This is a genomic window from Lacimicrobium sp. SS2-24 (assembly GCF_002201535.1).
In the GTDB taxonomy this organism is placed as follows: Bacteria; Pseudomonadota; Gammaproteobacteria; order Enterobacterales; family Alteromonadaceae; genus Lacimicrobium.
On record NZ_NIWW01000001.1, the window covers coordinates 748959 to 806629 of the forward strand.

Consider the following 57671-nt stretch of genomic DNA (forward strand, 5'->3'; position numbering starts at 1 on the left):
GTTTATCAGGCCAGAGACGCGCAGACACTGCCTTTAGCTGAAGACGTTAAAACGTACGTCGACACCCTTCAATCGTCCCTACCTGACTCTATCAAAGTGTCACTGCCCTACAAGCGAACCGAGCGTTTTAGTCAGCGCCTATCATCATTATTAAGTAATGGCCTGACTGGATTAATGCTTGTTGCAATGCTGTTGGGTGCATTTTTAACTCCCAGACTTGCTATGTGGGTGGGGCTCTCAATCCCTGTTGTATTAATTGGTACGTTCAGTTTTCTGTTATATCTGGATGTATCCATTAATATGATTTCAATGTTTGCTTTTATCATGACAATAGGGCTTGTGGTGGATGACGCCATTATTGTCGGCGAAAATATTTACGCCAAGTATCAAAGTGGTATGAACATAAGTCAGGCAGCATCTGAAGGTGCAAGAGAAATGATGTTGCCCGTCTCAATTGCGATCATCACTAATATTATGGCATTTATGCCGATTCTGATGATGGAAGGTAACATGGGACAATATATGCGTTCACTGCCAATTGTTGCCATTGTAGTGTTTGCGGTGTCTTTTTTTGACGCGCTTTTCCTACTGCCCGCTCACCTTAACTCCTCTCATAAGCGTTCAAAACAAACCAGACCATCTGAGAGCCTATTTGCCGGGGGACTTATTAGATTCAGAGATCGCTTCTATATTCCTCTATTAAGTCGTTCATTGCAGCACAAATACAGCATACTAATCGTCTTTTTTGGCTTACTCTGGCTGGCATTTAGCTGGTTTGAGTCAGGTCGTACCGACTTTCGATGGTTCCCACTTGTTCCATCAGACAATGTCAGTGCGTACTTAACGATGCCTGTAGATAGCTCCTTTGCCAGTACAGTGAAAACCAGTCAGTTCATTGAAGAAGCGGGCCTTGCGGCAGTTGCCGAGATCGGCTCAACTGAGGATGTGATAAGTCACGCAGTAACTGCTGGAATGGGATCTGCGAATAAAGTAAAAGTGACCATCACGTTAAATGATGAATCAAAGCGTACCTTCAGCCAGCAAGAATTTGCGAATTTATGGAGGGAAAAAGTGGGAGACTTGCCTCAGGCAAGAGCATTGCAGTTCGATTATCTAGTCGGGTTCGGTCGCTCCGGTGGTGTGTATCTTGAGGTCAGTCACTATAACGACGAAATACTCGCGCAAGCCGCTCAGCAATTGGCTGACAGCCTTGCGACCTTTGACGGGTTATTTGACGTATCCAATGGCTTGGATGAAGGCAAACAGTCGCTGATATTTACTCTGACCAATGAAGCCCGAACTCTAGGTTTCACTGAAACTGACTTAGGCTTGCAATTAAAGGATGCTTTTTTCGGAAAAGAAGCCTTTCGTTTTATGCGTAATGGGCAGTTAGTAAAGGTATGGGTAAGGTTAAACGAAGAAGAAAAGGGCTCGCTGGAGTTCTTAGGCCGATTTATTGTAACGGCACCAGATGGCACCCGAATTCCTTTATCACAGGCTGCAAACTTCCATTACTCTCACATTCCCCCACAGATCACGCGAGAGAATGGCAAAAAGACCCTCAAGGTAGGAGGTTTGCTTAACCCATCAACAGGCAATTTGACTCTGATTAAAAAAGTACTCGACGAAACAATCATCCCAGATTTGAGGGCACAATACCCTGGCTTGAAACTCGGCTATCCAGGTACCCTTTCGAAGAGTCAAAGCGTGTCACCACTGCAAACCTTAATAAATGGTTTTATCATTGCCAGCGTCAGCATGTTTATTTTGGTGTCATCACTTTTCAGAAGTACGATTCAGGGAGCGATCATATTGCTTACCATCCCGTTTAGTCTCGCTGCGGCTCTCTTTGGTCATATTGTGATGGGATTTGCGATCACTTCAAACAGCCTATTTGGAATGGTTGCGCTTTCAGGACTGGTGATTAACAGTGCGCTGGTGTTAACCAGTAAAGTAAATTATTCACTCGCGCAGGGACAACATTTTTCTCAGGCTATTATTGAGGCATCATCCAGCCGGTTCAGAGCCATCATTCTAACATCGGCAACCACAACTATTGGGCTATTACCGATGCTAATGGAAACCACAGAGCAGGCATTATTTCTGGTACCTTTTGCAATTGCTCTGACCTTTGGTACTGCAATGTCGACCGTCGTCGTTTTGTTTTTGGTCCCCTGTTTCCATGCGATACATCATGAACTTAGCCTGATGTTCAGATCTCAAAATACCATTACCGAAAGTTAATGTTGACGCCAGCTGTGGTTTTACTTGAAGCGGATTGTCAGCCGCCACTAGACAGGAATGCTTAGCGCTCATCAGCCTGAGACAGTAGATCATTTTGTAAATGAGTTCACAAAGAAACGTTTGGATAATTCTGGGGAGAAGAGAAATTGGTCGGCGTGAGAGGATTTGAACCTCCGACCCCTGACACCCCATGACAGTGCGCTACCAAGCTGCGCTACACGCCGACCGAAGAGGTTGCATAGTGTACTTATTTTGCCGGGCTTTGCAATGCCGGGATGACATTTAGCAAATCGTTTGCCCATTCCTTAATCAACTGTGTGATTTTAGTACCGCAATACCGCCTCTTATTTCTTTTATCAGACTGCCAAATTAGCTGGCTTGATGATAAACCGCCGGTGTAAGGGGTATACCACGTCGTTCGATAACAACGGCTTTACTTTTCTGCCCTAACGGCCGTTGCACCTGAGCAATGGGCCAGTGCGGGCAAACATCCCCGCTGCGCCGGTTATGAACCGGGGCGGTGACGGGGGATTGAGCTGAATTATTAATGTTGATTGGATTCATCGGGTTCTCCTTTTAGTATTCGCTTGTGAGACTAGCAGAGCCATGAGCGGGAATATGTACGATAGCGAACAGATTAACGAATAAAGCTCGGTGGCGGGTCGGCATGCCTGTATCTGCTGATGCCGAATGTCGCGATAAACGCGGTGGTGTGGCCCGCAATACGCATTGCAGGCCTTAGATTTTAATCAGTTACGCCGGTCATCGGCACTGATTCGGCTGGCAATGGCGCCATCCTGCCCTTTGTATTTGGCATCCAAACGGGCGTTGTAAGGTTTTTCGGCAAAATCAGAGAGCACTTCAAAGCTCAGCGCACCGATTTTCATCTTCGGGCGCAGGGCTAGGGGGAGCTTACCGCTGTTGAAAAACTCCAGCACAATATTGCCTGACCAGCCCGGGTCGATGCGATGGGCGGTCACATGCACCATTAAACCGAGTCGGGCCAGTGAGCTGCGCCCATCCAGCCAGCCGACCACGTTGCCGGGCAAGGTGACGGATTCAAGGGTCACGGCCAGCGCCAGTTCACCGGGATGCAGGAAAAAGGCTTTACCGTCGGGCAATTCAATTTCGTCACTCATCACCGAATTCATGGCCGCTTCCATCTCTTCCTTGGGACCAGAGAGATCGATATAGGGGGCGGCATGGTCTTCAAATACGCGGAATTTGTTACCCAGGCGAATATCAACGGTCACGCCGCTGATCATATTTTCTTCTGGTGAGGGGCTAATCTGAATTTTGCCATCCTCCAGCCAGGTCTTGATGTCTTTGTCACATAAGCGCATGGATTGGTCCGGTTGCATCTACTCTAAGGGGAAATCCGTAAAGGTGGCTCATTATTCACGCTCACGGTCAGGTATTCAATCTTTACCGAAGGAAAGTTATTCAGCATCGGGTTTCAGGTGTCATTTCAATGCAGCGTTAGTGCCCGTAAAGACCACCTGATGCAGGCATCACTGCTTTGTGGGAATGGCCGTAGTGCACTGTCATGCCCGAATGTTGTTATCGGGCATCCAGTGCCCTTGGCCACAAAACCTTGTGTTAAAGTCACTGGATTCCCGCCTGCGCGGGAATGACCATAGTGCTGTATCATGCCCGAATATTGTTATCGGGAATGACGTGTATGCAAACGGGACTGGGACGACTTAAATGCTGACTAACGTTGTACAGACACATCGATAGCCTGGGGTTGTTTCAGGGTTGAAAGGTACAGCTGTTTTGCCAGTACCCGCGCCGTATGCCCATAGGCATCCGCAATCGGGCTGTCAGGTTGTTCACTAATTAGTGACTGGCCTAAATCCGTGTATTCGCGAATATGAATGTCCAGTGGGATCTGCCCCAGTAAGGGCACCTGATGTTGCTTACTGATGCATTCACCGCCACCCTGTGCAAACAAATGTTCCTGATAGCCACAGTTTACGCACTGGTGATAACTCATGTTTTCAACCACACCGAGTACCGGCACCTGAACCTTGTTAAACATGGCGATGGCTTTCGTGGCATCGGCAAGGGCAACATTTTGTGGAGTAGTCACCACCACCGCACCGGAAACCGGCACTTTTTGCGCCAGCGTCAGCTGAATATCGCCGGTGCCCGGTGGCATATCAATCAGCAAATAGTCCAGCTCGGGCCACAGGGTTTCATTGAGTAATTGCTCCAAGGCCCTGCTGGCCATGGGGCCACGCCACACCGCCGCATCGTCTTCAGGTACCAGATAACCAATAGAGTTAGCCACCAGGCCCAGTGCCTCTAGTGGCTGCATATGCTTGTTATCTTCCGTCTTTGGTTGCTGATGCGGATTGCCCAGCATAATGGGAATGGAAGGCCCGTAAATATCGGCGTCCAGAATCCCTACCCTGGCCCCCTCTTTGGCCAGTGCGAGGGCCAGATTCACCGTGGTGGTGGATTTACCCACCCCACCTTTACCCGAGGCAACAGCAATCAGATTACGGATTTGTCGCTGAGGGCGGCGCGCATCGCCACTAAAGGCGATTTTCTGGGTTATCTTCAGTTGCTGACCGGGAGCGGCCTCTTCAAGGGCTGATTGCAGCGCCGAGCGTTGCGAATGACACGCAAACGGCAGGTTAATCTCATAGCTTTTACCGTTTCTGGCAATCCAGCGCCGGGTTTGTTCTGGATTAAGGTCAAAGAAGCGGGCCAGTAACTGATCGAGTCCGGCCATGTCCTGTTCAGATTTTCGGGAACTAAAAAACACGTCTGTATCCTATAAGATGGTGCATTCAGGGCCAGATTTGGGTACCATCTGCGCCTCTTAAATGATGATAACACTTAAGGCGGCTATGGCAGACTCGCAACGCAAAATTCTGGTGACCAGTGCACTTCCCTACGCAAATGGCTCGATTCATCTCGGCCACCTATTGGAACATATTCAGACCGACATCTGGACCCGGTTTCAGCGCCTGCGTGGTCATCAATGTTACAGCGTGTGCGCCGATGATGCCCACGGCACGCCAGTCATGCTCAAAGCCCAGGAGCTGGGTATCAGCCCCGAAGACATGGTGGAGCAAACCCGCCAGGAGCATCATCAGGATCTGTGTGACTTTCATGTCAATTACGACAACTATTACATCACCCACTCTCCGGAGAACCGTGAGCTTTCGGAGCTGATCTATCAGCGTCTGGATGATGCCGGTTACATCAGCAAACGGGTGATCAGCCAGCTTTATGATCCACAAAAAGAAATGTTCCTGCCGGATCGCTTTGTCAAAGGCACCTGCCCCAGCTGCGGCGCGGAAGACCAGAACGGGGATAGCTGTGATGTGTGCAGTGCCACCTACAGCCCAACAGAGGTGATTAACCCCCGTTCGGTGGTCTCCGGCGCCACTCCGGTACTGAAAGATTCTGAACACTATTTCTTCGACCTGCCGCAGTTTGAAGATATGCTCAAAGGCTGGCTGAGAAGCGGAGCCATTCAGGAAGAGATGGCCAACAAGCTGCAGGAATGGTTTGCCGAGGGGCTGCAACAATGGGATATCAGCCGTGATGCGCCCTACTTTGGCTTTGAAATTCCCGGTGCACCGGGCAAGTTTTTCTATGTCTGGGTCGATGCGCCAGTAGGCTATATGGCCAGCTTTAAACACTATTGTGACCAGCACAATATTGATTTTAATGAGTACTGGAATGCTGATTCCGACGCCGAGCTGTATCACTTTATCGGCAAAGACATTACCTATTTCCACTGCCTGTTCTGGCCTGCCATGCTCGAAGGCGCAGGTTTCAGAAAGCCTACTGGCGTGAATGTGCATGGTTTTGTCACCGTAAACGGCGCCAAAATGTCCAAATCCAAGGGCACCTTTATCAAGGGGCGTACCTATCTGGACCATCTGAACCCAGAGTATCTTCGCTATTACTTTGCCAGCAAGCTCTCCGATGGCGTCATGGACATCGATCTGAATTTTGATGACTTTATCTCCAAGGTAAACTCGGATCTGGTGGGTAAAGTGGTCAATATCGCCAGCCGCTGCGCCGGTTTTATCAACAAGAAGTTTGATGCCACCTTGTCAGAGAATGTCGCTGAGCCTCAACTGGTCGCCGAGTTCCAGCAGGCCTCCACCGGAATCGCGGAGGCCTTCGAGAAGCGCCAGTATAACCGCGCAATTCGCGAGATCATGCGTCTGGCCGACAAAGCCAACCAGTATATTGATGCACAGGCCCCCTGGGTCACCATCAAAGACGAATCCAAGCAGCAGTTTACCCATGAGGTGTGTTCACTGGGCATCAACCTGTTCCGCATTCTGATGGTGTATCTCAAACCTGTGCTGCCTGAGTTGGCGGAAAAATCCGAAGCCTTCTTAAATGACACCCTCAACTGGGACAGCAGTCAGCATCTGCTCACTAATCATAAAATCAGTAAATTCAAAGCCCTGCTACAGCGGGTCGACAGCGATAAGGTCAATGCCATGATTGAAGCATCAAAAGAAAACCTGCAGGCCACCAACAACGATGCGCCGCCGGTCGATAGCGAACTGAGTAAGGATCCTATCAGTGAGACCATCAGCTTCGATGACTTTGCCAAAATAGACCTGCGTATCGCCAAAATTGCCAAAGCCGAACACGTGGAAGGCGCCGACAAGCTGCTCAAATTACAGCTCGATCTCGGTGGTGAAACCAAACAGGTCTTCGCGGGAATTAAATCCGCCTATGATCCGGCCAGTCTGGAAGGGAAACTCACGGTAATGGTCGCTAACCTGGCCCCGCGTAAAATGCGCTTTGGGTTATCCGAAGGCATGGTATTGGCTGCCGGCCCCGGTGGTAAAGACCTGTGGATCATGGAGCCACACGAAGGCGCTCAGCCTGGCATGCGGGTAAAATAATAAAGCTATCAGCTGTCAGTTGTTGTAGCCAGTAAGTAGCGAAGCTCATTGCAGGCGCCCCGGATGATGCTTCGCTTTATCCGGGCTGCGTGGCTGACGTATGATCACTGCTCCCTGATAGCTGTTATCCGCTGCTATTCGCCAATCGGTCAATCAGCATCATCACTTCTTCACTGGCTTCTTCCATTTGCCGCAATTTGGCTAAGGTGGCCTCACTGACACCACCAGCGCCATCCTGAAGGGCGGATTTGCCCGCTTCATGAACTTTGCGGTGTACCGAGTCCAGGGCTTTAAAGTCACTGCTGCTACCGTATTTCTTCGCTCCTTCCCCCTGATACCACCGTCCCAGATTACACTGATGATGATCGGCCAGCTCACTGCTTTTAACGTGACCACTGCCCAGCAGCCCGTCATAAACCTGGGTTTTAAACACCAGGTGATCAAGCTGAGTGGTGGATAAGAAGGCGCGCTCAGCGGTCAGGTTAATCACTTCACGCATGGAATGTGACATCTCCAGCACATTGCTGACTTTTTCTCTCACCTGGCCGGTATTTTCCACCAGGTTTCTGGATTGCTGCGATACGTCATTGATGTTGGCTTCAATGCTGCGCGTACCGGCCTCAATTTTTTCCACCAGGTTATTGATTTCTTTGGTGGACTCAGAGGCCCGCATCGCCAGGTTGCGCACCTCTTCCGCGACCACGGCGAAACCGCGACCGCTTTCACCGGCCCGGGCAGCTTCAATGGCGGCATTCAATGCCAGCAGGTTGGTTTGCTCTGCAATGGAGTTGATCACGACCACAAAGTTACTGATATTCCCGGCCAACGTAGAGAGCTCCGTGGCATGGCTCACCCCTTTCTCGGCGATTTCGTCAATCTGGTTCAATCCAGATACGGTATCATCCAGAATCTCAGCAGAATCAGCAAAAATCTGCTCATTGCCAGTAAGACGCTCTTTTTCGTGGGCCAGCGTATCAGCAGTGGTATACAGCGCATCGCGAACGCCTTTTACGTGGCTCTGCCCGGCCAGCCAGATATCACTAATCTGGCGGCTGCCATCCATACCCTTTTGCTGTTCAGCAGCGTGGCTTTTCGCATCGGCCAGTTGTTGTTCCAGTTCAGCAATACGCTGTTGCAGGTGCTGGTTTTCCTGCCCCAGCGATTTGAGTTTGTGTAGATCCTGTTCACTTGTTTTATTGCTAAAGAGTCCAAACATCTTCAGGTACCGGCATTAAACTATTGATCACGATTGTTATTTATCGGCGATTTTTCTTATTTCGGCAATAATTTTATGCCTTAAATCAGCATTATCGGGATGACACTCTGCTGGTGGGTAAGCCTGCCCCGGCGGGATTAAATGCCGCTTTAGGCTTCCACTTCATCTTCAGCGGTGAGAGCGGGATTTCTCGCTTCTTCGCCACCACAATATACACCGAGCCCATCCACTGGCAGTAACGTGATGCCCAGCGTTGCCACTTACTCTGTGGGTGCAGGCTGCGTTCAAACAACAGTTCACTGTGTACCAGTCCATGTTCCTCAATGATCTCGAACCCCAACAGGTGCAGCCAGTCTTTAATACGCACCGTGGAAAAACAGCGCGCATCGTGCAATAAGCTATCCCGGCGCCAGGGCAAATATTTAGCCAGTCCGGCCAGGCTAAATGGATTGTATCCAATGATAACCAGGTGTCCGTCGGGCATCATCACCCGATTGGCTTCGCGCAGAATCTGATGAGGATCCTGGGCAAAATCGAGTTCAAAACTCAGAATCAGAGCATCAATACTGCGCTTTAATAAGGGTAAGGAGCGGGAATTGGCCATCACCAGACTATCTTGTGCCTGTTTCAGGGTAATACCGACCTGGTGCTGAATGGGACAGTCGGGCAACTGCAGCGCGGCGCTCAGCGCCCCTAACTTCACCAGATGATAGCCAAACCAGTGCCGACTGCCTGGTGCCAATGTCTGTTCAATCAACTGCCGCGTTGCCTGTCCGCAGGGAATGGCCTCCCAGTTAGCAGGATAGCGGGGCTGTCGGGAAAGTAATGCCGGTTTCATGGTTACGCCGACACTCTCCGCATGTAAGAGGTTTTAAGGGATGCTATTGTCATCATGGCTACTTTGTATAGTATCAGAGGCCTTAGCTTGCCGGTAATTGGTGAAAAGTACCAGTCACAGAACAAACCTATCATCCTTTGTCAGGAGGAATGCCAATGGAAGTATTGCCTGTTTCAGCCTTTAAAGATAACTATATCTGGTGTCTGATTGAAGAAAACCGCTGCACTGTGGTCGACCCCGGAGACGCCGAGCCGGTATTGCAGCTGCTGGATGAGCGAGGCCTGACGCTGACCGATATTCTGATAACCCATCATCACTGGGACCATACCAATGGGTTAGATGCCTTAGTGGCCCGCTACCCTGACATCAACGTATTTGGCCCCATGTCCAGAACCATTACACAGATCACCCATTCGCTCAAAGAGGGCGACACCTGCAAGCCCGATGGCCTGAGTGAATCGTTCCGCGTGCTGGAAGTGCCCGGCCATACGCTTGATCATATCGCTTTTTTTAACGCCAAGGTGGGCCTCTTTTGTGGTGACACCCTGTTCAGCGGCGGATGCGGCAGGCTGTTTGAGGGTACCGCCGGACAAATGTTCAGGTCATTAAATAAGCTCACCGCATTACCTGAGAACACGGCCGTGTATTGTGCCCATGAATACACGCTGGCCAATCTGGATTTTGCCCTGCAGGTAGAGCCCGACAATGACGACCTTAAACGCTATCAGCACTGGGCACAGCAACAACGTGCGAAGCGGCGCCCGACACTGCCATCACAAATGGAAAAAGAAAAACGCATCAATCCGTTTTTGCGTGCTCATGTGCAAAGGGTGGCGCAACGGGTAAGCGAGCGCACAGGCTGTGCCCCTGATGATGCGGAAAAGATTTTTGCTGAAATTCGCCACTGGAAAGACAATTTTTAGCCGATACAATAGGGATTATCGGTAAACGTGATACACTGCGACACAGGCACGCCAGTGACTTGAAACGCGCGTTAAGTGCACAGCACCGCCTGTATCCAATTCGCGGAAAAACAGATAACAAAAACAGAGAAGCCGTGTGCATATGAAGAAACTGTTCCTTTTATTCCCCGTTATCGGGCTCAGCGCCTGTATGTCCACCCAGGATATCAGCCATTCAGAAAAGCAGGTCGAGAATGAGCTGGAAGTCGCCGCCAGTGTCATTAAAGGCTGCGATGCCCAGGAGCACGACGCCGATACCTGTGCCAATGCCCAGGAAGGTACTATTCCCATTACCCACCCGGTGGAAGACATTGCCACTCCTATTGAGCCTAAGCCAGAAATCAGTGACCAACCGGAAGAGGTGCAGGAAATCACCAACCTGTGGATGCGCATTCGTCAGCAATTGCACTTCCATGTTCCTGATGACCGACGAGTCAACGTGCAGCAAAACTGGTACCTCAAACATCCTGAGTATATGGACAGAGTCAGCAAGCGGGCTGCCCCCTTTTTGTATCTGATTGTTGAGGAAATTGAAAAACAACAGATGCCCATGGAGCTGGCCTTATTACCGATTGTCGAGAGTGCCTTTGATCCGTTCGCCTATTCTCATGGTCGAGCGGCGGGAATGTGGCAGTTTATTCCGGAAACCGGCAAACGCTTTGGCTTGCGCCAGAACTGGTGGTACGACGGACGCCGCGATGTGATGGCCTCTACCCGCGCCGCCATGGCATACCTGCAATATCTGCATCGCTTCTTCGATGGCGACTGGCTGCATGCACTGGCCGCCTACAACAGTGGCGAAGGCCGCGTACAGCGTGCCATCCGTAAGAACAAACGGCAAAACAAACCCACCGATTTTTGGTCGCTGGAGTTGCCTCGTGAAACCCGTGCCTATGTGCCCAAACTGCTGGCACTGGCGAATATTCTGAAAAATGCCGATCAGTTCAATGCACAGTGGCTGCCTATCGAGAATAAACCGGTCACGACCCTGGTACATGTAGGCTCGCAGATTGATTTGGCATTGGCCGCGGATCTCGCTGGCCTGAGCCTTAAAGAGCTGCACGCACTCAATCCGGGTTATAACCGCTGGGCGACCGACCCCAAAGGCGAACACACCTTATTGCTTCCAAGTGAAAAGGCCGATGACTTTGTGCTGGCGCTCAACGAAATCGATGACTCCAAGCGCCTTAATTGGGTCAGACACAAAGTAAAAAGCGGCGACAGCCTGCTGAAACTGGCAAAGCAGTACCATACCGAAGTGGATGTCATCCGTCAGGTCAATGAAATCCGCGGCAATATGATCCGTGCCGGTGACCATCTGTTAGTGCCCGTGGCGCTGAAATCCCTTGAGAGCTACAGCCTTTCTGAGGGACAGCGTCTGGCCCAGACGCAATCGCAACCCAGAGCTTCGCATAAGCTGAGTCATACGGTCATTCGGGGTGACAGCTTGTGGGAAATCAGTCGCAAATATAAGGTCAATCTACGCAGTCTGGCCAAGTGGAATGGTATGGCGCCTACCGATCCGCTGATGCCCGGACAAGAGCTGGTTATTTGGGTCAATAAAGTGTCTCCGGCCCAGTCCGACTCGGCGGTCATGCGCTCGCTGACCTACACGGTCCGTAACGGCGACTCCCTTGCCCGCATTGCCGGTAAATTCAATGTTCGTATTAACGACATTGAGCGCTGGAACCAGCTTAATCGCAGCAAATACCTGCAACCTGGCCAGAAATTGAAGATCTATGTGGATGTGACAAGAATCTAGGTCGTTGTCAGTATTCCGTTATCAGTTGAAAGCCTGATCGCGCGCCAGGACATAACGTTGCAGAGCCGGTTCAGATTGGCCTGTCAGATTCTCTGCAGCGCTGCGTTTAAAGGCCGTTCGCTTTTTGCGGTGGCAGGTGAATACAGGAGATGAGTGTGTTCTTGGAAGATAGCGTTATTCCTCAGCAAGCCGACAAAGGTACCGGGACAAGCCCGGCACCACGGTTAACACTATCTATCTCCTCCCCCCTGGCGCCTCTCACCTCACACAATGATGTTTAACTTCAGCCTTAAACGGTTACGGGAAAGTCATCAGGGCGCCTGGATTGCCCTGGACTTTTTTATGCTGGGGCTGCTGGTGCTGAATCTCGGGCTCATTCTCTTTGACTCGCTCTACGCCACCGATCTGATTCGCCAGAATCTCAATCAACTCTCACCGGCACTACTGGAGTGGTACAAGCCCATTCATGCCAACTTCATTCTGATTGACCTGGTGTTTGTGGCCATATTTTTAACCGAGTTTGTTGTGCGCTGGTTTGTGGCGGTGCGCAACAAAGACTACCTGCGCTGGTATTTCTACCCGTTTATCCATTGGTACGATCTGGTGGGCTGTATTCCTGTGGGGGGCGCACGATTTTTACGCTTCCTGCGTGTGTTTTCCATTATCTACAGGCTGCAGAAATACCAGATTATTGATATTCGACAGAGCGCCCCATACCGCTTTATCGCCTTTTACTACGATGTATTTGTGGAAGAACTCAGCGATCGCATCGTCGCTAAAGTGCTGACTGACGCCCAGGAAGATCTTCGCCGTGGCTCACCTTTGCTGGATGAAATCAGTACTCAGGTGCTGGCCACCCGCAAACCCATTGTCTGCAACTGGATTGCCTCGCTGGCCGTGCACTCAGGCCATACCATCGAAGATATGCAGGTGGGCACGACCTTACGTGAACACGTCAGAGACAGCGTTGGTCGGGCAGTGCGCAATAACAAACAGGTCTCCACCCTGAAGATGGTGCCGGTTGTAGGCAGCGGCATTGAAAAGCTGCTTGAAAACGCCGTTACCGATATTGTCATTCAGTCAGTGATCAACCTGCTATTAGACGTGACACCGGAAAAAATAGACAGTTTAATCAGCCATGGCCTGCCCGATAACAGTGAAGAAGAACGGCTGGATCAGGAAATGATCAACGTGGTGGATGAATGCCTTGAACTGCTCAAAAGCCATGTTTCCCACCAGAACTGGAAAACACGGCTTTAATGAGTGAGGGGTAAAAAGACAGGTGTGAGGAAAAGCACCTGAGCTCTCCTGCTCCTCGCATCTTTTGCACTGTATCCGCTGTGTCTTTTCGGCAATAAACTGTTGCGAAAAAAAGAATTAATGGCACTGGATATCCGCCTTCGCGGATATGACTCAAGGTAAAAATGGCGACAACGCAGATAAGCTAAGACGCTGTCATTACCGCATGTGGTTGGCGGCAATCCGGTGACCTTTGTATAATGAGGAGTCAGGAGCATTCACTCTTTGCCCCTTTCTCCTCACTCTATTACCGGAATAGCACTTTCTCGCGGTTAAACCAGAAAATGCTGAAGGCGATAAACGCGCCGGCGATAGCCACCGTGGAGGCAAAAATGGCAATCAGGGCGTAGTAATCCATCGTCCCTTTAATCAGCTCTTTGATCGCCAGTGCCACATTAGTGATGGGCACCCAGGCCCAGCCGCCATCCAGGTCTACACCCGGTAAGGTGGCCAGAATGATGGGCATAATCACCACAAACACCACCGCCCCCATGTAACTTTGTGCTTCTTTAAAGCTGCGCGCATACACCGAGAGGCTCAGCAGCAAGGATGCAAATATCGCCGCGATGGGGATCAGCATCAGAAACATCAATACAAAGTCGATGGCACCGATTGAGGCCATAAACTCGCTCACAAAGGTGATGGCCATCCCCTGCCCTAACACCAGCCCCCAGATCGCCATACTGGCAACGGTAATCAGCGCCGAAGTGACGCCGGCCAGGGCAATGGTGAAAAATTTTCCCAACACCAGATGATGACGCTCGATGGGCGATATCAGCAGAGTTTCCAGGGTGCCGCGCTCTTTTTCCCCAGCGCCCATATCAGTAGCGGGGTACATGGCGCCCTGAAGACACAATATAAACAGGATATAGGGCACCAGACCGCCCACTTTCTCACCCCAGTTTTCTCGTTTATCGGCCACATCCTGTTTGTCGATCACCACCGGCTCCAATAGCGCATCCTGCTGCAAATCAGCAAGCCCCAGCTCAGAGAAAGCCTGCTTGCGCTTGCGGGCAATTTCTTCATCGATGATTTTATTAAGGCGCTGCTGAATCATATTCAGCCCGGCGTCATTCAACACCAGCTCCACTTTCGCCTGACCGCCCTCTAACAAGGGTTTGGCGTAGTTATCCGGAATGCGCAGGGCAAAATCCAGAGTCTCAGCACGAATGGCTGCAACCAGCTCTTCATCTGCAGTAGTCTCAATGAGCTTAAAGTCATCGCTTTCACGCAGCGCATCGGCAATCTGCGGGGCATATTGCGCGCCCACGATGCTGTACTTGAGCACTTTACTCTGGGCTTCATCCATGGCTTTGCTGGTAAAAAATCCCACGACACCAATGATCAGTGGAAACAGCAAAATAGGCATGGCAATCATAAAAAACAGGGTCTTGCGATCCCGCAATAGTTCCATCAGCTCTTTACGAAACACTAACCACATATCAGTGCGCTCCTTGTTCTGTGAGGGTAGCCATAAAGGATTCGTGCATGGAGCCGGTAGACAGGCCTTTAAAATCAGCGAGACTGCCATTGAACCGGGTACGCCCCTTATCAATTACCGTTACGCTGTCACACAACTCATCCACCTCGTCCAGGTGATGGGTGGAAAAAATCACCGGAATTCCCTGTTTTTTCAGGCTGCGGATAAAATTCAGTACCGTCTGGGTGGCCATAATATCGAGGCCCGTGGTGGGCTCATCAAGAATAACGGCTTCGGGCTGGTGGATGACCGCCCGGGCTATGGACACTTTCTGCTTCATGCCCGTGGAATAGCCTTCACACCTGCGGTCAAGAAAGCTGTGCATGTCGAGTAAATCAGCCAGCTCGTCAATACGCTTACCGATGTCGTCCTCACTGACTCCGTGAAGACGACCAAAGTAGCTGATATTTTCGCGCCCGCTTAATCGGCCGTACAGTCCGGTCGAGCCTGACAAAAAACCGAGTTTACGGCGTGCCTGAATCGGATTGGCCAGCACGTCTACCCCTTTCACCATCAGACTGCCCGCACTTGGCTTAATGGCAGTAGAGAGCATGCGCAATGTTGTGGTTTTACCGGCGCCATTGGGGCCCAGCAAGCCCAGCACCTGCCCGGCTTCACAACTAAAACTCACATCTTCCACAGAATGAAAAAAGCGCCCTTTCAGACGAGGATCTTTTTTCTCCTGCTCACTGAGTTTTTTCGGGTTGGCTACCGCAAACTTTTTCGCTAGTCCGTTTATCTCTATCATTATTATGTATTCCATTGATTTATCGCATAAACCGCCAGGTACAAATTACCTTTATAGTGCGGGTTTTTTCAAACAAAATTTGTAACAATGTCCCTCCAAGCGTCAGCATATTGATAAACAAGGAGTTTGAATGCGCGATATTACCAATCCATTACAGGCCTGTCGTGACGTACTATTTCGTCCCAATCCGGTATTTGCCCGCCTGGCGAGTGCCAATAACTGGTCCTGGGTGCCTTTCTTTTTACTGGTAATCATCAGCACACTGCCGGCCTATGCATACTTTTCCAGTGTCGATATCAACTGGTATCAGGACATGATCATCAATCAGACCATGGCAGATGTCAGCCCAGCTGAGAAAGATGTCGCTCGCAGCGGAATGACCCGGTCCAATATGATAACCCTGACATTGCTGTTTGCAGCTATTGGCATGATTCTCGTCAATGCAGTGCTGGCGCTGTACCTGAACCTGATGACCAGAATGGATTCTGAAAACGTGCACAGTTACGGTGACTGGTATGGCATGACCTGGTGGGTAGCCCTGCCTGGCGTCATTGGCGCGGTGCTCAGTCTGCTGGTGATCTCTTTCAGTTCCACCGATCAGCTTCCGCCGGAGGCGCTCAATGTCACCTCACTGGCCTATTGGCTGAATCTGCCGATGAGTTCTGACTGGTACAGTCTTTTGCAGAGTGTTCGACTGGAAAGCTTCTGGACGATTTACTTACTGGCAGCGGGGATCAGTCAGTGGACGCGAATCAAATCTAACAATAGCTGGCTGATTGCCGCCTTCCCCTATTTGCTGGTATGGAGCATTTGGGCGATCTCGGCGGCCATCTGATTCGCCTCAGCGGGCACGGCGTTTGGGCATAAAATAGGCGCGATTCTGATAGAAATCCGGCTGCTGATTGGCCTGCCACCAGCCGGGCACCCCCAATAGTGGCAAGGGATGAAGATGGCCTTTCTGGGCCAGACAGTTTTCTTCTGTTAAACGTTCTTGCAATGCACTATCCAGCATGGTCAGCTGTTCCGACAAGCTACAGGAAGCCTCAAAAAAGTGCGCCGCCACCTGTACCCCCAGCCACTTGCCTGTCAGGCCGATATAGGGGTTGAGCAGCATCTCATCATTGGCATGACCAAAATTAAATGCCTGCACCGTTTTCCCCCATTGCTGGCGATGAGTAACAAATCCCTGATGCCACTGGTGATCCGCCAATAACGCCGGGACCAGGGCGTCACTGTATGCCAGGACCACGCCGCATTCATCAAAATGAGTGATTCTGTCACGCCTGGGTGTACGCCGATTGGCACCGTGGGTATCTATGTCTTGCATATGCAGCCCATTCAAAGCCGCTTTTGCTTTTGGAAACTGACGCCAGATCAGGGCGTTAAATAAGTCATGCCAGTTGCGGGTACGGGTCGGAACCTGCCGGTACTGAGCAATAAAGGCTTCATAGCTCAGTCCGCCCATATCCAGACTATCCTGTGCCACAAACCGATGTGGCACGGCGCTGTCCTGATTAAGCCACTCACAATCCGGCCATGTGTCCAGCGCCTGGATGTTAAATAACCTCTGTAGTCGCGCCAGCGGCTCTCGGTTGAATACCTCTGTTTGCCATCGCGTTGGCAGCGTGTTGCTGAAACGACGGGAGCCATCACGGTGACTGGTCTTGTTCTGTGGTTTGTCTGACGGTTGTATCACAGCTGGTGTCTGGTCTTCATGGTGTTATTTTCCTATACTGGCGCGGAGTTTATAACAATAAAAGCGCTGTAACCAAACCGCCATTGTTTGGCAGGTACAGCAACAGGCACCGAGGACGACGGCGGTATGCATATGCAACGGCCAATGTCCGGACAACGAGAGAATGCTATGAAAATTAAATTGCTAGGTGCAGCGATCGTTCCGCTGTTATACACCCTGGGGTGCACCAGTACAGACGCGCCCAGAAACAACTTTCAACAGGTCTATGACCAGATTAAAGCCAAAGATCTGGCTCAGCACACCAAAGTATTGTCTTCCGATGAGTTTGAAGGACGTCTTCCGACAACCGTGGGCGAGGAAAAAACCCTGGATTACCTGGTGAGTGAATTTAAACGCCTGGGCCTGCAACCCGGCAATGGCGACAGCTTTTTCCAGCCCGTTAAATTACTGGAAATCACCGCCGATCCTGACATGACCATGCAATTGGGCAGCCAGACTCTGAACTACAAAACCGATATGGTTGCCGGTACCCGCCAGGAACAGGAAAAGGTCAGCCTGAATGACTCCGAACTGGTGTTTGTAGGCTATGGTGTGAACGCCCCTGAGTATGGCTGGAACGATTACGCCGGCCTGGATGTAAAAGGCAAAACCGTGGTCATTCTGGTCAATGATCCGGGCTTTGAAAACCCTGACAGCGGCAAGTTCCAGGGAACCACCATGACTTACTACGGACGCTGGACCTACAAGTATGAAGAGGCGAGCCGTCAGGGTGCTGAAGGAGCCATTATCGTCCATGAGACGGCCCCGGCTTCCTATGGCTGGTCTGTGGTTGCCAACAGCTGGAGTGGTCCGCAATATGGACTGGTCACCGATAACGGCAATGCCGATCGGGTAGCAGTAGAAGGCTGGATCACCTTAGATGCCGCACAAAAACTGTTCGCCGAGGCGGGCAAAGACTTTGCCCAAATGAAAGCGAAAGCCCTGCAAGGCCCTACTGCCGAAGCACTGGGCTTAAACGTATCGGTCGAGGTTAACAGCACGCTGAAGCGTTCAGAGAGTCAGAATGTGATTGCCACCCTGCCGGGTCGTGAGCATGCTGACGAGCACATTATCTATACGGCGCACTGGGATCATTTAGGCAAAGATGAAAGCCTCGAAGGCGATCAGATATACAACGGTGCCCATGACAATGCGACCGGCACCGCAGCGCTGCTGACTATGGCCAAAGCCTTCTCCAATCTGAATCAACGGCCCAAGCGCTCGGTCACTTTCCTGGCCGTAACGGCTGAGGAACAAGGCTTGCTGGGTTCAGCCTATTATGCCGAACATCCGGTGATTGCTTTAGACAAAACCGTTGCCAACCTGAACATGGATGCCATGAATATTCTTGGGCGGACCAAAGATGTGGCGGTCGTTGGACAGGGCAAATCCGAACTTGAGGATTACCTGCAAAAAGCAGTAAAACGCCAGGGCCGTTATCTGACGGGTGAAGACAGACCGGAAGCGGGTTATTACTATCGCTCTGATCACTTCAGCCTGGCTAAAAAAGGCGTTCCGGCGTTGTATGCCAAAGGCGGCACCGAAGCCTGGGATGAAGATACTGCGCGCTACCGTAAGCGTACTCAGGTGATCACCCGTGGATGCTACCATCAGGTCTGCGACCAGTTCCGCGAAAACTGGGATTTCCGCGGCGTACAGCAGGATACCCGCATGTTCTTTGAAGTGGGTTTTGACATTGCCAACAGCGATGACTGGCCTGCCTGGAATCCAACCAGCGAATTCCAGCGCTGATCTATCAGTGAGGAGTAAGGGGAGAGGTGCAAGGAGCCTCACCACCTTTCTCCTCACCTTCCCTGCTCTCTCCTATCCCTTCACTTCTTACTATCTTATTCCTTAATCGGTAACTTTATTACACAATCATCTTGCATTTTTTGACAGGGCTGGCATTGTCTGGATTGAAAGGAATGTTTCGTAAAACCCCCTTTCACGGAATTTTTTTGCTAAAGAGCTGTTTTTTCACAATTTAGTAACTCATTCCAGACCATTTTCAATGAAAATGCAAAACAGATATCCTCCGATATCAGGCTGCACAGCAACGTCTGTGCGAGCCAGACACTTTATTAATCAGCCAGGAGAGACCCTTATTTATGTGCGGTATATTCGGTATTCTTGACATCAAAACGGATGTCACCGAGCTACGCTCCAAAGCCTTGGAGCTGTCCAAGTTATTACGCCATCGTGGCCCCGACTGGTCAGGGATCTGGAATAATAATAATACGATCCTTTGCCATGAACGTCTGGCTATTGTCGATTTGGATAATGGCGCACAACCGCTGATAAGTACCGATAATAATCAAATCCTGGCCGTAAATGGCGAAATCTACAATCATAAGCAACTTGAACAGGCCCTGGATACGCCTTACGAGTTTAAGACCCACTCTGATTGCGAAGTGATTCTGCCTTTATATCAGCAAAAAGGTGTTAACTTTATTGACGACCTCAAAGGGATGTTTGCCTTTGTGCTCTATGACCAGGCCGAAGATGCCTACCTGATTGCCCGCGATCATATCGGTATTATTCCCCTTTACACCGGTTACGATGAACACGGCAATTTCTATGTGTCATCTGAGCTGAAAGCCCTGTCGCCGGTGTGCAAAACCATCAAGGAGTTTCCTCCGGGTCATTATCTGTGGAGTAAAACCGGGGAACTGAAAAAATACTACCAGCGCGACTGGATGCAGTACGATGCGGTCAAAGACAACACCACGAATCTTGAAGATCTGAAAGTTGCCTTTGAAAAAGCCGTAAAGTCACATCTGATGTCTGATGTGCCCTACGCGGTTTTGCTTTCAGGCGGCCTCGACTCCTCTCTGGTTTCTGCCATTGCCGCTAAATATGCCGCAAAACGGGTAGAAGATGAGGATCAATCAGAGGCCTGGTGGCCACGCTTACACTCCTTTGCTGTTGGTCTGGAAGGCGCACCGGATTTACTCGCGGCGCGTAAAGTCGCCGACATGATTGGCACCGTACATCATGAAATTCACTTCACCATTCAGGAAGGTCTGGATGCGATCAAGGATGTGATTTACAACCTTGAAACCTACGATGTCACCACCATTCGGGCGGCCACGCCCATGTACCTGATGTCGCGTAAAATCAAAGCCATGGGCATCAAGATGGTGCTTTCCGGCGAAGGTTCAGATGAAATTTTTGGTGGCTACCTGTATTTCCACAAGGCCCCCAACGCCAAAGAGCTGCACGAAGAAACCGTGCGCAAACTGGATCGCCTGCACATGTTTGACTGCCTGCGCGCAAACAAGTCCACGTCGGCATGGGGCGTCGAGGCGCGGGTTCCGTTTTTGGACAAAGACTTTATGGATGTGGCCATGCGCCTTAATCCCAAAGATAAGATGTGTATAGACGGTCGCATGGAAAAGTGGGTACTGCGTAAAGCCTTCGATAATGGCGAATACCTGCCCGCTGAGGTGCTGTGGCGTCAGAAAGAGCAGTTTGGTGACGGTGTGGGTTATTCCTGGATTGACTCTATTAAAGATTACGCCCAGACCCAGGTGACCGACCAACAACTGCAAACCGCTGGGTTCCGCTTCCCGGTCAATACTCCGGATACAAAGGAAGGGTATTTGTTCCGCACCCTGTTTGAACAGCATTTCCCTCAGGAAAGTGCCATCAACTGTGTGCCCGGCGGCAAATCCATCGCCTGTAGCACAGTGGAAGCTCTGGCCTGGGATGAAAGTTTTGCCAGTATGGCCGACCCTTCCGGGCGCTCCATGAAAGGTGTGCATTCAAGCAGCGCCGAGTAAACAATCTGCAGCGACGGCCGTAATACTGTTATGGCCGCCGCTGTTTTACCTTTTTGCTGATTCTACCCCTCCCCTGGCTAACCCTCCGTAAGACAACGCACCCAACGCTCTACAAAAACTCAACAGAGCACTCAAGATCGTACTGACAGAGTCACACGGGTCACAGAGCGGATAACCCGGGCTGACACCACCGATAGCCGTACTCTGTGAAAAAAACGATTGTTCCCCTTCGTGTTCAAAGGCAGAGCACTTGGCTTAATAAGCAATCCCGATTACTCTGTAACACTGCACAGGAGGGTCAGATAATGCACTGGATGTTTTTTATTGTTCACTTGGTCCTTTTTGGTCTGATCGCTCTACTCTGGCTGAAATGGCCCTGGTGCGGATGGTTAGGGTTATTGCCAGCGCTGACTCTGTTGGTGGGTCTTCATGATATGTTTCAGACCCGCCATACCATTTTGCGCAACTTCCCGTTAATTGGACGGGCTCGCTGGATTATGGAATCCCTGCGTCCCTTTGTGCGCCAATATCTGGTCGAATCTGATCTGGATGGCACCCCTATCAGCAGAATGTTTCGCTCCATCGTTTACCAGCGCGCAAAAGGTGTGCTTGACTCTCTGCCCTATGGTACCCGGCTGGATACCTACACTGAGGGCTACGAATGGATAGGTCATTCCATTGCGGCGCTGAACATCAAGCATCTTGATCCACATCCCCGCGTTCTTATCGGCTCAGCCCAATGCACCTTGCCCTACCAGGCAAGCCTGCTAAATATTTCTGCCATGAGTTTCGGTGCCCTGAGCAATCATGCCATTCTGGCACTGAATAAAGGAGCGAAGCTCGGAGGCTTCAGCCATAACACCGGAGAAGGCGCGATTTCTGATTATCACTTGCGTCATGGCGGTGATCTGGTCTGGCAAATCGGTACAGGTTATTTTGGTTGTCGTAACGCCGATGGCAGTTTCAATGCCGAGCATTTCCAGGAAAAAGCCCGCCTCGAACAGGTTAAAATGATCGAAGTGAAATTGTCTCAGGGCGCAAAACCGGGTCATGGTGGCATATTGCCAGCAGGTAAAAACTCAGAAGAAATTGCCCGTATTCGCCTGGTTGAGCCGCATCAGGATGTGATCTCTCCGTCGGCCCACCATGCCTTTTCAACGCCCATTGAGATGCTGGAATTTATTCAGCAGCTCAGGCAACTCAGTGGCGGTAAACCGGTCGGCATAAAACTTTGTGTGGGCCGCCAGAGTGAATTCATGGCCATTTGCAAAGCCATTATCAGAACCGGCATCACCCCGGATTTTATCACTGTAGATGGCGGTGAAGGTGGCACAGGCGCAGCGCCGCTGGAATACAGCAACTCCCTGGGTATGCCCCTGCGTGATGGCATCGCATTTGTGGCGGATTGTTTAACCGGTTTTGGACTGCGCGATGAGATCAAGATTATTGCTTCAGGCAAAATTTTTTCCGCTTTCCATATGATGCGCGCGCTGGCACTGGGTGCGGATCTCTGTAACAGTGCCCGGGGCATGATGCTGGCACTGGGCTGTGTGCAGTCACTGGTGTGCAACACCAATCGCTGCCCCACCGGGATCGCCACTCAGGATAAGCGGTTAATCCGCGGCCTGGATGTTACCGACAAGGGGCAGCGGGTGGCCCGCTACCATAAAGAAACCCTGCATGCTGCCGTTGACATGGCCTCCTCATGTGGTCTTAAAAGCCCTGGACTCATCACCCGCAGTCACGTCTTTCGCCGGGTTGATCATCAGCATGCACTGCGCTTCGATCAGTTATACCCCTCACCAAAATCAGGCAGCTTTCTCAGCAAGCCCTACCCGGAAGCCTTTTCTACTTATTTGCAGGAAGCCTGTGCAGAACAATTTATGCCAGAGGCATATCTAAGCCACTAAAACTGTACAGTCGATGTGCCTTCGTCTGTGCGTGAAGGCTGGGCGCCAGGTATGCCTTAAGGTATAATCAGCGCCATGAAATGGCATGGCACTGCATTGCTTGAAATCAGGCGTGGCCATCCCCAATAAGCGTTTGTTATTGACTGTGTTGGAGTTGTTAATGGATACCCGTTTTGATGAGCTGCTGGACTTTCCCTGTTACCAGACCTTTAAGGTGCTGGGCATTGCCCATGAGCAGTTGCCCGAACAAGTGGTATCCTGTCTTCAGGAGCACGCCCCTGACGATTACAACCCCAATATTCGTCCCAGCAGTAAGGGCAACTATCACTCCGTTTCCATAGATGTGAAAGTGACCAGCAAAGAGCACATGGAAACCATCTACATCGAACTGGGCAAACTGGAATTGGTGCGGGTGGTACTCTAAGCCGTGTCACCACCGCTGATTGTTCGCCAACTGGGCCGCCAGGACTATCAACCCATATGGCAGGCCATGCAGAATTTTACCGATAACCGTACCCTGGATACGGCCGATGAATTGTGGCTGGTAGAACATAACCCGGTGTTTACCCAGGGACAGGCCGGAAAAGAAGAGCATCTGCTGGCGCCCGGAGATATACCGGTGGTCAAGGTCGATCGGGGTGGGCAGGTTACCTATCATGGTCCCGGTCAACAAATGCTCTATGTACTGCTGAACCTCAAGCGGCGCAAGATTGGCGTGCGAGATCTGGTAACGGCACTGGAGCAGGCGGTAGTGGAGGCTTTGCAGCCATTCGCCATTGATGCCTACCCCAAAGCCGATGCCCCCGGAGTCTATGTGGACGGTAAAAAAATCTGTTCAGTGGGACTGCGTATCCGCAAAGGCTGCTCTTTTCATGGCCTTGCGCTGAACGTCAATATGGATTTATCCCCCTTTGCCCGGATCAATCCGTGCGGCTATGCCGGACTTGAAATGGTACACTCTGCCGCGCTAGGCGGTCCGGAAAATCTGGCCGAGGCAGGTCAGCAGTTGATTGCAGCGTTCTGCCGTCAGTTAGAAATTGAACACACAGAGTATCGAGAAGGTTTTGATGACTAAAGCACGCGTTCAGGCGGGGGTAAAACTTCGCGACGAAGACAAGGTAAAACACATTCCCGTAACCATCGTTCCAACCGAGCGGGAAGAAATGCTGCGCAAACCTGAGTGGATCAAGATCAAACTACCCCGCTCTACGGAACGGGTGGATCAGATCAAACAAACCCTGCGCAAAAACGGTCTTTATTCAGTGTGTGAGGAAGCCAGTTGTCCGAACCTCTCCGAGTGCTTTAATCACGGCACCGCCACCTTTATGATTCTGGGTGACATCTGTACACGTCGCTGCCCGTTCTGTGACGTGGCTCATGGTAAGCCGTTGCCTCCCAGTGCTGAAGAACCTGAAAAGCTGGCAAAAACCATCGCCGAGATGCAATTAAAATATGTGGTGATCACATCGGTGGATCGCGATGACTTGCGTGATGGCGGTGCACAGCATTTCGTTGACTGTATCAATGCCATTCGCCAGCACAGTCCGGCCACCAAAATTGAAGTGCTGGTACCGGATTTTCGCGGCCGCATGGACCGGGCCCTGGAGATCTTCAAAAACGGCGTTCCTGATGTGTTTAATCACAATCTGGAAACCATTCCCCGGCTTTATCGTGAGTGTCGTCCCGGTGCCAACTATAAATGGTCACTGGAACTGCTTAAGAAATTCAAACAACAGCATCCGGATATCCTGACCAAGTCTGGCCTGATGATGGGCATGGGCGAAGATCAGCAGGAAATGGAAGTGGTGCTCAAAGATTTGCGCGATCATGATGTCGATATGCTGACCCTGGGACAATACCTGCAGCCCAGCCGCCATCACTTCCCGGTGAAGCGCTATGTCCATCCGAGTGAGTTTGATGCACTGCGTGAACGCGCTTATGAATTAGGCTTTACTCATGCTGCCTGTGGTCCACTGGTGCGCTCCAGCTATCACGCCGACCGCCAGGCCGCCGGCGACGAAGTCAAGTAGGCCTTGCATCTTTAATACGAAAAAGCCCGGCATCTGCCGGGCTTTTTATTGCTTTAGCGTTTCTGATAAGTGATTAGTTATTGGGCCACTGCGCCCAATTTGCACAATGACTGCCCTTATCTCTTCCGGTCGGCTCACGCAGTTGTCCTCCGTAGATGGCATTCATAATCGCCCGTGGATGCGCCACCAATTCGCCTTTCTTGCGTGCGATCATGCCAAAGTGGGCCATAGAGAAACCGTGCCCCATTTCGTGAATAGCGACAGTCGGAAAATCAATGGTGCCATCGGGCGCGATTTCAGCATCTGACCATTCAAAATCATCGTTGTAGTAGATTTCACGAACCGCCACATCCGCTTTACCATTAGTATCAATGTCGGTGAGATTGCCACTACCATCTACCCAACTGAGTGTAAATGCAACGCCAAGTACATTAGTGTTTGCCGCAAAATAGGGAAAATCTGCGCCTCCCAGAAAACCCACCTGGGTAACGTCCGCCTCGGTGAGGCTGAGATCAATGATCCCCGTATTAAAAAACTTCTGAACAAGTCCTTGTGATACCGGATCCACGGCATTTTCCACCAACATCATATTAGAGCAACCCTGAGCATCCCAGGTATCTACAGCAAGCCGCATACTGCCAACTTCGTCCGATACATTTACATCATCAGTCAGGTTTCCTGTTTTAATCCCGTAATGAACCCCAGGACCGGTTCTCCAGCTTGAACGAGGATCATCGTAAACGAAATCCTGGGTCAACTGTCCGTTACCCAAATCTTTACGCAGAATTTCGATACCGCCTGCCATTCCATTTTCACCGGTTGTTAAAAACTCAATCGTGGTCATCACAACACGATGGTCAGAGAAGTCATTTGCCATCAGAGGCGCAGCGGTCAGTGCACAGGTTGTCAGCAGGCCGGGTAAGACTAATTTTTTCATTTGTGGTTCCTCTTTAATTATCTAAATGCCTGTCCGGAACTACTGTTATGATAGGTTAATCATCTCATCAGGACTTAAAGAGCATAGTTAGCTTTAGGAAAGGTGCAATCCTTTCCCGGAAAGTGCCTTTTTGTAGTCTTTTCTGCTGAACACTACTGACGTTTCACAATACCCCTGGTTTGAACAGGAGTCTTTTCCTATGTGATTGAAAACACAATAATACTTATAGATAAGTTCGAGCCAGGTACAGTAGTTTGTCGGCAAGTTCACTTGACAGGCACCGGTACGCTGAACCTTGCCTCTTTGCATGTTCGTCATAAAAGCATCACCGTATCGTCATCTGTCAGTCATCGGTCTGCAATCTATCCCGACGTATCCTTGTGGGATCACATAACACAAGGAAAACACTATGAAATTCAAACACTCACTGCTCGCCCTGTCATTAATGACCGTACTGGGCGGTTGTGCCCTTGAGGGCGATGATGGAGAACAGGGTGCACAGGGCCCAAGCGGACAACAGGGTCCCACTGGCGAGCAAGGGCCTGCGGGTGAAACGGGTAAGGGACTGCCCCGTGACCTGCGTATCGACGTGGTGGGACGTTTTGCCACCGGCGTTTACGGTAAATCTGCAGCAGAAATTGTTCAGTTTCATCGTACCTCATCTTCTGCCTTTGCCATTAATGCCGACGCCAATCAGATTGAGGTGATTTCACTGGCTGCGATTCCTACTTCCGCCGTGGGTAATCCGTTAAATGATGAGAGCCTCTCTTCTGTGGCCTTTACCTTTCCTGCCAGTGTCAGTGTGGCCAACAGTGAGGGGACCACCTCGGAACTGGCCCTGGGTGAGGCTAACTCTCTTGCCATTAGTGGCGATATGTTGGCCATCGCCGTTGCCGGTGCTGAGAAAACTGCCACTGGTGCCGTCTTGTTTTATCAGTTGGATGCCTTAGGTGAAGGCACCTTTATCAAGGCTGTCGCCGCCGGTGCCCTGCCCGACATGATCACATTTACCCACGATGGCACTACCGTGCTGGTAGCCAATGAGGGAGAGCCCGACACCGATTACGCAGTCGATCCTGAAGGCTCTGTTTCTGTGATCGCGGTCAATGACGGTGTGCCTGCTGACCTGGCACAGACCATTAATCTGACAACGGATATGATCTTCAGTAGCGATCTGCTGGACAGTGAAGACTACGACACCGAGGCCGAAAGACGGGCCTTACTGAATCAGGCGGGCGTTAAATTTGCCGGCCCGGATGGTACCACCGTCGCTCAGGATCTGGAGCCAGAGTACATCACGGTAGATGCTGACAATCACAGAGCCTTTGTCTCTTTGCAGGACAATAATGCCATTGGCATTCTCGATCTTGAAAACATGACCATCGAAGTCAAAGCGCTGGGTTTCAAAGACTGGGCGGACTATGACATTGACTTTACCAACAAGGATGAAGTTCCCGCATTTCGCCGCTTGCCCGGGGTATACGGCATGTATCAGCCCGACTCCATCGCCGCGTATCAGTGGAATGGTGCCACATTTATTGTGTCTGCCAACGAAGGGGACTCGCGGGACTGGGATGCCTATTCCGAAGAAGTTCGGGTCAAAGACATCATCGATCCGGATGAACTGAATATGCAACTCTCCACATCCTTGCAGGCCCTTTATGATGAAACCGGCGGTGATGATGGCCTGGGTCGACTGAAAGTTACCACGGTGCTGGGTGATGCTGACCAGGACGGTGTGTATGAAGCACTGTATGCCTATGGCGCCCGCTCTTTCTCTATCTGGGATCAGAATATCAATCTGGTCTATGACTCCGGGGATGAATTTGAAAAAATCACCGCAGCAGTGCTGGGCAATGATTTCAATAGCGCCCATACCGAGAACAAAGGGGATAACCGCTCAGATGACAAAGGCGGTGAACCCGAAGCCATTGATGTGGGCGAGATTGAAGGCCGCACTTATGCGTTTATCGGCCAGGAACGCTCCGGTGATCTGTTTGTGTATGACGTCACCAACCCATTCCAGGCCACCTTTGTCAGCCACTACAACAACCGGGACTTCAATCTTTCCTTTGAGCTGGATGATGACCTGGCTGACCCCTGCGACGAAGCAGAAGGCATGGATTGCGAGCAGGTTGCCAATGCCGGCGACCTGGGTCCGGAAAGCATAAAGTTTGTGTCTGCCGACAACAGTCCCAATGGTAATGCCTTGTTGTTGATTGGCAACGAAGTCAGCGGCACCGTCACTGTCTATCAGGTGACTGAAGTCGAGTAAGCCCCCCTGACAGAGGCTGCATAAGCGGCCTCTGTCTCCTCAGCACGAAAAATATATGCTACTCTCATGGCTTCGTCGCCACTTCACTTTGTTTCCCGATTTTGACAGCACAACCTCCTTATAAAAACACTCCAAAGGGTTTTACCCAACGCACCGCTCAGGGCATATTAAACCTGACTGGCTGGCAGCTTTCCCCGTTTCCCGAGCTTAATCAGGCTGTGGTGGTGGGCGGTCCGCACACATCCAACTGGGATGGCATACTCGGTATTCTCTCTGCTGCGGCGTTAGGCGTGCACAGTAAAGTCATGATCAAAAGCAATTTGTTTAAGTGGCCCTTAGGCCCTGTACTGAAAAAGCTGGGTGGCATTCCCATCGATCGCAGCAAGAATACCGGCGTGGTAGAACAGGCGGCGAATCTTTTCAGCGAATATCAGAAGCTGGTGTTAATCGTCACCCCTGAAGGTACCCGAACCCGCGCTGCTCGCTGGAAGACCGGCTTTTATCATATTGCCAATACCGCGTGTGTTCCCATTGTGTTAGCCACAGCCGATTATGTGAAAAAACAGGTTTCTTTTCCTCTGGTTCTGCAACCGAGCGGAAACCTGCAAAGCGATCTTGAGACGATGTATGAATGCTTCGCCAGCGTCATCCCCCGCCACCCGCACAAGCTCTCAGCTCCGGTCAGAAGGCTCTGGGACGCAAGACACCACGAAGGGTCATGACTAAACTCAGCAGTGCCATACAGCAGCAGGCCGCTGCGCGCTTACATCAGGCTATTTCCCAGGCAGAGCAATGCTTAGGGATATCTCTGCCAATACCTCTTTTACGCTTTAATCAGCGAGGTCGTATCGCTGGCAGTGCAAGATTGAAAGACTACGAGATTCGTCTGAACCCGGTGCTGTTGGCTGAGAATACCGAGGAGTTCATGCGTGAAGTGATCCCCCATGAACTCTGCCACTTGTTGGTGTGGCGTCTGTATTGTCGGGGCATGCGCACTCGCAGTGTGAAACCCCATGGAAAGGAATGGAAAACATTGATGCGGGATATTTTTGGCCTGCAGGGGAAAGCCTGCCACCAGATGGACATTGACAGTGTACAGGGTCGACAATTCGATTATCGATGCGAGTGCGGGCCGTTAAAGTTAACGATCAGACGCCATAACAACGTACTCAAAGGCGTTCGCTACATTTGCCGGGCCTGCAAGCATCCTCTGCAGGCCCTTTAAATTTATTCCCAGATCTTAACTGAGTCTGAAGTGACCCACCTGTTTATGCAGGCTCAGGGCTAATTTATCTAGCGCCTCCACAGACTGATTGTTTTGTGTCAGCGCCTGTTGTGACTGTTCAATCATATCGCTCAACCCCTGCATTTTCTCCAACAGACTTTTGACCTCTTCAACTTGTTCATTGGAGACCGACACCACATCAGCCACGCGCGTCTGAGAATCTCTCGCCTGTTGCTCAATGGTAGACAATAGCTCTCTGGATTTGTCGCCAAGCGTCTTACTGTGTTCAATTTGTGGCAAGGTCTTTTCCATCGCCGACACAGAGCTGCTAGTTTGAGCAAGAACATCAGACAACACCGTCTCAATTTCTCCAGTTGCTTCACCGGTGCGCTTAGCCAGGGTACGTACTTCATCTGCGACAACCGCAAAACCGCGACCTGACTCTCCCGCTCTCGCCGCTTCGATGGCCGCATTTAATGCCAGCAGGTTGGTTTGTTCTGATATACCGCTGATCACATTGGTGATGTTGGAAATGGACTCCGTTCGCTGATGTAATTTGCGAATTTGTTCCACTGCATCACTGACGGCCACTAAGATCTTTTCAATTTCTGCAGCGGTTTCGTTTATGGTTTCACGACCACTCTCTGCAGAGCTGAGCGTAGAAGCGGAGTTAGCGGCAGTTTGTTCGAGTAAATCAGAGACGCTATATATTTGTTCTCTGACCCGCTCGAGACTATCGGCTACCTGCTGACTCCCCTGCCCCTGTTCTCCTGACAAGCTAAGCAACTGTCTGGAATTGTCGGCTACCTGACGGGTTTGCTGGTGGACATCTGATGCCGATGAGGTAATTCCTGAGACCGTTTCGCGCAGTATGCTCTGCATGTGTGCCAGATACCCCAGCACACTCTTGCTGTAGCTCGTGTCGATATTTCGACTCAAATCACCTTCAGCAACAGCCGAAAGACTGTGGTTGACTGTCTCTGGCTCACCGCCCAATGAGCGATACAGGCCACTGCTCAATATAATCGCCACAATAAGCCCCACGACAACCGCCATCGCCAACAGCCCAAGCATCAGTAAAGAGAAACCACTGGCCTCTGTGCGGACTTCTTGCGTCATGCGCTGATTTTGCTGTTCCTGGTAATCTATAAACTCATTAATCACCGCCAGCCACTCAATAAATAGCTCTTTACCGGTATCCAGCAGAAGATTCCTGGCCTGCTCTGTCTGCTCTGCTTTGCGCAGGCTGATGAGTTCTTCAATCACTGGCAGCGTGCGTTTTTCAATGGATTTGATGGATTCAAGGATATCTTTCTCTGTACGGGTACTTCCCTCACGCATCAACCCGTCGAGGGGGCCGGCAGAGTCTGTGTAAAACTTCTCTAACCGCCGAATCTCCGATTCTGACTCACTTATCTCACCATTATTGCGCGCCATGACAATGTCTCGCACCGCAATGGCCCGGTCATGCACACTGCCTCTGAAGTTGATCGCGTGACGCTGTTTCACTGCGTTAACCTCGGTCATTTCAGTCAATGTGGTATCAATGTAATCAACATTGTTGATACCCACAGCGGTCACGATAACCATTATCGTCAATACCAGACCAAACCCCATGAAGAGTCGGGTACGTACCGTGAGCGAAGAAAACCAGTCAGTCATAATCTCTACTTATCACACAATCAAATAAGATTGATATAGTAGAGCAATAAATATACTTACACCTAATCGATAAAATAGATTTTTAGTATCTGATAATCCGCACCCCGTAGCTGAGACGAAATGCGCCTGATCACCATCTTGTCTCTTGGGTTATGATTTACGGTTTTTCGCCTCTATCCACTGCGCCATATACTGCGTGCTCTTCATACTATGATGACGCAACATGGCACCATAGAAGTTATCCAGACGATGCTGCTCCAGGTTAGCTGACAGCTGCTCTATTCGTTGGGTCAAATGCGCACTGTGCTCTTTTTCACTGAATCGTTTGGCGACCATTTCACTGGCATTATGGCTCAGTGGTTGCCATATCTGTGGCTGCTGATACAGCTCCACCGCCTTACGCACAAACTCATCGGCGCTATCAGCTACCAGCAAACCAGAACGGCAATCGCCATAAAGTCCCTCCGCACCGATGCTGGTGGTCACCGACGGTGTCCCCGTCTGCGCCGCATCGATCAGCTTTCCCTTCAGGCCTGCCCCGAATCGAAGTGGCGCCAGCATCACGCGACTCTTCGCCACCACGCTAAGCGCATCTTCGGCCCAGCCTTTTACCACAAAACCCTTCGCGGGATGATGTAACTGCGTGGCCTTAGGCGGCGGATACGCTCCATAAACATGCAGTTCGGCCTCTGGCAATTGCCGGCGAATCTCAGGCCACAAAATGGATCGTAAATACTGAACCGCGTCCCAGTTAGGGCCATGACGAAAGTTGCCGATGCTAACAAAGTGCTGACGCTTCTCAAAAGAAAGCGTCTGAGACTGTGCCGCCCCATCGAGCATAAAAGGGCAATAATGAAGCTGGCTTTGCGGCACCCTGAACCATTGCTGCAACCAGGCCATCTCATACTCAGAGATAATCAGACTGAGATCGCAACGCAGAATGGCGGCAATCTCCCGAATGGCCACGTCAGAGTAGATATGGCGCTGATCGATGTCACATTGTTGCTTAAGCGCCTGATGACGGGCGTGACGCAAACAATGAAGATCCTCCGTATCCAGAATCCTCAGTGTCTCGGGACAGAATTTCTCCACCCGCCAGCCAAATTGCTCTTCCATCATAAAGCGATCAAACATCACGATATCTGGTTGCATCTGTGCGATCAGTTGATCAAAAGAACTACAGTTAAGCGCCAGAGACAATGCCTCTACACCCATGTCAGCCAAATCTATGGCATGGGGGCTGGTCTGTGCCGGTGAACCATATTTGACCCGAAAGCCCTGATGCTGAAAATGCCGGATGAGCTGTAACATACGGCTGCCTGCCGCCGAAGACGACGGTTCAGGCCAGACGTAACCAATAATCAATAGTGTTTTCATGGGCAGGATTATACTCATACCGGCGCATAAGTAACCCGATTACGGGCCTTTATAGGAGAATTTGTAATGGTACCGGGCAAGACTGCTAAAAGCAGAACATCAGGGTAAAACCACCTTATGGCGGCTGTTTGAGCAACTGCGGGATTATATTACCGGCCTTGTAGGGGACGTTGAAATGGTCCCCAAAAAAGCGGCGGTGTGCTTCAGACGAAAACGACAGGTTGCGTTGATACAACCGTCCACCAAAACGCGCCCGGATCTGGGCCTCAAACTGGACAATACGCCGGTGCATGAGCGCCTGGAGGGATCCGGCCCCTTTGCCAGCATGTGTACGCTCCGCATTCAAATCAGTGAATCGTCGCCCCCTGACCAAAGTGTGCTGGACTGGATCAAAAAGGCTTGTGAACAGGCTGGCTAGTCAGGGGCAATGGCTGTTGATTGAATATGAATAGGGTCTGACGTTGCCGCCGTCTGGTAAAGGGCATCTCGTTTTTGCCACCAGTGCTCGGCCAGATCTGCCCTGCCCTGATGCTCGAGAGCCTGTGCAATATTGATATACGCCGGTAACCATTGACGTTTATCTGCCAGTTGCTGCTGCCAAAGCTTCAGATACAACGGCGGGATATAGGCCTGATCGTGGTATTCCATAAAGGTCAGCCGGTCACTGGCCTTATACGCCTGCAGAGGGTGATTATTACAGGTACGGGATTTTGCCAGCCGCCAGTCCATTGCGGTCTCACGCCATTTATCCAGATGATCCGATAAGGCCTCTTCTGAATGCGTAAAAATCAGGTTAGGTGGCTGACGATGAGGATGACAAATCTGTTCTGCCAGTTCAGAGGACAAGGGGTATTCATCCACGAAGCCGGCAAAGTGGGCCAGTTCATGCACAAAAACTGAATAGCCGTCGGTCAAATCCAGATACATGATGCCATTATGAACATTTGCCTTGCCCAGTGGTGCCAGCACAAGAAGATGCGTAAGCCGGTCATCTAATGGTAATTCCGCCAGCCTGGCTTCATCACAGCCCAGTCGATGACGTCCCTGCCAATTGGCATCACAGTTGAGTCGATCATCCCCCAACCAGATGGGTTTAAGTAAACAAATGGGCAATTCACTTAAGCGGGGATCATCGTGATAGGTCTGCGCCAGAGACTGTAACTGACGCATATTTTCAAGTGACGTCACCACAGGCTGAATCTGCATTTCACATTGGCGTCCATTAGTCATCACGGATGCTGGCCCTGGGCCTACCGCCTGGGGCCCTGGCCAGTATTTTTTAATCAGCTCTACATAGTCTTGTGCTTCGCCTACCCCAAACTCACTGGCCCTGACAAAGGCCTCTCGGGCCAGTTGATAATCACCCTGTCGCCATAGCTGTCTGGCGTGTATCAGTGCGCTGGGGCCATGGCGCAGAGCGGCCTGTTCAAGCCAGGGCCTGGCCTGCTCTGGTTCGTCCTGATGCAGGTACCATTGATACAAGGCTACCATGGCGGGAAGATATTGCTGATAGGCGGCACGTTGTAAAAGCTCTACCCGCTTGAGAGTTGAGTCGCTCAGCAGCGCCAGTTCATATTGTGCTTTTGCATGTCCGCCCGCAGCGGCTTGATGTAACAATTCCGTATGACGCTCCTCATCCTCTTCATTGAGCGCCAGAAGATAATATGCCCGGGCATCACCGGCCTCAGCCACCAGCTCCAGCCAGTACTCATCCTGGTTTTCACGGGCATAACGGGATAAGGCGGAAAGGGCTTCATCGGAGCCTAACATCACCCCTAGGTACAAGGTATGAGGCGAAGAGGTATGTTGCAGCAGTATAGGTAAATAGCGCTGACCACTGGATACCAGCAGTATCACAGCCAGTGCGGTTAATAGGGGCAGTCGCAGGGTGTTAAACATCTTCTTGCCCATTTAACGACGGGGTCCGGCTAGCACATCCTCGCGGATCAGCTCCAATTCAAGCCGGGCGTAGCGATGCTCAACAAACTCAAAGACATTGGTGCTTAATGACAACTTAAAGTAGTTTGAGGCCACGGCCGTTTCACCCCGTGCAACATGGTATTTTCCGAGGTAAAAATAGGCCTCACACAAGCGGTTGGCCAGCTCTCGCTGATTTTCAACGCCCACCAGTAAACCAGACAGCAGTTTTCGCTCAGAGATATTGCCCAGATACAAATCCACCAGTTGCGTTGCCCAGTTTTCTTGCGGTAACTGCGCCCGACTGTCAGCCAGGTTTCTGCGGGCCTGTTCATAGTCCACTTCTGATTCGGCAATAAAAGTCCAAAGCACACGGTAAGGATCCTGCTCGTCTTTTTTATGGTACTGATGCAGATCGTCAATCGCCAGTTCCGGGCGGCCACCATAGTACAGCGCGATACCGCGGTTCAAGTAGGCATAATCATGGTCAGGATCGATTTCCAGGGTGGCATCAAACGACTCATACGCGCGGATAAATTCGCGGTTCTGTGTGTGTTGAATACCCAGATAGTTATAGGCTTCTGCCATATCTGGCTTAAGTTTAAGTGCCATGGAAAAATCGAACTGGGCAAGCCCTGATAAACCAACACTGTCGTACAGCGTGCCACGCTGATAAAGCAAATCGGCGCGCTGACTGTCATTCAGCTCCACCTGTCCCAGAATCTGATTGTAACGGGCCAGCGCCATCTGACTGCGCATATTGGCAGGCAGTGGCTCCACCAGAACCAGGTTGCCCATCTGCCCATTGCCATACTGATGTGAGTTTATCGACGTGCAGGCTGCTGTTAACAGCAACAAAGTCAGCATGAGAAGCGTTCTGTAACATTGCATCATCAATCGGTGCGCCTGTTCTTGTATGAAAAAAAGTCTGCGTTAATCATGCCGTCCATATCGTGGCAACGTTCTGTTACCTCATCCCGGGGTGTCAGACTCGGTCATAGTGCCCCGCCCTGCGTACAGCTGCGCGGTGCCCGATATCTGTCAACGGCGTGACTGGCGCGAAAACCTATAGGTCAACACAGTGAATAGTGTCACTATATCGGCTGCAAAGGTAAAGAAAATTAGTGTATCAAAGTTTAGGGCATAGGCGCACCGTCGGATAAACAAAGGTGCGCTGGTTTGACTAAAAAACGATAGGGTTGCCTGGCAAACAGGCCCACAGGTAACAATCTAAGGCCGCTTTGAACGTCTGGTTAGTGCAAAAAAAAATGGCACCCGGTTGGGTGCCATTCTCTTAATCAGGGTTTAGCGGCTTTAACCGCGTTGACCTTATTCGTCCGTTGAGGCTTCCTGCTGCGCAGGCTTTTCAATCAACTCTTTCATGCTCAGGCGAATACGGTTCTGACGATCAATTTCCATGACCTTCACGTCAACCATCTGACCTTCACTCAGATAATCAGACACCTTAGCGACACGCTCATGGGCGATCTGAGAGATATGTACCAGACCTTCTTTACCCGGTAACACCTCAACAAAGGCACCAAAATCCACCACACGCACGACTTTACCGTGGTAAGTCTTACCGACTTCAACATCGGCCGTAATGGCTTCGATAAGCTCAATGGCTTTCATGGCCTTGGCACGCTCTGCAGCAAAGATCTTGATCGTACCGTCATCTTCAATTTCGATGTTGGTCTCTGATTTCTCAGTAATTGAGCGGATATTGGCGCCGCCCTTACCGATAACATCACGGATCTTGTCTTGCTCAACCTTGATGGTGTAGATACGAGGTGCAAACTCTGACATCTCTTCACGGGGTTTGTTGATGGCCTGATCCATCACACCCAGAATATGCAGACGGGCTTCTTTCGCCTGTTTCAGGGCTACCTGCATGATTTCCTGCGTGATCCCTTCGATCTTAATGTCCATCTGCAGCGCAGTGATACCTTCCTCAGTACCCGCCACTTTAAAGTCCATGTCACCCAGGTGATCTTCATCACCCAGAATGTCAGACAAGACAACGAACTTGTCATCGGCTTTAACCAGTCCCATGGCGATACCCGCTACCGACGCTTTAATCGGTACACCGGCATCCATCAGGGCCAGTGAGGTACCACAGACTGACGCCATGGAGGATGAACCATTGGATTCGGTAATTTCAGAGACCACACGGATAACGTAAGGGAATTCTTCAGCGTTTGGCATCACCGCCTGAATACCGCGCTTGGCCAGACGGCCATGACCAATCTCACGACGCTTTGGCGAACCAATCATGCCGGTTTCGCCAACACAGTATGGAGGGAAGTTATAATGCAGCATGAAACGGCTGTTGGTCATGCCGCCCAGCTCATCAATCATCTGCGCATCACGCTCTGTACCCAGGGTTGCCGCTACCAGCGCCTGCGTTTCACCACGTGTGAACAATGCAGAACCGTGAGTCCGTGGCAGAATACCTGTACCCACGTTCAGTGCACGGATCATCTGCGGATCGCGACCGTCTATGCGCGGCTCACCGGCGAGAATGCGTGAACGTACTACGTCACTTTCCAGCTCATGCAGCAGTTCTTTGACTTCACTGCTGTCCTGCTCCGCATCCTGCTCTTCAATCTGAGCAACCACATTCTCGGTCAGCGCAGTGATAGCGTCCTTACGGGCCATTTTGTCAGAGATCTGATACGCCTCTGTCATCTGTTCTTCGGCCAGCTCTTTGATTTTCGCCTTCAACGCCGTATTTTCAGCAGGAGGCTGCCAATCCCACTTAGGTGTATTCACTTCGGCAGCAAACTCATTCACCGCTTTGATCACTGTCTGTGATTGTTCATGGCCATACATTACAGCGCCCAACATGGTCTCTTCAGACAACACATTGGCTTCAGATTCTACCATCAGTACCGCACTCTCGGTGCCAGCAACAACCAAGTCAAGCTTGCTTTCCGGCTGCTCAGAGACCAGCGTATTCAGCATATACTGGCCTTCTTTGTAGCCTACACGCGCAGCGCCAATAGGACCGCTGAACGGAATACCAGAAATGGCCAGTGCCGCAGAAGTACCGATCATAGAGATAATGTCAGTGGGGATATCAGGGTTTGCAGAAACCACGGTGATAACCACCTGAACTTCATTCATAAAGCCATCTGGGAACAGAGGACGAATAGGACGGTCGATCAGGCGAGCAGTGAGTGTTTCATACTCAGAGGGGCGACCTTCACGCTTGAAAAAACCACCAGGGATTTTACCCGCTGCATAGGTTTTTTCCTGATAATTAACAGTCAGTGGGAAAAAGTTCTGATCAGGCTTGGCTTCTTTTTTACCAACCACAGTAACCAGTACAGAGGTATCATCCATACTCGCCATCACAGCGGCAGTGGCCTGACGGGCAATAACGCCGGTTTCGAGTGTTACAGTATGCTGACCATATTGAAAAGTCTTAGTAATAGGTGTCACTTTTTATATCCTTTCCGGGAGTCTTCTGTTCAACAGCAGGACCGCATGGCGACAAGCCCAAAGGTTATGACTTGTTGTCGTACCGCCTCATGTCTTTTGCAGAGACTCTTACATTAATAGTTTCTTTCGCTTTTTAATTGCGGCGCATAGTATAGCGGCTAGAGCGGGCTAAAAACAGAGAAAATTCTGTGACATAGGGCTGGCCGGATTCAGTTGGCAGAGGTCAGTATGCAGAAAGCTGCCGTAGGCCCAAGAGCAGGTACCACACAACCCCTTGCCAGTAGATTTTCGAATTCATTACTGAGGCACAGCGAGCACGCAGCAGTAAAGGGGGTTACTGCTGACATCTTTGTGAACAATTAAGCCTTTCCCCGGGGGCCCTGGATGCCCGACAACCACATTCGGGCATGACCTGTTTCATAAACCGGCTACCATGTGGTGAAAAGCGTTTTGTTCTGAAAACTGAACGCGGCAAACTATTCTACTTGTTCACCATATTTGGCAATCAGTCCCTGGCGCCGGGCTTTGGGTAAGCCTTTTACCACCAGGGTGTAGGAATGATCGATCATCCTTTGCAGTTCACCGGGCGGAATCGAGCCATCCAGCAAGATTGTGTTCCAGTGCTTCTTATTCATGTGGTAACCGGGGATCACGGCACTGAAAATTTCTCTGAGCATCAGCGCCTCGGTGGGATCACACTTCAGGTTCATGCGTCCCTCTTCCTTCCCCTGGGCGTTTAGCTCCGTTGCCAGGGTGGCGAACATTTTTGTGGCCACCTTAAACACCGCCACGTCGAGGCCAAATGGAAAGTCTTCTGTGGCTTCTGGTTTTTGCAACAGATAGTCCCTTGCCTGCTGATAATCCATTTGTTACTCCGTCTTGATATCAAAGCCCAGATGCAGAAATGCCCGCTGCGTAGCAATACGACCACGGGGTGTACGCTGCAAAAAACCCTGTTGAATCAAATAGGGCTCAATCACATCCTCAATGGTTTCTTTTTCTTCACCGATGGCGGCCGCCAGATTATCCAGCCCCACAGGCCCCCCACTGAACTTATCGATAATGGCATTGAGCAGCTTGCGATCCATATAGTCAAAGCCCTGCGTGTCCACATCCAGCATATCCAGAGCCTTTGCCGCCACCTCTGCGCTGATATGCCCCTGCGCTTTTATCTCGGCATAGTCCCGCACCCGGCGCAATAAACGGTTCGCAATACGCGGCGTTCCCCGTGAACGGCGCGCCACTTCCAGTGCGCCATCGGCCTCAAGACTGAGGTTCAGATAATCAGCCGAGCGGGTCACAATTTGGGTCAGATCGGCAATATTGTAAAACTCCAGCCGCTGCACAATGCCAAACCGGTCGCGCAGCGGGGAGGTTAATGAGCCGGCCCGGGTCGTCGCCCCAACCAGAGTGAAGGGGGGTAATTCGAGTTTAATGGAGCGCGCGGCAGGCCCTTCGCCAATCATAATATCCAATTGGTAGTCTTCCATGGCGGGATAGAGTATTTCTTCGACCACCGGACTCAAACGGTGGATCTCGTCAATAAACAGCACATCATGGGCTTCGAGATTAGTCAGCAGAGCGGCCAGATCTCCCGCCTTTTCCAGCACCGGACCGGAGGTAGTTTTAATACTCACCCCCATCTCATTGGCGACAATATTAGCCAGTGTGGTTTTGCCCAATCCCGGGGGCCCGAAAATCAGTAAATGATCCAGCGCATCCTTACGGTTGCGGGCCGCCTGAATAAAGATCTCCATCTGCTCACAAACATGATCCTGACCGGTATAATCGGCCAGCATCCGCGGCCTGATGGCGCGATCGATAACCTCATCTTCATTGCTGGCTGCAGGCTCTACCAGGCGATCGGCTTCTATCATTTTATGACGTTCCTATTTAATGCTTATCCAGGATACCGGAGGCTGTACACATGCCGCCCCGGAATCGGTCTGATTCGCGACACAAGTGCGCCACCTGACCACCCCACCCATTTGCAGCTCAATTTACAACATGGAGCGCAGTACATCACGAATCACATCTTCACTGCTCATTCCCTGACGATACAGGTTATGCACGGTCTTACTGATCTGTGCCGGTTTATATCCCAGCGCTACCAGAGCACTGATGGCTTCGTCCTTCGGATCATCCGCCACCACAAAGGTATTTTCAATGGGGTGGGACTGCGCTGCAAGGGGATTCTCGCTGGTATCACACAACAGATGGCTGAGCCGGTCTTTTAATTCCACTAACAGGCGCTCAGCCGTTTTTTTGCCCACACCCGGCAGTTTCACCAACGCGTTCACATCCTGATGCTGCACGCAGTGCACAAACTGCGTAGCCGACATCCCGGACAAAATGGTCAGAGCCAACTTCGGCCCCACCCCATTGGCTTTGATCAACTCACGAAACAGGGCCCGTTCCGACTGGTTGGCAAAGCCAAATAACAACTGCGCATCTTCACGGACCACAAAGTGGGTATACACAATCACCTCTTCGCCAACGTCCGCCAGCTGATAAAAACTGGTCATGGGCAACTGAATCTCATATCCCACACCCGCCGCCTCAATCAGCACCTGGGGAGGATGTTTCTCAACCAGTATCCCACGAATTCTGCCTATCATAGTGTTTCCTTTGCGTTATTATTCTGAAGACTGCTGCGGTACAGCCATGATGTCATCGCCACATTTGACAGCCTGTCCTGACTCTGTGGCCGATTACTCAACGGCATCATACACACAAAGCATCTTAAACCCGCTCAGCGTTGCACAGGTACAGGGCCTGTGACCCAATCACTATTCTCTTAAACGTCCACGCACGGTTTTGCTGGCCTGACCGGAGAGCTTGATAAGACTCTGTCGGGTATGACCATGACACAATGCCACGGCCAGCGCATCGGCAGCGTCGGCCTGGGGTTTTGCGGGCAGTTTAAGAAGGTATTTAACCATGTGCTGCACCTGTTCCTTGGCAGCGCCACCTTTACCCACAACGGCTTGCTTGATTTGCCGGGCGGAATACTCCGCCAGTACCAGACCGTTATTGGTGCCCGCCACAATCGCCGCTCCCCGGGCCTGACCGAGTTTGAGCGCCGAATCCGGGTTGCGCGCCATAAAGACCTGCTCAACCGCCATTTCCTGTGGCTGAAACTGGGCAATGATCTCACTGACACCATTATAAATTTGCTGCAGCCGCTCGGGCAGCGGCCCATCGCTGAGACGAATACAACCACTGCCCAGGTACTCGAATTTCTGCCCTTGTTGGCGAATCAGGCCATAACCGGTAATTCGTGAGCCCGGGTCGATACCAAGAATAACGCTCAAGAATGTGACCTATTCATCGATGTTTTCCAATATGGCGTCACTGATCTGTGCATTGGTATACACCTCCTGAACATCATCCAGATCTTCCAGTACATCCACCAGTTTGATTAACGCCGGGGCGGTTTCTTCATCCAGTTCAGCGCGGGTAGACGGTACCAGCGTCACCTGAGCATGAGCGGCCTGCAAACCCGCCTCATCCAGGGCGTCTTTAACGCGGCCGAAAAGCTCAGGGCTGGTGTACACATCAAACGTATTGTCATCATTGCTCTGAATATCCTGAGCACCTGCTTCCAGGGCCACCAGCATCAGCTCTTCTTCGTCTGTCTCTTGTGGGTAGCTGATAACACCCAGTTTAGTAAACAGGTATGCCACAGAACCATTGGTCCCCAGATTACCACCATGTCGGGAAAACGCATGGCGAATCTCACTGACGGTGCGATTAATGTTATCCGTCATCGCCTCAACCATCACCGCCGTGCCCCCTGCCCCGTAACCTTCATAGACCACGGTCTCCATATTATCGCCTTCGGCATTGCCAGCGCCCCTGGCCACGGCATTATCTACCGTGTCTTTTTTCATGTTATTGGATAAGGCCTTGTCGATGGCTGCCCGTAGCCTGGGGTTGGCATCGGGATCGTCTCCCCCTTCCCGGGCGGCTGTCACCAGCTCACGAATCAGTTTGGTAAAAATCTTACCGCGTTTGGCATCCTGGGCCGCCTTGCGATGTTTGATATTGGCCCATTTACTGTGTCCTGCCATCCGTCTCCTCCTCTGGCACCTTGAGATTGACGAAAATTGATACCACCGGGTGAGCTTACCAGTTTCTGCTAAGCTGCAAAATGGCCTCGCGATTGCTCTGAGACCAGACTTTCTGCGCCGCTTCTTCTGCATCCAGCCATAGCAGGTTACTGTGCTCAGTCAGCGTCAGGGGCTGACCACTGTTAACCTGAAGGCTGAACACGTGCTCTTTGTTATGTGTCACACCGGGAGCATAGCGATACCGCCACTGAGGGCGAATAGGATAGTGATTAATCTGTTGTTGATCGTTAAGGCTGTAGCCCTGGGCCAGAATATCAATACCGGTTTCTTCCCTGACTTCTCTTAGCGCAGTCTGACTGGGGCTTTCGTTTTCTTCCATGGTACCGGTTACTGACTGCCAGAAACTGGCATCATCAAGGCGCTGCAACACCAGAACGCGCTGGTGATCATCATAAATCACCACCAGCACAGATTCCGGTCTTTTGATGCTCAAGCTCAGTCCTGTGCCTTTTCCACTTTTTTCACTTCAATGGCCAATTCCTGTAACGCCTGCGGATTCGCCGGGGATGGCGCATCGGTCAGTGGGCAGGCAGCCGTTGTGGTCTTGGGGAAAGCCATCACATCACGGATGGAGGTCGCGCCAGTCATCAGCATGACCAGACGGTCCAGCCCAAACGCCAGCCCTGCGTGAGGAGGGGCCCCGAATTTCAGTGCTTCGAGCAGGAAGCCAAATTTTAATTCGGCTTCTTCATCGGTGATCCCGAGGATACGGAACACCTCTGCCTGCATGGCCTGATCATGAATACGTACCGAGCCACCGCCCAGTTCCACCCCGTTTAACACCATGTCATAAGCATTAGACAAGGCATTGACCGGATCCGCGGCCAGCTGCTCTGGCGTCATATCCCGTGGTGCGGTGAAGGGATGGTGCAGCGCATAAAGCGCACCATCCACCTCTTCAAACATGGGAAAGTCCACTACCCACAAGGGCTTCCAGTCACCTTCGAGCAAATTGAGATCTTCACCGAGTTTAAGACGCAGCGCGCCGAGTGCTTCGGTCACCACCGTGGCACTGTCGGCGCCGAACAATAAAAGATCACCGGTTTGGGCACCCGTGCGCTCGAGCAGACCTTGTGCCACCTCTTCTCCCAGGAATTTGAGAATGGGTGATTGCAGTCCTTCCATATTGGCACTGAGATCATTCACTTTTAACCAGGCCAGGCCTTTTGCGCCATAGATGCCGACAAACTTGGCATAATCGTCCAGTTGTTTACGTGACAAGCTGGCCCCACCCGGGACACGAATCACCGCTACACGGCCCTTCGCGTCATTCGCCGGGCCTGAAAAGACTTTGAACTCCACGTCTTTGAGCAGATCGGCCACATCGGTCAGTTCCAGTGGGTTTCGCAAATCGGGCTTGTCAGAGCCATAACGACGCATGGCTTCGGCATAGGTCATACGGGGAAAATCGCCCAACTCGACATCCAGCATCTGCTTGAAAAGACTGCGAATCATGCCCTCGGTAATGGCCATGACACCGTCGGCATCGAGAAATGAGGTTTCCAGATCAATCTGGGTGAATTCAGGCTGACGATCGGCGCGTAAGTCTTCATCGCGGAAACACTTCACAATCTGGTAGTACTTGTCCATGCCAGACATCATCAGCAGTTGCTTAAAGAGCTGTGGCGATTGCGGCAGGGCAAAAAACTCGCCTTTGTGAGTGCGGCTGGGAACCAGATAGTCACGCGCCCCTTCCGGAGTTGCTTTGGTCAGAATCGGTGTTTCAATATCTAAGAATCCCTCATCCTCAAGATAGCGGCGCACGGCACCGGTAACCTTGGCACGGAACATCAGTCGCTGCGTCATCAACGGCCGGCGCAAATCCAGGTAGCGATATTTAAGCCGCTGCTCTTCAGAGTTCTCCTGATTGGAGTCCAGTGGCAGCGGCGCCGCTTTGCTGAGGATGGTCAGTTCCTTGCCCAGGATCTCAATTTCCCCCGTGGACATGTCTTTGTTTACCTGACCTTCAGGGCGCGCCCGAACCAGCCCTTTAATTTGCACACAAAACTCATTACGAACTTTATTGGCCTGCTCGAAAACTTCGGCCAGATCAGGGTCATAGACAACCTGAACAATCCCCTGGCGATCCCGCATATCCAGAAAAATTACGCCACCGAGATCCCGACGTCGGTTTACCCAGCCACTCAGGGTGACCTCCTGGCCAATATAAGACGCATTAATGTTGCCGCAATAATCTGTGCGCATGAAACTACCTATTTGTTGTTCGAGATGGCGGCCCCAGAGCTGGCCGCAAATATGCTGAAATTTGAAGGCGCATAGTATACCCAAACTGACCGATTATGCGAGTTCCAACTCCGGGCTAATTTACCCTATTCACAGGGTCGGGTATGCCTTTGGAAACAAAGGCCATCACCTCTGCCCACCAATCGGCTTCGGGCTGATACGGCCAGTGATTGTGACTGGCGTCACTGAACTGCCACAGGGCCTTAGGTTCTGTTAATGACTCAAACAAATTCAGGCTGTGCTCATTCGGAATGATGCGGTCCTGTCCTGCCACCAGCACTGCCACAGGGTGATGAAAATCTTTCAGGTTAGCCATGCTGTCGTAGGCATCGTTTAGCAACAAGGACACCGGCAGATACCAATAATGATGCTTTGCCAGTGCCGTTAACGAGTCCCAGGGCGCCATTAACACCACACCACGGACGCGATTATCCGCTGGCAGTTGTGCAACAATTGACGCCACCACGGCCGCCCCCAGTGACTCGCCCCACAAAAACACCGGACCACTGAATTGTGCCTCCACTTGTTTGATCACAACCAATCCATCTTGCGTGAACGCTGATTGTCCGACGCGCCCCTGACGGCCTCCATAGCCCGGATACTCCACCAGCAATACGCGGTAACCCAAGCGATAAAGCGCATCACTGTAGTGACTGCGATGCCAGGCCGCACCGGCATTGCCATGAAAGACCAGGACGGTGCCTTTCACATCATCAGGTGTCGGACTGAGATACCCCACAAAGGCCGATGCTGGCCAGGGCGTAAGCGCTGTGCGCTCAAGTACAACATCCGGTGCCTCAGACGGTTCTGGCAGATAAAGCAGGCGATGCTGTCCCAAATACACGGCCAGCACTATCACTGCATAAGCACCAAAGAGCATCATCAACCCGTATTTCATTATTTAACGTTCCCCTTTGCCAAGACACACATGCAACGGCAAGGAGGCAACTATTTTGCCACATTGCCTCATCATCACAGCATAGCGGACTGCACAGCCGTGAACACCACATCGAGGGATGAATCTTATTCACTTTGCGCACCATCAATGTCACTATACGAGTCTGGATTTCACCCACCTGGCCACAACAGGGAACCCATGGCACAGACACCAAAATGGATGCTGCTGGCACTACTTTTCCTGACGACTAGTGGGCTCGCTCAGAAACAGATTCAGATCCCCGGCCCCCGTTCAGCCTACGACATTTCCCACGATTATCATGTTTCGCTGCTAAAGCTGGCGTTAGAGGCTGGGGCAAAGGGACGCCCTGTTCCACCTATTCGGGCCAGTCTGGATATGGTAGAAGGGCGCGCTCTGCGGGAGCTGGCTAAAGGAAAATGGCTGGATCTGTATTGGTTGGGAACCGATGTCAGCAAAGAACAACAATTACATGCGATAAAAATCCCCACAACCCGCGGATTAATTGGCTTTCGTAAATTTCTTATTCACCGGGACAGTACCGAGCGTCTTGAACAAGTAGAATCTTTAGCACAGCTTCGGTCACTGGTGGCATGCCAGGGCAATGACTGGGCAGATACACAGATTCTCCGACAGGCCGGCTTAAAGGTCACCACAACACCCAGTTATGAGAGCCTGTTCGACATGCTGCAAGCCAGGCGCTGCGATTATTTTCCTCGCGGCTATCATGATCACAAAAAAGAATTACAACTCAGGGCTCAGCACTATCCTGAACTGATCAGTTATGATGGCATTTTATTGCACTACCCCTTTGCGGTGTATTTTTTCACCAACAATGACAACCACGAGCTGGCACACTGGATAGAAACCGGACTGGAAAAACTCATTGACTCCGGCCGCTTTCTGTCATTTATGCAACAGCATCCTCTGACGGCCCATATTTTCCCACTGAACGAGCAACCCAGCACCCACTATTTTCGCATTGATAATCCTCTGCTGCCCCAACAAACGAATTACAACAATCCCCGTTACTGGTTCAGGCCGCAGGACTTTGGTTTGCATGAGACGGATAAAAACAATTGATGGAAACTAAATGATGCGCCGATGCCTCTGTGCTGCCTGACCATGCGGTTCATCAAAGATGTCAGCCAGAGAAAGAGTTTGCTAAGCTGCAATTAATATCTACCCATCAAGTACTTAGAAGATGAAATTAACCGATATTTATCAGCTTATTGACGCTGAACATGAGGGCCGGGCCTGCAAAGATCTGGACGACAAAGCCTGTCGTCAGGTACCGGGTAATTTCCTCATTATCACCTCGTGTCTGGTACTGACAAAACTGGGAGATCTGCTGGCATCGCCAAAAATTGTTCTCACCTGGTTGCTCGGCAGTATCGGTGCACCGCCGGCTATCATTTCATTGCTGGTGCCCATTCGCGAGTCTGGTTCATTGATTCCGCAACTGGCTATCGGCGCCTGGGTACGCCGACACCCCAAACGCAAAGCCTTTTGGTTGATTGGCAGTATCGTGCAAGGCGCCGCGGTGATGTGTATGGCTGTGGCAATCTGGATGCTACCGCCGACACAGGCCGGCATCAGCGTGCTGTTGCTGCTGGTGCTGTTTAGCCTTGCCAGAGGTATGTGCTCGGTGACCATCAAGGATATTCAGGGCAAAACGATTCCTAAAACCCGCAGGGGCAGGCTATCCGGCATTGCCAGTACACTGTCCGGGGGCATTACCGTAGTAATCAGTCTGGCGTTTTTTTCTGGCAACGAAGACCCCACTGTGACCTTCTACAATCTGCTTCTGGTACTCGCCGGTGTATTATGGGTCTTTGCCACTATTCTGTTTTTACTGGTTGAAGAACAGCCCGGCGAAACTTCCGGGGGTAAAAATGCCATCAAAGAGGGCTGGAATAATCTGTCTTTGATTAAAACCGATGCAGCCTTCCGCCATTTTGTCATTTCCCGGGCCCTGTTGATGGGCTCCGCCCTTGCCGCCCCTTTTATTCTGCTACTAGCCCAACAGAAAGGCAGTAGCCCCGGGATTTTCGCGTCGTTTTTGCTTGCCTCCAGTCTCGGTGCCAGCTTGTCTGCCACCCTATGGGGCGTTATGGCTGACAGTTCCAGTCGGCAGGTGATGCTGCGTGGTGGTCTGATTGCAGCACTATGCTGCCTGGCGTTGTTTGCCATTGAGGTCTGGCAGCCCGATCAGAATGTCTATCTGTATGCTGTCTTTTATTTTGTGCTCAGTGTTGCCCATGCCGGGGTCAGAATTGGCAGACAGACTTACCTGGTGGACATGGCAGGTGGCGTCAAGCGCACTGACTATGTTTCGGTCAGCAATAGCCTGATAGGGGTTTTGTTGCTGATATTTGGTGCGATAACGTCACTTATCGCCAGCTTTTCTCTGCCAGCGGTGGTATTGGTGCTGGGTTTATCCGGGTTGTTAGGCGCTTATAGCACCTGGCAAATGCATGAAGTCGAGGGTTAAGCGCCGCCCTCTCTGGCTTGCTGTGCTTTGAGTTTGGCCTGAATAAAATGACTGTGCGGCAAATATAACAGGTCGGCAATACGCCGGATAATATGCTCTTCGTGGGGATCCAGATGATCATCGGCGTAGGCCAGTTGCCATAGATTTTCCAGAATCAGGTTTTTCTCCCTGGCATCACAACGTTCATTAACCAGACGGGTGAAGCTGACCAGGTCCGCAGCGTGTCTGGCCTCGTCTCCGGAGTCTTCAAGCAGGGTTTGTGCCTCAGCCTCTGATAACTGGAACTGACGCATCAGCATCGACTGCATCAAGGATTTTTCTTGTTCATCCAGACTATGGTCGGCGCGGATGACTTCGCAATACAGCACGGCGGTGGCCAGATCTAACTGCAGCGACTGCTCATTCTGTGCAGGCTGTTCGAGGTTCTCTTTTAGCCAGGTTTTAAGCTTTGTGATCATGGATGTTTTTCAGAATGTCTTCTATTTTGGCCAACTGCATAAACTGAGGGCGGGCGAGGAAGTACCCTTGCATATAACGGATGCCCTGTGCTTTGAGGTATTCAAATTCCTCCCGGGTTTCCACTCCCTCTGCCAGCACCGTAATACCAAGTAACTGAGCGGTCAGCACTATCCCCTTGAGGATCGCCTGCTTGGCCGTTTCTTTATGAATATTGCGGATAAGCAGCATGTCGAGTTTAAGAATATCAGGCTGAAACTGAGCCAGTAAGTTCAATCCGGCAAATCCTTCCCCAAAATCATCAATAGCTGTAAGAAAACCTTTGGTCTGATAGGTGCGGAATATCTCAACAATCTTCTCGCTGTCTACCCGTTCATGCTCCGTGACTTCAAATATGATTTTTTCCCGGGGAAACGCATATTTCTTTGCCGCCCTCAGAGTAAATTGCAGGCAGGCCTCCGGCTCATACACGGCGTTAGGTAAAAAGTTTATGCTCAGTCGCTCTTTGCAGCCCAATTCACTGGCAATCCGAATTGCCGTAGTACGACAGGTTTGATCAAAGCTGTAACGGTTTTCATCTGTGACTCTGGAAAGGATTTGCCATGCCCCCTCTTCGTTCGGACCGCGGACCAAGGCTTCGTGTGCGAAAATAGACTCATTTTCAACATCTACAATGGGTTGGTAAGCCATGGCGATGGCGAAATCCAACGGCACATCACAATCACAACTGTCACATGGTCGCATAGACAATTCCTGTTTTTCCTTTATCCACAAGAATAAAGAATATCAGACAACTTGGGCTAATTGCGAATACAGTCTTTGCACTGATTTTATCGCGCTGGGTATGGAGCCGCCAAGACTCCAGTCACCCACTGCAGCCAGCTTAAGTTCCGGCTTAAATATTACCCCGGGGCGAAGCCCGTCGGTCGACAGGCGAGCAAAACGCCAAAGGTGCTGGTAATGATGATCGGGCGCAGGTACCTGCTGTTGCAGCGCCGCTGACATCTCACTGCAGGCCATATCGAGCCACGGCAGTGACGATTCGTTACCATGCTGATCTGCCGGAGTATGACGAAAATGCGCCACCCAAATCTCGCCATCGTCGCGCTGACGTCCTGGCTTAGCACTATCGCAAATGAGCATTTGCAGGGGGGAATGGTGCAACGTAATCAGGGGCGAGCTTGTAGCCAAAGGCTGAGCAAATTTCATCGCCAGGGCCCGACAGGATAACCAGTGAGCCTCTGGTTCAGGCAAAATATCCGTCACATGTTGTGTCAGCAATGGATGGGTTTGTGGCCATGGCGCAGTACTGACCACCCAATCGAACAAGCCGTATTTACATCGGCGTTCATCCCATAGCAACCATCCTTTACTGCTGGGCTGAAGATGCGTAATTCTGGCTGATGTGACAAGAGTTAAGTCGTGTAACCAGTAGCGACAGGCGCCACTCATTCCCGGCATTAGCACATAAAAGGTCTCGTCATCGGCATAGACGCTTACCCCTGGGGGGTGTTCTGAAGGTGGCTGATAGGTGGTTGCACGGACATCCCAGCGACAGGCCACCGACGTATCACCGAGAGTGTCTAGTACCGCTTTCACTTCGCTGTCAGAGGTGTGTATCAGCGGTGCGCCCATATCAAACTGTCCCCATTCGGTGCGCTTTGTACTGCAACGCCCTCCCCGCCCTCTGGATTTCTCCAGCACAGTCACGTCGTGACCATCTTGTGTCAGTTTGAAAGCGAGTAGCGCACCGCTGATCCCCGCGCCCACGATAGCGATTTTTGCCATGTACAGACCTTTAGATTGAACGCACTGATTCCCACTGTACCAAACGCACCAACAGTGGTTTAACACAGTACACAGGTGCAGTTCGGATTGATAATGTCAGCGCTACATGCAGTAGCAACCAACAAAGCTTTTTCTACCCGCGAGAGCCTGGGATACTGTGCGTCATGCTGAAAGAACAGGTGTCTCTACTACGCCAATTCGGTAAAGAAGATCATCCCTGTCAGTGAATATTTTGAGTAAGGCACGCAGGTCCGCCCCCTGGCGTGTAACAGCGAAACGTTCAGAGCTATGGCTGGGCCCATCACCGGGAACCCCGGTCAGGTCAGTTCATGGTCCGCGTCTGCAGGAAACCAAACCGGTTTCGCCAGGTTTAACTCCACCCCAATCCATTTATCCAGAGCATAATGACTCTGCACCGGCGCCGCGCAAAATAGCTGCTCCTGATTTTCAAGCTCAAGCAGATAAAGCAAATCTGCCCCTCTGAACACCCGATCGCAGACCCTTGCCCGGTAAGGGCTGTCGGGGTTAAACCGCACCTGGTGTGGACGGATCATCAGCTCAATCTTCTCTCCCTCTCTGGCTTTGAGCGCATCACCACCACTCACGCTACCCAAAGCACACTGAATAGATTCAGGACCCGTGACGCTGGCTGAGAGGAAACTGCATTTACCAATGAAATCCGCCACCAGCTTGTTGTCAGGGAAATGGTACAACTGATCCGGCGTGCCCCATTGGAGCATGCGCCCTGATGACATTACGCCGAGCTTATCGGCCATGGCAAAGGCTTCTATCCGGTCGTGGGTTACCATCAGCGCAGTAATCCGCTCATGTTTGAGAATCGCCCTGACCTGACCGGCGAGGCTTTCTCTGAGTTCAGAGTCAAGACTGGAAAACGGTTCATCCAGTAGCAGAATATCGGGCCTCGGTGCCATTGCACGTGCCAACGCCACTCTTTGTTGTTGTCCACCCGACAAGGCATGACTATAACGTTGGGCGTACTCGGTCAGCTCCACCAGCTCCAGCAACTCTGCGATGCGGGACTGACGTTCAGAAGACGACCATTTGCTCAGCCCGAAACCAATATTTTCAGCCACCGTCAGGTGAGGAAATAAGGCGAAGTCCTGGAACACCATTCCGACCCGGCGGTTTTCAGGCGCCAGATGCCTGCCAGCACCACTTACCTGGCGTTCATGCAAGGATATTGCTCCCTGCTGCACCGGCTCAAACCCGGCAATAGCGCGCAATACCGAGGTTTTTCCACAACCAGAAGGCCCCAAAAGACAGCCGATTTCTCCGGCTTCCAGATTCAGATTAAAGTTCTTTACCACTTGCTGACGCTGATAGGCGATGCTGATCTGTTGCAGTGCTAACATCAGTGAGACTCCCGGTTGATGGCGCGGGCGAGAAGAATAACAGGCACAATGCCCGCCACAAGAATTGAAAGCGCCGGCAATGCGGCATCGCTGAGGCGTTCATCAGAGGCCAGCTCATAGGTTCGTACTGCCAGCGTATCGAAATTAAAAGGGCGCAATATCAAGGTGGCGGGCAGCTCTTTGAGCACATCCACAAACACCAACAATAAGGCGCTGAGCAAGCTGGCTTTCATCATCGGCAGATGAATACGCTGTAACGATTTTAGCGGACCCACGCCCAGGCTTCGCCCGGCCTGATCCATACTCGGTTTGATTCGCTCAAGCCCCGCTTCCACCTGGTGTAGCGAAACCGCCAGAAAACGCACGGCGTAAGCCAGTAATAACGCAAACACGGTACCCGAGAACAACAGCCCGGTACTGACGCCAAACAGGCTTTGCATCAGGCTATCCAGACTCTTGTCAGCCCATGCCAGTGGCAGCATCACCCCAACGGCAATGACTGTACCGGGAACCGCATATCCCATAGATGCCATGGTAACCGGCAATCGGACCAGCGGATCGGCATACAAACGCCGTCCATAGGCGAATACTAATGCCAGCACTAACACCAACAACGCGGCAACCAGCGCAAGACTGAAACTGTTCCACATCAGGGTCAAAAAGTGCCCGTCAAACTGCGCTGTGCCCGTCATCCACACCCAGTTCACCAACATCCATAACGGGATCAGAAAACCAAAGGTCAGGGTTAACAAACAGAACGTCAGCAGGCTCGCTGCAATCACAGGAGAAGGCTTTAGACGCTTCTGAGACTGATGCTTGTGCCCCTGATAGTAGTATTTGATTTTCGTGCGTGAAGCCTTTTCAAGCAGCAACAATAATAAGACAAAAGTGGTTAACAATGCCGATAGCTGCGCGGCAGCCTGCGCATTACCCATCCCGAACCAGGTTCTGAAAATACCCGTGGTGAAGGTGCTGACACCAAAATATTCCACCGTACCAAAATCGGCGAAGGCTTCCATCATGGCCAGCGCTACCCCGGTGAGAATTGCCGGGCGGGCCAAAGGAATGGCCACATTAAGGAAATACGCGGTCGGTCCCATTCCCGCAGCCCGGCTCACTTCCAGCAGACTCTGCGCCTGATCGCGAAAGGCATTGCGCGCGAGCATAAAGACATAGGGATATAGCACCAGGGTCAGCATCATAATCGCTCCCCCTAAGGAGCGCACTTCCGGAAACCAGTAATCACCATATGACCAGCCAAATTGCTCACGCAACGTCTGTTGTACAGGCCCGGCAAAATCCAATAATCCGGTATAGCAATAGGCAATGATGTAAGCGGGTATCGCCATCGGCAGCAAGAGTAGCCATTCGAACGCACTGCGTCCGGGAAAGTCGTAGTGATGGCAAACCCAGGCCAGTGAGGTGCCTAATATCAGTGTCCCTAATCCAACACCTGCAGCCAATAGCAGGCTGTTATTGACATAATCCCACAGTACCGTCTCAGCCAGATGTGTCCACACTGACCACTGGGGCTGCAATACACTGAGCATGACAACAATAACAGGCAGGGCCAGCAATAAAGCTGGCCCCACAGATAGCATGCGCCACAGTATAGAAGGGCTGCGGCTACTCCCGGATGCTGAGTGCAAAGGTTTTCCTATTAATTGCTGGTGTCAGGGGAAACTATTTCCAGCCAGCCTTATCCATCAGAACCAGTGCTTCGGCATTGAGTTGTCCAACACGCTGTAACGGAATATCTTCGGCTTTAAAATCACCAAATTGTACCAATACAGGGCTTTGCTCAACCCCTTCGCGTACCGGATATTCACCGTTATGTTCAGCGTACCAGGCCTGCGCTTCAGCCGTCAGCATATACTCGAGCAGACGAACGGCAGCGTCCTTATTGGGCGCATGACGGGCCACGCCGGCACCTGAAATATTCACGTGCACGCCGCGATTTTCCTGATTAGGCCAGAAAACCGCCACGGCCTCAGCGGCTTTAACCTGGGACGGATCGCTATCGGTCAGCATACCCGCCAGGTAATAGGTGTTAGCAATCGCGATGTCACATTGGCCGGCTGCTACCGCCTTAATCTGATCGCGGTCTCCGCCTTTGGGCGGGCGGGCAAAATTCTTAACCAACCCTTTTGCCCACGCCAGTGTTGCTTGCTCGCCCAGCTGTTCGATCAACGCCGCCACCATCGACTGATTATAAATGTTGCTGGAAGAACGGATACAAATGCGCCCTTTCCATTTTTCGTCGGTCAGGCTCTCCATATCACTGAGTTCCTCAGCACTGACCCTGTCTTTGGAATACATGATGGTTCGGGCCCGCTTAGTCAGGGCAAACCACTGGTTGTCGGCATCTCTGAGCCGCGCTGGCACGTGTTGGCTGAGCTCATTGGAGGTTACGCTCTGCAGCAGGTCTTGCGACTTGGCACGATGCAAGCGGCCGACATCCGTGGTAATCAGCACATCGGCGGGACTAAATTTGCCCTCTGAAGCGATACGTGAAATCAGCGCATCGGCATTACCGGTAATCAGGTTGACCTTGATGCCGGTTTGTTCACTGAAGGTATCCAGTACCGGCTTAATCAGTGCCTCTTTGCGAGCAGAATAAACATTGACCTCGGCACTGTGTGCGCTGAATGCTACCGTCGCCAACGCCAGCAATACTAAACCAAGCGCGTTTTTCATAATCTTCCTTATCGGTTTTTCACCGTGTTGAACTACACTGCTGTGACTAATACCAATGCTAAACTTTTTGAGAACCATTCTCAATAACAACCGCAGGCCGATGGGCCCTTTTCATATACCGTTTATCGCCCGGCCCGTTCAGGCTTTGCTCTCATACATATAATACTGGCACTCCTGCATCCCCAGCTTCTCGTAGGTTTGCTGTGCTATCTCATTCTCTTTTTCCACATACAGACGAAAACCACAGACATTGCCTTGCTGTTCGGCCATTTCCTGAACGCGCGAATAGAGCCCGGAATAAATCCCCTGACGGCGGGCCTCATGACTCACATAGACACTCTGAATCCACCAAAACACCCCATTGCGCCAATCGCTCCATTCGAAGGTCACCGCAAGACTGCCAAGAAGTTTACCCTGTTGTTCTGCGACCAGATAAAAGCCGTACTCAGGGTGCTGCAATAACCCTCTGACGCCATTTGTCAGTACCTGCTGGTCGAGCTTTTTACCTTCAGTCTCCTCGGCCATTGCCTGATTAAAGGCCACCAGGGCTTCTAAATCCTGTTCTTCTGCTCTGCGCAGGTTTATCTCAGCCATGTCATTTTCTCCGCTTACGTGCAAAATGAGAGCGGATTCTATCCCATTGACAGGCTATAAAAAACTGCCTCTGTGGTTTAAGATGCCCCCATGTTTGGTGTTTAAATGACGATCAGCAAGGGCAATACAAATGAAAGATGCCAGATTGGTGTATTCCACCGATAAAGGCCGGATCAATGAGCCAACTCCCAAACCTGCCACGCCCAAAGGCGACGGTATTATTCGTCTGCGAAGAGAGACCAAAGGACGCAAAGGTAAAGGGGTCACGACCGTCAGTGGTATGTTGATGAATGACGAGGACATTAAGAAGCTGTGCAGTGAACTCAAAAAGCTGTGCGGAACCGGCGGCACAGTGAAAGAACAGACCATCGAAATTCAGGGCGATAACAGGGATAAAATTAAACTGGCGCTGGAGAAAAAAGGTCTACAGGTTAAACTTGCAGGTGGTTAACCGATTATCTTGCTAATCATATTTCAGGAGTTCCAATGGAGCATATCTCCCGTTCAGAGCTGAACATTTTGCTGGTAGAGCCTTCAGATACACAGCGTAAAATCATCAGTGCCATGCTTGCCAAAGAAGATATCGGTCAGGTAGAGACCGCAGGAACCGTTGCCGCAGCCCTGCAGAGCATCAAGGCACATGGCACCGATTTAGTGGTCAGCGCCATGTACTTTGAAGATGGCACCGGACTGGAATTGCTGACACAGATTAAAAATGACCCAAAGACTCAGGCGATTCCATTTATGCTGGTGTCCAGCGAATTCCGCCCCGCCAAGCTGGAAGAGTTCAAACAGGCCGGTGTGGTGGCCATTTTGCCAAAACCCTTTGAGCCCATTCATCTTAATCGTGCGCTGAATGCCAGTCTGGATATTATCAACACCGAAGAGCTTGAGTTAGAGCTGTTTGATGTGCATGAGGTCAGAGTATTGCTGGTAGACGACAGCCGTATGGCCCGCAACCATATCCGCCGCGTGCTTGAGGGAATGGGTCTGAAAAAAATCACCGAGGCCGAGAACGGTGCTATGGCACTGACCCTGCTAAAAGACCAGGCTTTTGATTTACTGGTGACTGATTACAACATGCCCGAGATGGACGGCCGGGAACTGTCGGAGTTTGTACGCTTTAATCCTGATACGGCCCACATTCCCATTATTATGGTCACCTCAGAGGCCAATAACGCACATATGAGTAATATTCAGCAAACCGGCGTCAATGCACTTTGTGACAAGCCCTTTGAATCTGCCGAAGTGCGCAAAATGCTGATGTCATTACTGGGACATTGAGTTCCCCGGAACAAAATCCTTGCGACCGTTTAGCGCGGTCATAAAACACACTCCGGAGACGCCGCATGCGTTCGCTAAAAGCCCTCACCGCGATCAAGACCATCATCGCTACGGTGCTGGTGCTGATTTTATTGGCAGCCATTGGGCTTTACCTGTTATTGCGCGCTAGCTTGCCGCTGCTGGAAGGCGATGCGAGGGCGGAAGGACTTAATCACCCTGTGCTCATCGCCCGGGATGCAAATGGTATGGCGGTTTTCACCGCCAAAGATCGGATTGATCTGGCCATGGCCACAGGCTATGTGCATGCTCAGGAACGCTACTTCCAGATGGATTTACTCAGACGCAATGCGGCCGCAGAACTGGCGTTTTTGTTTGGCCCTGCTGCGCTGGAACGGGACCGCGAGATCGCGCTGCACAAATTCCGCGAGCGCGCACGCCAGCGCATTGAAACCTTACCCAGTCATCACCTGGCCATACTGCAAGCCTACAGCAAAGGCGTTAATCAGGGCATTGAGGCTCTCAGTGCAAAGCCTTTTGAGTATTATTTACTGCAGGCCGAACTGCAGCCCTGGAAAGAAGAAGACACCTTGCTCGCCCTGTACAGCATGTATCTTGATCTGCAATACCATGATGGTCGGCGGGACTTGAGTCTTGATCTGATGAAACGCCACCTTGCCGGTGACCTGTATGACTTCCTTCACCCTGATGGCAGTCGCTGGGATGCCCCCATTGACGACACGCCACAGTCCCCCCCGGCCATGGCACAATCTTCCTGGCCACAGGCGCCTGCACAATCGCAGCAAAAGCCTGATGGAGAAGCCGCCGATCTCAAACCGGGCAGTAATAATTGGGCGGTCAGCGGGGCCCTCACACCCTATCGTGCGGCCATGCTCGCTAATGATATGCACCTGGGGATTCGGGTCCCCAATATCTGGTACAGGGTACAGTTTAACTGGCCACACCAGGGCGAAATGCGCCAGTTAACGGGCCTGTCTTTGCCGGGCACGCCACTGGTGGTGGTGGGCAGCAATACCCAACTGGCCTGGGGCTTCACCAATAGCTATGGTGACTGGAGTGATGTAATTCGCCTACAGCTGGATGACAGCAAGGAGCGATACCTCACAGCTGATGGCTATCAGCCGTTTACCTATACCTCACGCAAGATTGCCGTAAAAGGGCAGGCCTCTGAGCAACTCACCATAAGAGAGACCCGCTGGGGGCCTGTCATCGGCGAAGATGAAGCAGGCAATCCATTGGTCTATCGCTGGGTAGCCCACGACCCAGAGGGCGCCAACCTGAATCTGTTGGCGCTGGAGACGGCCCGCTCTGTTGAGCAGGGTGCCGCCATTGCCGCCACCGCGGGTATACCAGCACAAAATATCATGCTGGCAGACAGGGAGGGCAACATTGGCTGGACAATCGCAGGCCCCATGCCTATTCGGTTTGGCTTCGATGGCCGTTACATCAGTGACTGGAGTGACGGTACTCAGGGATGGGCCGGCTATCGTATGAGCTCAGACTACCCTAAGGTCATCAATCCTTCGTCACAGCGTCTGTGGACAGCCAATGCCCGCGTTATTGGCGGCAAAGACTATGCGAAAATCGGGGATGGTGGTTATGCACTGGGCGCCCGTAGCCAGCAAATCCGCGACAGCTTATTTGCCCAGTCAACCTTCACAGAACAGGACTTCCTTGCCATCCAGATGGATGATCGCGCTGTGTTTCTGACACGCTGGAGAGATTTGCTGCTGGAGCATCTTGAGAACGATTCGCGCCACCCGGATGCTAAACACATCGCATCCCTGATGCAAAACTGGTCAGGCAGAGCCGATACGAATAGTCTGGCCTATTTACTGGTACGCCAGTATCGCCTGGCAATACGTGATCGCGTGTATCAGGATTTACTCCGGTTTATGCAACACAAGCATGCGCAATTCAGCTATCGTGCCATCCGCAA

At 51.5% G+C, this 57671-nt stretch carries 50 protein-coding genes and 1 tRNA gene (2 of these 51 cut by a window edge); 21 read left to right on the plus strand and 30 right to left on the minus strand.

The annotated features are described in order from the left end of the window. Window positions 1-2244, plus strand: the 3' portion of a protein-coding gene (locus tag CCY32_RS03295) for an efflux RND transporter permease subunit (protein WP_088329119.1). 858 nt of this gene lie to the left of the window's left edge; 2244 of the gene's 3102 nt are visible here — the last part of the coding sequence; the start codon falls outside the window, past its left edge; the stop codon is at window positions 2242-2244. Window positions 2245-2391: 147 nt separating this feature from the next. Here the strand turns inward: CCY32_RS03295 and CCY32_RS03300 are convergent. The 4 genes from CCY32_RS03300 to apbC form a co-directional block, all read right to left on the minus strand. Further along, window positions 2392-2468: transfer RNA gene (locus tag CCY32_RS03300), tRNA-Pro, on the minus strand. Between the two features lie 145 nt (window positions 2469-2613). Beyond that, window positions 2614-2808: a hypothetical protein gene (locus CCY32_RS03305; protein WP_088329120.1), complete on the minus strand. Its 195-nt coding sequence runs from the start codon at window positions 2806-2808 to the stop codon at window positions 2614-2616. Between the two features lie 185 nt (window positions 2809-2993). Then, a complete protein-coding gene (dcd, locus tag CCY32_RS03310) occupies window positions 2994-3587 on the minus strand; it encodes a dCTP deaminase (RefSeq protein ID WP_088329121.1) in 594 nt (197 codons plus the stop codon). Between the two features lie 371 nt (window positions 3588-3958). Continuing rightward, a complete protein-coding gene (gene apbC, locus CCY32_RS03315) occupies window positions 3959-5017 on the minus strand; it encodes an iron-sulfur cluster carrier protein ApbC (protein ID WP_246840511.1) in 1059 nt (352 codons plus the stop codon). An 85-nt stretch (window positions 5018-5102) separates the two neighbouring features. Between apbC and metG the strand changes: the two genes are divergently transcribed. Continuing rightward, window positions 5103-7136, plus strand: coding sequence for a methionine--tRNA ligase (metG, locus tag CCY32_RS03320; protein WP_088329122.1), 2034 nt, complete (start codon window positions 5103-5105; stop codon window positions 7134-7136). A gap of 124 nt (window positions 7137-7260) precedes the next feature. Here metG and CCY32_RS17430 read toward each other — a convergent pair whose 3' ends face one another. Continuing rightward, entirely contained in the window at window positions 7261-8352 is a 1092-nt protein-coding gene (locus CCY32_RS17430; RefSeq protein ID WP_088329123.1) for a methyl-accepting chemotaxis protein, read from the minus strand. Window positions 8353-8443: 91 nt separating this feature from the next. Next, the gene (locus CCY32_RS03330) at window positions 8444-9190 is read right to left on the minus strand and encodes a methyltransferase domain-containing protein (RefSeq protein ID WP_088329124.1); all 747 of its coding nucleotides are present in this window, start codon (window positions 9188-9190) and stop codon (window positions 8444-8446) included. 155 nt (window positions 9191-9345) lie between these two features. Here CCY32_RS03330 and gloB point away from each other — a divergent pair, with 155 nt between their 5' ends. The 3 genes from gloB to CCY32_RS03345 all read left to right on the plus strand — a co-directional run bounded on the left by gloB (window position 9346) and on the right by CCY32_RS03345 (window position 13174). Continuing rightward, window positions 9346-10113: a hydroxyacylglutathione hydrolase gene (gloB, locus tag CCY32_RS03335; RefSeq protein WP_246840512.1), complete on the plus strand. Its 768-nt coding sequence runs from the start codon at window positions 9346-9348 to the stop codon at window positions 10111-10113. 142 nt (window positions 10114-10255) lie between these two features. Beyond that, window positions 10256-11914: a LysM peptidoglycan-binding domain-containing protein gene (locus tag CCY32_RS03340; RefSeq protein ID WP_088329126.1), complete on the plus strand. Its 1659-nt coding sequence runs from the start codon at window positions 10256-10258 to the stop codon at window positions 11912-11914. Window positions 11915-12184: 270 nt separating this feature from the next. Continuing rightward, complete coding sequence (locus CCY32_RS03345) at window positions 12185-13174, plus strand: ion transporter (RefSeq protein WP_246840513.1); 990 nt, start codon at window positions 12185-12187, stop codon at window positions 13172-13174. Window positions 13175-13460: 286 nt separating this feature from the next. Here the strand turns inward: CCY32_RS03345 and CCY32_RS03350 are convergent, their stop codons facing one another. Together CCY32_RS03350 and CCY32_RS03355 are read right to left on the minus strand one after the other, a co-directional pair. Further along, entirely contained in the window at window positions 13461-14654 is a 1194-nt protein-coding gene (locus CCY32_RS03350) for an ABC transporter permease (RefSeq protein ID WP_088329127.1), read from the minus strand. A 1-nt stretch (window position 14655) separates the two neighbouring features. Beyond that, a complete protein-coding gene (locus CCY32_RS03355) occupies window positions 14656-15441 on the minus strand; it encodes an ATP-binding cassette domain-containing protein (RefSeq protein ID WP_088329128.1) in 786 nt (261 codons plus the stop codon). A 130-nt stretch (window positions 15442-15571) separates the two neighbouring features. On the opposite strand from CCY32_RS03355, the gene CCY32_RS03360 reads away from it, so the two are divergent. After that, the gene (locus CCY32_RS03360) at window positions 15572-16276 is read left to right on the plus strand and encodes a YIP1 family protein (RefSeq protein ID WP_088329129.1); all 705 of its coding nucleotides are present in this window, start codon (window positions 15572-15574) and stop codon (window positions 16274-16276) included. A gap of 6 nt (window positions 16277-16282) precedes the next feature. On the opposite strand, the gene CCY32_RS03365 is transcribed toward CCY32_RS03360, so the two are convergent. Beyond that, window positions 16283-17137, minus strand: a complete 855-nt coding sequence (locus CCY32_RS03365; protein ID WP_088329130.1) for a DUF3025 domain-containing protein — start codon at window positions 17135-17137, stop codon at window positions 16283-16285. 168 nt (window positions 17138-17305) lie between these two features. On the opposite strand from CCY32_RS03365, the gene CCY32_RS03370 reads away from it, so the two are divergent. The 6 genes from CCY32_RS03370 to lipA all read left to right on the plus strand — a co-directional run bounded on the left by CCY32_RS03370 (window position 17306) and on the right by lipA (window position 24898). Next, window positions 17306-18928 (plus strand): M28 family metallopeptidase, encoded by a 1623-nt coding sequence (locus CCY32_RS03370; RefSeq protein ID WP_088329131.1) that lies wholly within the window; start codon window positions 17306-17308, stop codon window positions 18926-18928. 356 nt (window positions 18929-19284) lie between these two features. After that, entirely contained in the window at window positions 19285-20958 is a 1674-nt protein-coding gene (asnB, locus tag CCY32_RS03375; RefSeq protein WP_088329132.1) for an asparagine synthase B, read from the plus strand. Between the two features lie 305 nt (window positions 20959-21263). Continuing rightward, window positions 21264-22868, plus strand: coding sequence for an FMN-binding glutamate synthase family protein (locus tag CCY32_RS03380; RefSeq protein WP_246840514.1), 1605 nt, complete (start codon window positions 21264-21266; stop codon window positions 22866-22868). Window positions 22869-23028: 160 nt separating this feature from the next. Further along, window positions 23029-23292: a DUF493 family protein YbeD gene (gene ybeD / locus CCY32_RS03385; protein WP_088329254.1), complete on the plus strand. Its 264-nt coding sequence runs from the start codon at window positions 23029-23031 to the stop codon at window positions 23290-23292. Window positions 23293-23295: 3 nt separating this feature from the next. After that, a complete protein-coding gene (gene lipB / locus CCY32_RS03390; RefSeq protein ID WP_088329133.1) occupies window positions 23296-23943 on the plus strand; it encodes a lipoyl(octanoyl) transferase LipB in 648 nt (215 codons plus the stop codon). Further along, complete coding sequence (gene lipA / locus CCY32_RS03395; protein ID WP_088329134.1) at window positions 23936-24898, plus strand: lipoyl synthase; 963 nt, start codon at window positions 23936-23938, stop codon at window positions 24896-24898. The genes lipB and lipA overlap by 8 nt, the downstream gene beginning before the upstream one ends. A 73-nt stretch (window positions 24899-24971) precedes the next feature. Here lipA and CCY32_RS03400 read toward each other — a convergent pair whose 3' ends face one another. Continuing rightward, window positions 24972-25835, minus strand: a complete 864-nt coding sequence (locus CCY32_RS03400; RefSeq protein WP_088329135.1) for a hypothetical protein — start codon at window positions 25833-25835, stop codon at window positions 24972-24974. A 409-nt stretch (window positions 25836-26244) separates the two neighbouring features. Between CCY32_RS03400 and CCY32_RS03405 the strand changes: the two genes are divergently transcribed. The 3 genes from CCY32_RS03405 (at window position 26245) to CCY32_RS03415 (ending at window position 29335) form a co-directional block, all read left to right on the plus strand. Further along, window positions 26245-28110, plus strand: coding sequence for a choice-of-anchor I family protein (locus tag CCY32_RS03405; protein ID WP_088329136.1), 1866 nt, complete (start codon window positions 26245-26247; stop codon window positions 28108-28110). Between the two features lie 101 nt (window positions 28111-28211). Further along, complete coding sequence (locus CCY32_RS03410; RefSeq protein ID WP_088329137.1) at window positions 28212-28832, plus strand: 1-acyl-sn-glycerol-3-phosphate acyltransferase; 621 nt, start codon at window positions 28212-28214, stop codon at window positions 28830-28832. Next, complete coding sequence (locus CCY32_RS03415; RefSeq protein ID WP_088329138.1) at window positions 28829-29335, plus strand: SprT family zinc-dependent metalloprotease; 507 nt, start codon at window positions 28829-28831, stop codon at window positions 29333-29335. Before CCY32_RS03410 ends, CCY32_RS03415 begins: the two co-directional genes overlap by 4 nt. A gap of 15 nt (window positions 29336-29350) precedes the next feature. On the opposite strand, the gene CCY32_RS03420 is transcribed toward CCY32_RS03415, so the two are convergent. Together CCY32_RS03420 and CCY32_RS03425 are read right to left on the minus strand one after the other, a co-directional pair. Further along, window positions 29351-30997 carry a methyl-accepting chemotaxis protein gene (locus CCY32_RS03420; RefSeq protein WP_088329139.1) on the minus strand — a complete coding sequence of 549 codons (1647 nt, stop codon included), beginning with the start codon at window positions 30995-30997 and terminating at the stop codon, window positions 29351-29353. A 150-nt stretch (window positions 30998-31147) separates the two neighbouring features. Then, complete coding sequence (locus CCY32_RS03425) at window positions 31148-32374, minus strand: glycosyltransferase (RefSeq protein WP_168171418.1); 1227 nt, start codon at window positions 32372-32374, stop codon at window positions 31148-31150. Window positions 32375-32456: 82 nt separating this feature from the next. Between CCY32_RS03425 and CCY32_RS03430 the strand changes: the two genes are divergently transcribed. Further along, on the plus strand, window positions 32457-32792 hold the full coding sequence (locus CCY32_RS03430) for a DUF5655 domain-containing protein (RefSeq protein ID WP_281492502.1): 336 nt from the start codon (window positions 32457-32459) through the stop codon (window positions 32790-32792). Here the strand turns inward: CCY32_RS03430 and CCY32_RS03435 are convergent. From CCY32_RS03435 to CCY32_RS03485, 11 genes are all read right to left on the minus strand, one after another. Next, window positions 32789-34273, minus strand: coding sequence for a sel1 repeat family protein (locus CCY32_RS03435; RefSeq protein ID WP_141096165.1), 1485 nt, complete (start codon window positions 34271-34273; stop codon window positions 32789-32791). The genes CCY32_RS03430 and CCY32_RS03435 overlap by 4 nt on opposite strands. A gap of 12 nt (window positions 34274-34285) precedes the next feature. Continuing rightward, window positions 34286-35185 (minus strand): lipoprotein NlpI, encoded by a 900-nt coding sequence (gene nlpI, locus CCY32_RS03440; protein WP_088329143.1) that lies wholly within the window; start codon window positions 35183-35185, stop codon window positions 34286-34288. Window positions 35186-35620: 435 nt separating this feature from the next. Continuing rightward, entirely contained in the window at window positions 35621-37735 is a 2115-nt protein-coding gene (gene pnp / locus CCY32_RS03445) for a polyribonucleotide nucleotidyltransferase (RefSeq protein ID WP_088329144.1), read from the minus strand. A 476-nt stretch (window positions 37736-38211) separates the two neighbouring features. After that, window positions 38212-38601, minus strand: coding sequence for an MmcQ/YjbR family DNA-binding protein (locus CCY32_RS03450; protein ID WP_088329145.1), 390 nt, complete (start codon window positions 38599-38601; stop codon window positions 38212-38214). A gap of 3 nt (window positions 38602-38604) precedes the next feature. Beyond that, complete coding sequence (gene ruvB, locus CCY32_RS03455; protein ID WP_088329146.1) at window positions 38605-39612, minus strand: Holliday junction branch migration DNA helicase RuvB; 1008 nt, start codon at window positions 39610-39612, stop codon at window positions 38605-38607. A 123-nt stretch (window positions 39613-39735) separates the two neighbouring features. Then, complete coding sequence (gene ruvA / locus CCY32_RS03460; RefSeq protein ID WP_088329147.1) at window positions 39736-40353, minus strand: Holliday junction branch migration protein RuvA; 618 nt, start codon at window positions 40351-40353, stop codon at window positions 39736-39738. Window positions 40354-40524: 171 nt separating this feature from the next. Beyond that, entirely contained in the window at window positions 40525-41049 is a 525-nt protein-coding gene (ruvC, locus tag CCY32_RS03465) for a crossover junction endodeoxyribonuclease RuvC (protein ID WP_088329148.1), read from the minus strand. 9 nt (window positions 41050-41058) lie between these two features. Continuing rightward, entirely contained in the window at window positions 41059-41808 is a 750-nt protein-coding gene (locus CCY32_RS03470; protein ID WP_088329149.1) for a YebC/PmpR family DNA-binding transcriptional regulator, read from the minus strand. Window positions 41809-41863: 55 nt separating this feature from the next. Beyond that, complete coding sequence (nudB, locus tag CCY32_RS03475) at window positions 41864-42301, minus strand: dihydroneopterin triphosphate diphosphatase (RefSeq protein WP_210401669.1); 438 nt, start codon at window positions 42299-42301, stop codon at window positions 41864-41866. A 2-nt stretch (window positions 42302-42303) separates the two neighbouring features. Then, window positions 42304-44073, minus strand: a complete 1770-nt coding sequence (gene aspS, locus CCY32_RS03480) for an aspartate--tRNA ligase (protein WP_088329151.1) — start codon at window positions 44071-44073, stop codon at window positions 42304-42306. 115 nt (window positions 44074-44188) lie between these two features. Then, window positions 44189-45010, minus strand: coding sequence for an alpha/beta fold hydrolase (locus tag CCY32_RS03485; RefSeq protein WP_088329152.1), 822 nt, complete (start codon window positions 45008-45010; stop codon window positions 44189-44191). Window positions 45011-45208: 198 nt separating this feature from the next. Here CCY32_RS03485 and CCY32_RS03490 point away from each other — a divergent pair, with 198 nt between their 5' ends. Both CCY32_RS03490 and CCY32_RS03495 read left to right on the plus strand, forming a co-directional pair. Continuing rightward, window positions 45209-46111 carry a hypothetical protein gene (locus CCY32_RS03490; RefSeq protein ID WP_088329153.1) on the plus strand — a complete coding sequence of 301 codons (903 nt, stop codon included), beginning with the start codon at window positions 45209-45211 and terminating at the stop codon, window positions 46109-46111. 121 nt (window positions 46112-46232) lie between these two features. Beyond that, a complete protein-coding gene (locus CCY32_RS03495; RefSeq protein WP_088329154.1) occupies window positions 46233-47522 on the plus strand; it encodes an MFS transporter in 1290 nt (429 codons plus the stop codon). Here CCY32_RS03495 and CCY32_RS03500 read toward each other — a convergent pair. The 7 genes from CCY32_RS03500 to CCY32_RS03530 all read right to left on the minus strand — a co-directional run bounded on the left by CCY32_RS03500 (window position 47519) and on the right by CCY32_RS03530 (window position 54421). Further along, window positions 47519-47980: a TerB family tellurite resistance protein gene (locus CCY32_RS03500; RefSeq protein ID WP_088329155.1), complete on the minus strand. Its 462-nt coding sequence runs from the start codon at window positions 47978-47980 to the stop codon at window positions 47519-47521. The genes CCY32_RS03495 and CCY32_RS03500 overlap by 4 nt on opposite strands. Beyond that, window positions 47964-48722 carry an EAL domain-containing protein gene (locus tag CCY32_RS03505; RefSeq protein WP_088329156.1) on the minus strand — a complete coding sequence of 253 codons (759 nt, stop codon included), beginning with the start codon at window positions 48720-48722 and terminating at the stop codon, window positions 47964-47966. Before CCY32_RS03505 ends, CCY32_RS03500 begins: the two co-directional genes overlap by 17 nt. 42 nt (window positions 48723-48764) lie before the next feature. Next, complete coding sequence (locus tag CCY32_RS03510; RefSeq protein ID WP_088329157.1) at window positions 48765-49766, minus strand: FAD-dependent oxidoreductase; 1002 nt, start codon at window positions 49764-49766, stop codon at window positions 48765-48767. 317 nt (window positions 49767-50083) lie between these two features. Continuing rightward, a complete protein-coding gene (locus CCY32_RS03515) occupies window positions 50084-51139 on the minus strand; it encodes an ABC transporter ATP-binding protein (RefSeq protein ID WP_088329158.1) in 1056 nt (351 codons plus the stop codon). Beyond that, a complete protein-coding gene (locus CCY32_RS03520) occupies window positions 51139-52740 on the minus strand; it encodes an iron ABC transporter permease (RefSeq protein ID WP_088329159.1) in 1602 nt (533 codons plus the stop codon). The genes CCY32_RS03515 and CCY32_RS03520 overlap by 1 nt, the downstream gene beginning before the upstream one ends. An 82-nt stretch (window positions 52741-52822) precedes the next feature. Beyond that, window positions 52823-53836, minus strand: coding sequence for a Fe(3+) ABC transporter substrate-binding protein (locus CCY32_RS03525; RefSeq protein WP_088329160.1), 1014 nt, complete (start codon window positions 53834-53836; stop codon window positions 52823-52825). Window positions 53837-53974: 138 nt separating this feature from the next. Beyond that, entirely contained in the window at window positions 53975-54421 is a 447-nt protein-coding gene (locus CCY32_RS03530; protein WP_210401676.1) for a GNAT family N-acetyltransferase, read from the minus strand. Window positions 54422-54560: 139 nt separating this feature from the next. Between CCY32_RS03530 and yciH the strand changes: the two genes are divergently transcribed. The 3 genes from yciH to CCY32_RS03545 form a co-directional block, all read left to right on the plus strand. Beyond that, window positions 54561-54881: a stress response translation initiation inhibitor YciH gene (yciH, locus tag CCY32_RS03535; RefSeq protein ID WP_088329162.1), complete on the plus strand. Its 321-nt coding sequence runs from the start codon at window positions 54561-54563 to the stop codon at window positions 54879-54881. A gap of 35 nt (window positions 54882-54916) precedes the next feature. Further along, window positions 54917-55714, plus strand: a complete 798-nt coding sequence (locus CCY32_RS03540) for a response regulator (protein ID WP_088329163.1) — start codon at window positions 54917-54919, stop codon at window positions 55712-55714. A 65-nt stretch (window positions 55715-55779) separates the two neighbouring features. Further along, window positions 55780-57671, plus strand: partial view of a penicillin acylase family protein gene (locus CCY32_RS03545; protein ID WP_088329164.1) — the 5' portion only. Its footprint extends 475 nt past the window's final position; 1892 of the gene's 2367 nt are visible here — the first part of the coding sequence; the start codon lies at window positions 55780-55782; its stop codon lies beyond the right edge, outside the window.

Coding starts and splice junctions, on each gene's coding strand:
- CCY32_RS03425 (WP_168171418.1), bottom strand. CDS start 32,374: ATGAAAACACTATTGATTATTGGTTACGTCTGGCCTGAACCGTCGTCT.
- lipA (WP_088329134.1), top strand. CDS start 23,936: ATGACTAAAGCACGCGTTCAGGCGGGGGTAAAACTTCGCGACGAAGAC.
- CCY32_RS03345 (WP_246840513.1), top strand. CDS start 12,185: ATGATGTTTAACTTCAGCCTTAAACGGTTACGGGAAAGTCATCAGGGC.
- CCY32_RS03515 (WP_088329158.1), bottom strand. CDS start 51,139: ATGTTAGCACTGCAACAGATCAGCATCGCCTATCAGCGTCAGCAAGTG.
- CCY32_RS03400 (WP_088329135.1), bottom strand. CDS start 25,835: ATGAAAAAATTAGTCTTACCCGGCCTGCTGACAACCTGTGCACTGACC.
- ruvB (WP_088329146.1), bottom strand. CDS start 39,612: ATGATAGAAGCCGATCGCCTGGTAGAGCCTGCAGCCAGCAATGAAGAT.
- CCY32_RS03510 (WP_088329157.1), bottom strand. CDS start 49,766: ATGGCAAAAATCGCTATCGTGGGCGCGGGGATCAGCGGTGCGCTACTC.
- CCY32_RS03490 (WP_088329153.1), top strand. CDS start 45,209: ATGGCACAGACACCAAAATGGATGCTGCTGGCACTACTTTTCCTGACG.
- CCY32_RS03415 (WP_088329138.1), top strand. CDS start 28,829: ATGACTAAACTCAGCAGTGCCATACAGCAGCAGGCCGCTGCGCGCTTA.
- asnB (WP_088329132.1), top strand. CDS start 19,285: ATGTGCGGTATATTCGGTATTCTTGACATCAAAACGGATGTCACCGAG.
- aspS (WP_088329151.1), bottom strand. CDS start 44,073: ATGCGCACAGATTATTGCGGCAACATTAATGCGTCTTATATTGGCCAG.
- CCY32_RS03380 (WP_246840514.1), top strand. CDS start 21,264: ATGCACTGGATGTTTTTTATTGTTCACTTGGTCCTTTTTGGTCTGATC.
- gloB (WP_246840512.1), top strand. CDS start 9,346: ATGGAAGTATTGCCTGTTTCAGCCTTTAAAGATAACTATATCTGGTGT.
- CCY32_RS03505 (WP_088329156.1), bottom strand. CDS start 48,722: ATGCGACCATGTGACAGTTGTGATTGTGATGTGCCGTTGGATTTCGCC.
- CCY32_RS03330 (WP_088329124.1), bottom strand. CDS start 9,190: ATGAAACCGGCATTACTTTCCCGACAGCCCCGCTATCCTGCTAACTGG.
- yciH (WP_088329162.1), top strand. CDS start 54,561: ATGAAAGATGCCAGATTGGTGTATTCCACCGATAAAGGCCGGATCAAT.
- CCY32_RS03500 (WP_088329155.1), bottom strand. CDS start 47,980: ATGATCACAAAGCTTAAAACCTGGCTAAAAGAGAACCTCGAACAGCCT.
- CCY32_RS03525 (WP_088329160.1), bottom strand. CDS start 53,836: ATGAAAAACGCGCTTGGTTTAGTATTGCTGGCGTTGGCGACGGTAGCA.
- CCY32_RS03470 (WP_088329149.1), bottom strand. CDS start 41,808: ATGGCAGGACACAGTAAATGGGCCAATATCAAACATCGCAAGGCGGCC.
- nlpI (WP_088329143.1), bottom strand. CDS start 35,185: ATGATGCAATGTTACAGAACGCTTCTCATGCTGACTTTGTTGCTGTTA.
- CCY32_RS17430 (WP_088329123.1), bottom strand. CDS start 8,352: ATGTTTGGACTCTTTAGCAATAAAACAAGTGAACAGGATCTACACAAA.
- CCY32_RS03340 (WP_088329126.1), top strand. CDS start 10,256: ATGAAGAAACTGTTCCTTTTATTCCCCGTTATCGGGCTCAGCGCCTGT.
- metG (WP_088329122.1), top strand. CDS start 5,103: ATGGCAGACTCGCAACGCAAAATTCTGGTGACCAGTGCACTTCCCTAC.
- ybeD (WP_088329254.1), top strand. CDS start 23,029: ATGGATACCCGTTTTGATGAGCTGCTGGACTTTCCCTGTTACCAGACC.
- CCY32_RS03485 (WP_088329152.1), bottom strand. CDS start 45,010: ATGAAATACGGGTTGATGATGCTCTTTGGTGCTTATGCAGTGATAGTG.
- CCY32_RS03370 (WP_088329131.1), top strand. CDS start 17,306: ATGAAAATTAAATTGCTAGGTGCAGCGATCGTTCCGCTGTTATACACC.
- CCY32_RS03520 (WP_088329159.1), bottom strand. CDS start 52,740: ATGCTATCTGTGGGGCCAGCTTTATTGCTGGCCCTGCCTGTTATTGTT.
- CCY32_RS03420 (WP_088329139.1), bottom strand. CDS start 30,997: ATGACTGACTGGTTTTCTTCGCTCACGGTACGTACCCGACTCTTCATG.
- CCY32_RS03450 (WP_088329145.1), bottom strand. CDS start 38,601: ATGGATTATCAGCAGGCAAGGGACTATCTGTTGCAAAAACCAGAAGCC.
- CCY32_RS03495 (WP_088329154.1), top strand. CDS start 46,233: ATGAAATTAACCGATATTTATCAGCTTATTGACGCTGAACATGAGGGC.
- ruvA (WP_088329147.1), bottom strand. CDS start 40,353: ATGATAGGCAGAATTCGTGGGATACTGGTTGAGAAACATCCTCCCCAG.
- CCY32_RS03540 (WP_088329163.1), top strand. CDS start 54,917: ATGGAGCATATCTCCCGTTCAGAGCTGAACATTTTGCTGGTAGAGCCT.
- CCY32_RS03405 (WP_088329136.1), top strand. CDS start 26,245: ATGAAATTCAAACACTCACTGCTCGCCCTGTCATTAATGACCGTACTG.
- CCY32_RS03305 (WP_088329120.1), bottom strand. CDS start 2,808: ATGAATCCAATCAACATTAATAATTCAGCTCAATCCCCCGTCACCGCC.
- dcd (WP_088329121.1), bottom strand. CDS start 3,587: ATGCGCTTATGTGACAAAGACATCAAGACCTGGCTGGAGGATGGCAAA.
- CCY32_RS03435 (WP_141096165.1), bottom strand. CDS start 34,273: ATGTTTAACACCCTGCGACTGCCCCTATTAACCGCACTGGCTGTGATA.
- CCY32_RS03355 (WP_088329128.1), bottom strand. CDS start 15,441: ATGATAGAGATAAACGGACTAGCGAAAAAGTTTGCGGTAGCCAACCCG.
- CCY32_RS03360 (WP_088329129.1), top strand. CDS start 15,572: ATGCGCGATATTACCAATCCATTACAGGCCTGTCGTGACGTACTATTT.
- CCY32_RS03350 (WP_088329127.1), bottom strand. CDS start 14,654: ATGTGGTTAGTGTTTCGTAAAGAGCTGATGGAACTATTGCGGGATCGC.